The 55,813-nt window shown below is 56.9% G+C and carries 60 protein-coding genes, 2 tRNA genes and 1 pseudogene (1 of these 63 cut by a window edge); 33 read left to right on the forward strand and 30 right to left on the reverse strand.

Features of this window, described 5'->3' with window-relative positions; all coding sequences use genetic code 11:
- The 5 genes from K419_RS0114555 to K419_RS22125 all read left to right on the forward strand — a co-directional run.
- Positions 1–620, forward strand: a 620-nt coding sequence (locus K419_RS0114555) for a cytochrome c3 family protein (protein ID WP_026842236.1), incomplete at its 5' end; no start/stop codon positions are given.
- Positions 621–625: 5 nt separating this feature from the next.
- A complete protein-coding gene (locus tag K419_RS0114560) occupies positions 626–1,534 on the forward strand; it encodes an NHL repeat-containing protein (RefSeq protein WP_026842237.1) in 909 nt (302 codons plus the stop codon).
- A gap of 76 nt (positions 1,535–1,610) precedes the next feature.
- Complete coding sequence (locus tag K419_RS22120; protein ID WP_051293049.1) at positions 1,611–2,429, forward strand: tetratricopeptide repeat protein; 819 nt, start codon at positions 1,611–1,613, stop codon at positions 2,427–2,429.
- Between the two features lie 69 nt (positions 2,430–2,498).
- On the forward strand, positions 2,499–2,813 hold the full coding sequence (locus K419_RS0114570; RefSeq protein WP_026842238.1) for a hypothetical protein: 315 nt from the start codon (positions 2,499–2,501) through the stop codon (positions 2,811–2,813).
- Positions 2,814–2,867: 54 nt separating this feature from the next.
- On the forward strand, positions 2,868–3,293 hold the full coding sequence (locus tag K419_RS22125; RefSeq protein ID WP_051293051.1) for a tetratricopeptide repeat protein: 426 nt from the start codon (positions 2,868–2,870) through the stop codon (positions 3,291–3,293).
- Between the two features lie 96 nt (positions 3,294–3,389).
- Here the strand turns inward: K419_RS22125 and K419_RS0114580 are convergent, their stop codons facing one another.
- The 3 genes from K419_RS0114580 to K419_RS0114595 form a co-directional block, all read right to left on the reverse strand.
- Positions 3,390–3,845 carry a hypothetical protein gene (locus K419_RS0114580; RefSeq protein WP_026842239.1) on the reverse strand — a complete coding sequence of 152 codons (456 nt, stop codon included), beginning with the start codon at positions 3,843–3,845 and terminating at the stop codon, positions 3,390–3,392.
- Between the two features lie 119 nt (positions 3,846–3,964).
- On the reverse strand, positions 3,965–5,275 hold the full coding sequence (locus tag K419_RS0114585) for a hypothetical protein (RefSeq protein WP_051293053.1): 1,311 nt from the start codon (positions 5,273–5,275) through the stop codon (positions 3,965–3,967).
- Positions 5,276–5,645: 370 nt separating this feature from the next.
- Entirely contained in the window at positions 5,646–6,917 is a 1,272-nt protein-coding gene (locus K419_RS0114595; protein ID WP_026842241.1) for an OmpA family protein, read from the reverse strand.
- 447 nt (positions 6,918–7,364) lie between these two features.
- Here K419_RS0114595 and K419_RS0114600 point away from each other — a divergent pair, with 447 nt between their 5' ends.
- A complete protein-coding gene (locus K419_RS0114600; protein ID WP_026842242.1) occupies positions 7,365–8,099 on the forward strand; it encodes an OB-fold nucleic acid binding domain-containing protein in 735 nt (244 codons plus the stop codon).
- Between the two features lie 157 nt (positions 8,100–8,256).
- On the opposite strand, the gene K419_RS0114605 is transcribed toward K419_RS0114600, so the two are convergent.
- From K419_RS0114605 to K419_RS0114635, 5 genes are all read right to left on the reverse strand, one after another.
- Positions 8,257–9,609, reverse strand: a complete 1,353-nt coding sequence (locus tag K419_RS0114605) for a phosphohexomutase domain-containing protein (protein WP_026842243.1) — start codon at positions 9,607–9,609, stop codon at positions 8,257–8,259.
- Positions 9,610–9,683: 74 nt separating this feature from the next.
- Entirely contained in the window at positions 9,684–10,658 is a 975-nt protein-coding gene (locus tag K419_RS0114610) for a GDP-L-fucose synthase family protein (protein ID WP_026842244.1), read from the reverse strand.
- A gap of 23 nt (positions 10,659–10,681) precedes the next feature.
- Positions 10,682–11,821, reverse strand: coding sequence for a GDP-mannose 4,6-dehydratase (gene gmd, locus K419_RS0114615; protein ID WP_026842245.1), 1,140 nt, complete (start codon positions 11,819–11,821; stop codon positions 10,682–10,684).
- Positions 11,822–12,593: 772 nt separating this feature from the next.
- On the reverse strand, positions 12,594–12,809 hold the full coding sequence (locus K419_RS22815; RefSeq protein WP_156912216.1) for a hypothetical protein: 216 nt from the start codon (positions 12,807–12,809) through the stop codon (positions 12,594–12,596).
- A gap of 127 nt (positions 12,810–12,936) precedes the next feature.
- The gene (locus tag K419_RS0114635; RefSeq protein WP_026842247.1) at positions 12,937–13,296 is read right to left on the reverse strand and encodes a hypothetical protein; all 360 of its coding nucleotides are present in this window, start codon (positions 13,294–13,296) and stop codon (positions 12,937–12,939) included.
- Positions 13,297–13,408: 112 nt separating this feature from the next.
- Between K419_RS0114635 and K419_RS0114640 the strand changes: the two genes are divergently transcribed.
- Positions 13,409–13,485: transfer RNA gene (locus tag K419_RS0114640), tRNA-Arg, on the forward strand.
- A gap of 1 nt (position 13,486) precedes the next feature.
- Here K419_RS0114640 and K419_RS0114645 read toward each other — a convergent pair.
- On the reverse strand, positions 13,487–13,678 hold the full coding sequence (locus K419_RS0114645) for a hypothetical protein (RefSeq protein WP_026842248.1): 192 nt from the start codon (positions 13,676–13,678) through the stop codon (positions 13,487–13,489).
- Between the two features lie 377 nt (positions 13,679–14,055).
- Here K419_RS0114645 and K419_RS23860 point away from each other — a divergent pair, with 377 nt between their 5' ends.
- Complete coding sequence (locus tag K419_RS23860; protein ID WP_012529572.1) at positions 14,056–14,232, forward strand: hypothetical protein; 177 nt, start codon at positions 14,056–14,058, stop codon at positions 14,230–14,232.
- A gap of 37 nt (positions 14,233–14,269) precedes the next feature.
- Here the strand turns inward: K419_RS23860 and K419_RS0114655 are convergent, their stop codons facing one another.
- The 3 genes from K419_RS0114655 to K419_RS0114665 all read right to left on the reverse strand — a co-directional run bounded on the left by K419_RS0114655 (position 14,270) and on the right by K419_RS0114665 (position 16,970).
- Positions 14,270–15,835 (reverse strand): sensor histidine kinase, encoded by a 1,566-nt coding sequence (locus tag K419_RS0114655; protein WP_026842249.1) that lies wholly within the window; start codon positions 15,833–15,835, stop codon positions 14,270–14,272.
- A 19-nt stretch (positions 15,836–15,854) separates the two neighbouring features.
- Positions 15,855–16,313: a hypothetical protein gene (locus K419_RS0114660; RefSeq protein WP_026842250.1), complete on the reverse strand. Its 459-nt coding sequence runs from the start codon at positions 16,311–16,313 to the stop codon at positions 15,855–15,857.
- 120 nt (positions 16,314–16,433) lie between these two features.
- Positions 16,434–16,970, reverse strand: coding sequence for a Spy/CpxP family protein refolding chaperone (locus K419_RS0114665; protein ID WP_026842251.1), 537 nt, complete (start codon positions 16,968–16,970; stop codon positions 16,434–16,436).
- Positions 16,971–17,190: 220 nt separating this feature from the next.
- Between K419_RS0114665 and K419_RS0114670 the strand changes: the two genes are divergently transcribed.
- The 4 genes from K419_RS0114670 (at position 17,191) to K419_RS0114685 (ending at position 20,840) form a co-directional block, all read left to right on the forward strand.
- Positions 17,191–17,394, forward strand: coding sequence for a GSU3473 family protein (locus tag K419_RS0114670; protein WP_026842252.1), 204 nt, complete (start codon positions 17,191–17,193; stop codon positions 17,392–17,394).
- Between the two features lie 471 nt (positions 17,395–17,865).
- Entirely contained in the window at positions 17,866–19,170 is a 1,305-nt protein-coding gene (locus K419_RS0114675; protein WP_026842253.1) for an L-lactate MFS transporter, read from the forward strand.
- 125 nt (positions 19,171–19,295) lie between these two features.
- The gene (locus K419_RS0114680) at positions 19,296–20,447 is read left to right on the forward strand and encodes a Tad domain-containing protein (RefSeq protein WP_026842254.1); all 1,152 of its coding nucleotides are present in this window, start codon (positions 19,296–19,298) and stop codon (positions 20,445–20,447) included.
- 9 nt (positions 20,448–20,456) lie between these two features.
- The gene (locus K419_RS0114685) at positions 20,457–20,840 is read left to right on the forward strand and encodes a DUF309 domain-containing protein (RefSeq protein ID WP_026842255.1); all 384 of its coding nucleotides are present in this window, start codon (positions 20,457–20,459) and stop codon (positions 20,838–20,840) included.
- Between the two features lie 67 nt (positions 20,841–20,907).
- On the opposite strand, the gene K419_RS0114690 is transcribed toward K419_RS0114685, so the two are convergent.
- Positions 20,908–21,600, reverse strand: a complete 693-nt coding sequence (locus K419_RS0114690) for a carbonic anhydrase (RefSeq protein ID WP_026842256.1) — start codon at positions 21,598–21,600, stop codon at positions 20,908–20,910.
- A 258-nt stretch (positions 21,601–21,858) separates the two neighbouring features.
- Between K419_RS0114690 and K419_RS23865 the strand changes: the two genes are divergently transcribed.
- From K419_RS23865 to K419_RS0114715, 4 genes are all read left to right on the forward strand, one after another.
- Positions 21,859–22,017: a hypothetical protein gene (locus K419_RS23865; protein WP_015838381.1), complete on the forward strand. Its 159-nt coding sequence runs from the start codon at positions 21,859–21,861 to the stop codon at positions 22,015–22,017.
- A 551-nt stretch (positions 22,018–22,568) separates the two neighbouring features.
- Complete coding sequence (locus K419_RS0114705) at positions 22,569–23,327, forward strand: hypothetical protein (protein WP_026842257.1); 759 nt, start codon at positions 22,569–22,571, stop codon at positions 23,325–23,327.
- A 179-nt stretch (positions 23,328–23,506) separates the two neighbouring features.
- A tRNA-Met gene (locus tag K419_RS0114710) sits at positions 23,507–23,583 on the forward strand.
- 139 nt (positions 23,584–23,722) lie between these two features.
- Positions 23,723–25,021: a tyrosine-type recombinase/integrase gene (locus K419_RS0114715; RefSeq protein ID WP_026842258.1), complete on the forward strand. Its 1,299-nt coding sequence runs from the start codon at positions 23,723–23,725 to the stop codon at positions 25,019–25,021.
- Between the two features lie 92 nt (positions 25,022–25,113).
- Here the strand turns inward: K419_RS0114715 and K419_RS0114720 are convergent, their stop codons facing one another.
- Positions 25,114–25,395 (reverse strand): hypothetical protein, encoded by a 282-nt coding sequence (locus K419_RS0114720; RefSeq protein WP_156912217.1) that lies wholly within the window; start codon positions 25,393–25,395, stop codon positions 25,114–25,116.
- A 105-nt stretch (positions 25,396–25,500) separates the two neighbouring features.
- Here K419_RS0114720 and K419_RS22820 point away from each other — a divergent pair, with 105 nt between their 5' ends.
- Positions 25,501–26,001, forward strand: a complete 501-nt coding sequence (locus K419_RS22820; RefSeq protein ID WP_051293055.1) for a helix-turn-helix domain-containing protein — start codon at positions 25,501–25,503, stop codon at positions 25,999–26,001.
- Positions 26,002–26,198: 197 nt separating this feature from the next.
- Here K419_RS22820 and K419_RS22145 read toward each other — a convergent pair whose 3' ends face one another.
- Complete coding sequence (locus K419_RS22145; protein ID WP_051293057.1) at positions 26,199–28,124, reverse strand: DUF927 domain-containing protein; 1,926 nt, start codon at positions 28,122–28,124, stop codon at positions 26,199–26,201.
- A 1-nt stretch (position 28,125) separates the two neighbouring features.
- On the reverse strand, positions 28,126–28,539 hold the full coding sequence (locus K419_RS23870) for a helix-turn-helix transcriptional regulator (RefSeq protein ID WP_198013118.1): 414 nt from the start codon (positions 28,537–28,539) through the stop codon (positions 28,126–28,128).
- A 95-nt stretch (positions 28,540–28,634) separates the two neighbouring features.
- Between K419_RS23870 and K419_RS0114740 the strand changes: the two genes are divergently transcribed.
- From K419_RS0114740 to K419_RS23190, 8 genes and pseudogenes are all read left to right on the forward strand, one after another.
- A complete protein-coding gene (locus K419_RS0114740; protein WP_026842260.1) occupies positions 28,635–28,886 on the forward strand; it encodes a hypothetical protein in 252 nt (83 codons plus the stop codon).
- Positions 28,870–29,757, forward strand: a complete 888-nt coding sequence (locus K419_RS0114745) for a hypothetical protein (RefSeq protein ID WP_026842261.1) — start codon at positions 28,870–28,872, stop codon at positions 29,755–29,757. The genes K419_RS0114740 and K419_RS0114745 overlap by 17 nt, the downstream gene beginning before the upstream one ends.
- 507 nt (positions 29,758–30,264) lie before the next feature.
- Positions 30,265–30,564: a hypothetical protein gene (locus tag K419_RS0114750; protein ID WP_026842262.1), complete on the forward strand. Its 300-nt coding sequence runs from the start codon at positions 30,265–30,267 to the stop codon at positions 30,562–30,564.
- A 104-nt stretch (positions 30,565–30,668) separates the two neighbouring features.
- Positions 30,669–31,037: a hypothetical protein gene (locus K419_RS0114755; RefSeq protein WP_026842263.1), complete on the forward strand. Its 369-nt coding sequence runs from the start codon at positions 30,669–30,671 to the stop codon at positions 31,035–31,037.
- 390 nt (positions 31,038–31,427) lie between these two features.
- Positions 31,428–31,583 carry a hypothetical protein gene (locus K419_RS23600; protein ID WP_156912218.1) on the forward strand — a complete coding sequence of 52 codons (156 nt, stop codon included), beginning with the start codon at positions 31,428–31,430 and terminating at the stop codon, positions 31,581–31,583.
- A 90-nt stretch (positions 31,584–31,673) separates the two neighbouring features.
- On the forward strand, positions 31,674–31,904 hold the full coding sequence (locus K419_RS0114765) for a hypothetical protein (protein WP_198013119.1): 231 nt from the start codon (positions 31,674–31,676) through the stop codon (positions 31,902–31,904).
- Positions 31,901–32,098 carry an FAD-dependent oxidoreductase gene (locus K419_RS0114770; protein WP_026842265.1) on the forward strand — a complete coding sequence of 66 codons (198 nt, stop codon included), beginning with the start codon at positions 31,901–31,903 and terminating at the stop codon, positions 32,096–32,098. The genes K419_RS0114765 and K419_RS0114770 overlap by 4 nt, the downstream gene beginning before the upstream one ends.
- Positions 32,085–32,198: pseudogene (locus tag K419_RS23190) on the forward strand (phosphopantetheine-binding protein); the annotation flags it as partial. The gene K419_RS0114770 and the pseudogene K419_RS23190, both read left to right, overlap by 14 nt.
- A 99-nt stretch (positions 32,199–32,297) precedes the next feature.
- Here K419_RS23190 and K419_RS24290 read toward each other — a convergent pair.
- The gene (locus tag K419_RS24290) at positions 32,298–32,420 is read right to left on the reverse strand and encodes a hypothetical protein (RefSeq protein ID WP_264175616.1); all 123 of its coding nucleotides are present in this window, start codon (positions 32,418–32,420) and stop codon (positions 32,298–32,300) included.
- A 19-nt stretch (positions 32,421–32,439) separates the two neighbouring features.
- The gene (locus K419_RS0114780) at positions 32,440–34,170 is read right to left on the reverse strand and encodes a sigma-54-dependent Fis family transcriptional regulator (RefSeq protein WP_026842266.1); all 1,731 of its coding nucleotides are present in this window, start codon (positions 34,168–34,170) and stop codon (positions 32,440–32,442) included.
- Positions 34,171–34,678: 508 nt separating this feature from the next.
- Between K419_RS0114780 and K419_RS0114785 the strand changes: the two genes are divergently transcribed.
- The 8 genes from K419_RS0114785 to K419_RS0114820 all read left to right on the forward strand — a co-directional run bounded on the left by K419_RS0114785 (position 34,679) and on the right by K419_RS0114820 (position 44,506).
- Positions 34,679–35,722, forward strand: coding sequence for a glycyl-radical enzyme activating protein (locus K419_RS0114785; protein ID WP_026842267.1), 1,044 nt, complete (start codon positions 34,679–34,681; stop codon positions 35,720–35,722).
- 59 nt (positions 35,723–35,781) lie between these two features.
- Positions 35,782–35,955 (forward strand): benzylsuccinate synthase gamma subunit family protein, encoded by a 174-nt coding sequence (locus K419_RS0114790; RefSeq protein WP_026842268.1) that lies wholly within the window; start codon positions 35,782–35,784, stop codon positions 35,953–35,955.
- Between the two features lie 25 nt (positions 35,956–35,980).
- Positions 35,981–38,569: a pyruvate formate lyase family protein gene (locus K419_RS0114795; RefSeq protein WP_026842269.1), complete on the forward strand. Its 2,589-nt coding sequence runs from the start codon at positions 35,981–35,983 to the stop codon at positions 38,567–38,569.
- Between the two features lie 61 nt (positions 38,570–38,630).
- Positions 38,631–38,858, forward strand: coding sequence for a benzylsuccinate synthase beta subunit family protein (locus K419_RS0114800; protein ID WP_026842270.1), 228 nt, complete (start codon positions 38,631–38,633; stop codon positions 38,856–38,858).
- Between the two features lie 86 nt (positions 38,859–38,944).
- Positions 38,945–39,877 (forward strand): AAA family ATPase, encoded by a 933-nt coding sequence (locus K419_RS0114805; protein WP_226377706.1) that lies wholly within the window; start codon positions 38,945–38,947, stop codon positions 39,875–39,877.
- Positions 39,878–39,879: 2 nt separating this feature from the next.
- The gene (locus tag K419_RS0114810; RefSeq protein WP_026842272.1) at positions 39,880–41,589 is read left to right on the forward strand and encodes a vWA domain-containing protein; all 1,710 of its coding nucleotides are present in this window, start codon (positions 39,880–39,882) and stop codon (positions 41,587–41,589) included.
- A gap of 60 nt (positions 41,590–41,649) precedes the next feature.
- Positions 41,650–43,011, forward strand: a complete 1,362-nt coding sequence (locus tag K419_RS0114815) for an OmpP1/FadL family transporter (RefSeq protein ID WP_026842273.1) — start codon at positions 41,650–41,652, stop codon at positions 43,009–43,011.
- A gap of 37 nt (positions 43,012–43,048) precedes the next feature.
- Positions 43,049–44,506, forward strand: a complete 1,458-nt coding sequence (locus K419_RS0114820) for an FAD-dependent oxidoreductase (RefSeq protein ID WP_026842274.1) — start codon at positions 43,049–43,051, stop codon at positions 44,504–44,506.
- 77 nt (positions 44,507–44,583) lie between these two features.
- Here K419_RS0114820 and K419_RS0114825 read toward each other — a convergent pair whose 3' ends face one another.
- The 12 genes from K419_RS0114825 to K419_RS0114885 all read right to left on the reverse strand — a co-directional run.
- Entirely contained in the window at positions 44,584–45,009 is a 426-nt protein-coding gene (locus tag K419_RS0114825) for a cyclic nucleotide-binding domain-containing protein (RefSeq protein ID WP_026842275.1), read from the reverse strand.
- A gap of 340 nt (positions 45,010–45,349) precedes the next feature.
- Complete coding sequence (locus K419_RS0114835) at positions 45,350–46,099, reverse strand: SDR family NAD(P)-dependent oxidoreductase (RefSeq protein ID WP_026842276.1); 750 nt, start codon at positions 46,097–46,099, stop codon at positions 45,350–45,352.
- Between the two features lie 26 nt (positions 46,100–46,125).
- Complete coding sequence (locus K419_RS0114840; RefSeq protein ID WP_026842277.1) at positions 46,126–46,875, reverse strand: SDR family NAD(P)-dependent oxidoreductase; 750 nt, start codon at positions 46,873–46,875, stop codon at positions 46,126–46,128.
- A 49-nt stretch (positions 46,876–46,924) separates the two neighbouring features.
- Positions 46,925–48,097, reverse strand: coding sequence for a thiolase family protein (locus K419_RS0114845; RefSeq protein ID WP_026842278.1), 1,173 nt, complete (start codon positions 48,095–48,097; stop codon positions 46,925–46,927).
- A gap of 49 nt (positions 48,098–48,146) precedes the next feature.
- On the reverse strand, positions 48,147–48,587 hold the full coding sequence (locus K419_RS0114850; RefSeq protein WP_026842279.1) for a Zn-ribbon domain-containing OB-fold protein: 441 nt from the start codon (positions 48,585–48,587) through the stop codon (positions 48,147–48,149).
- A 78-nt stretch (positions 48,588–48,665) separates the two neighbouring features.
- Positions 48,666–50,666 (reverse strand): heterodisulfide reductase-related iron-sulfur binding cluster, encoded by a 2,001-nt coding sequence (locus K419_RS0114855; RefSeq protein ID WP_026842280.1) that lies wholly within the window; start codon positions 50,664–50,666, stop codon positions 48,666–48,668.
- Position 50,667: 1 nt separating this feature from the next.
- Positions 50,668–51,555, reverse strand: a complete 888-nt coding sequence (locus K419_RS0114860; protein WP_026842281.1) for an electron transfer flavoprotein subunit alpha/FixB family protein — start codon at positions 51,553–51,555, stop codon at positions 50,668–50,670.
- Positions 51,552–52,307: an electron transfer flavoprotein subunit beta/FixA family protein gene (locus tag K419_RS0114865; protein ID WP_026842282.1), complete on the reverse strand. Its 756-nt coding sequence runs from the start codon at positions 52,305–52,307 to the stop codon at positions 51,552–51,554. The genes K419_RS0114860 and K419_RS0114865 overlap by 4 nt, the downstream gene beginning before the upstream one ends.
- Before the next feature lie 118 nt (positions 52,308–52,425).
- Positions 52,426–53,196: an enoyl-CoA hydratase/isomerase family protein gene (locus K419_RS0114870; protein WP_026842283.1), complete on the reverse strand. Its 771-nt coding sequence runs from the start codon at positions 53,194–53,196 to the stop codon at positions 52,426–52,428.
- Between the two features lie 61 nt (positions 53,197–53,257).
- On the reverse strand, positions 53,258–54,490 hold the full coding sequence (locus K419_RS0114875; protein ID WP_026842284.1) for an acyl-CoA dehydrogenase family protein: 1,233 nt from the start codon (positions 54,488–54,490) through the stop codon (positions 53,258–53,260).
- A 35-nt stretch (positions 54,491–54,525) separates the two neighbouring features.
- Positions 54,526–55,755 (reverse strand): CaiB/BaiF CoA transferase family protein, encoded by a 1,230-nt coding sequence (locus K419_RS0114880; protein WP_026842285.1) that lies wholly within the window; start codon positions 55,753–55,755, stop codon positions 54,526–54,528.
- A protein-coding gene (locus K419_RS0114885; protein WP_035497299.1) for a CaiB/BaiF CoA transferase family protein crosses the window boundary here: on the reverse strand, positions 55,739–55,813 show its 3' portion. Its footprint extends 1,182 nt past the window's final position; only the last 75 of its 1,257 coding nucleotides appear in the window; the start codon falls outside the window, past its right edge — the gene reads right to left on this strand; it ends in the stop codon at positions 55,739–55,741. The genes K419_RS0114880 and K419_RS0114885 overlap by 17 nt, the downstream gene beginning before the upstream one ends.

Genomic DNA, 55,813 nt, shown 5'->3' on the forward strand with positions numbered 1-55,813 from the left:
CTAGCGTGCAGGGGATCTTGTACAACAACGTGCACAAACCGGTGGCAAGCAAGATGTGCAACCAGTGCCACGAAGAGTCCGCCTCGCCCAACGCCCTGAAGACCAAACGCCAGGGCGGCGAACTTTGCAAGGGTTGTCACAACGACATGTACAACTCGACCTTCGGCAAGAGCAAGGTCCACTCACCGCTGTTCAGTAAAAAAGGATGCCTCACCTGTCATAACCCCCACGCGGGTAGGGAAAAGGGGTTGCTGAAGGAGTCGATGCTGATTGTTTGCGGCAAGTGCCATGCCGACACTATTCAGCGACAGAACAAGTCCGTGACCAAGCATGAGCCGGTGGCTTCTGGTAACTGTACCGCCTGCCACGATCCGCATTCCTCGAACTACCAATTGCTCCAAAAGCAGGGCTCAGTCATCGACGTGTGTGCCACCTGCCACGATTGGATGAAGCACTCTACGCACCCGATCGGCGACAAGTACAAGGATCCGAGAAACAAGAACGCAACGCTTAACTGTTTGAGTTGCCACCGTTCTCATGGGACCGAGTACAAAGGTCTGATGCCGTTCAACACGGTAAGTGAACTGTGCGTCCAGTGCCACGAAAAATTCCGGAGGTAATTGACATGCGAGCCTTGATATACGCCAACCTTCTGCTTCTGGTCCTGCTTGTGCCGGTCCAGTCATTTGCCGCTGGGTCACTTAAGCTCCGGTTCCTTACCACCATCAGCGCCGATGACAAGGAGGGGCTCATCAAGAGCCCCGAGGGTGTCGCCTGCAACGACCAGTCTGATGTCGTGGTCGCCGACACAGGCAACGGACGGCTTCTGCGTTACACCTTTCAGGACAGGGCTCTCAAGGGGGGGCAGGAGATTAAACTCCCCCAGGTTCAGTTTCCTGTTAAAGTGCAGTTCGGCGCAAAGAACGACATCTTTGTCCTTGACAGCAAGCAACAGAAGGTTGCACATCTCAACCCTGATGGCAGCTTCGCCGGTTTCGTGACCCCCTATGGTGTGACTAAACCGGATAAGTACCTCATCAAGAGCTTCAAGGTGGATGGCGCTAACAATATCTACCTTCTTGACATAAGCGGCGAGCGCGTGCTGCATGTGGCCGTGGACGGTAAACTTCTTGGCCAGATACCGTTCCCTGCGGGATTTGGTTTTATCACGGACCTTGCTGTGACTCCTGGCGGCGACGTCATCCTGCTCGATTCCGTTGGTGCCAGACTGTATGTGGCAAAAAAGGATGCCACCCAGTTCACGCCGCTCACCAAGGATCTGCATGACTACATGAATTTCGCCAGTTATGTGACTGCCGCTAGCCGGGGAGGGGAATTCTACCTGCTGGATCAGGATGGCGGTGCCGTCGTGACCATAGCCCCAGATGGCAGCTTTCAGGGGCGCCAGTTGGGCCTGGGCTGGAAAGCCGGCCAGTTGTACTACCCTAGCCAGGTTTGCTTTGACAAAAACGGGAATGTCTTCATAGCCGATCGTGGAAATTCCCGGGTGCAGATCTTCGAAAGCTTCAAGTAGCCCTTGTAAAGACCGTCACCTCCATACCAACGGGTGATCTGTCACCCGGACTCTTGCATGGCTGAGGATAACGACGATGAAGAAATCTCTGCCCGGTTTTGTTCTGTTGGCATCTTCTCTAATCTGTTCCCTTGCAATTGCAGCCAGCAATTTGGACATGGCCGAAAAAGCCCTAAACGCCGGAGATTATGAAACGGCCTTGCAACTCTACCGGGCGGATGGCGGGGCGCAGGCCCTCAATAACATTGGCCTTATGTACTACAGAGGAGATGGTGTTCGTCAGGACAAAGCCGAGGCGGTGCACTGGCTCTTGAAGGCCGCCGTTCTCGGTAATGAGGATGCTCAGGTGAACCTCGGGCAGATGTATAGAACCGGCGACGGCGTGGAGGAAAATCCCGCTGAGGCCGTAAAGTGGTACCGCAAAGCAGGTGCGCAGGGCAACCAGGAGGCGCAGGCCGAGCTTGAGCGTTTGTACGCCCTTAAAGAAGACGTAGAGACCAAATGGTACCGTCGTGACGCCGAGCGCGGAATGGTGCGCGCCCAGGTCAATCTGGGCCTGATCTATTACTTAGGTCGGGATCTCGGGGTGGACAAGCGCGAAGCTGCCCTCTGGTTTAGCAAGGCTGCCGGACAGGGCGATGCTCAGGCGCAATACTACTACGGCCTGATGCTTTCTGAAGGTGACGGCATCGATCCGGACGCGGTAGAGGGCGCCAGGCTTTTGCTGTCAGCTGCCAAGGCTGGGCACGGCGATGCGCAGTACCAGATTTCAAAGTGCTACCTGCATGGTAAAGGCGTCGCTCGCAACGCTGACGAGGCTGTGGCATGGCTTCGCAAGGCTGCAGCGCAAGGTAACCATAATGCAGCATCTGAACTTCAGTTGCTCGGGAAGTAGGCGAAGGTCCGCAAAAGCCGTCAGAAAATGTGTCAAAATTCAGGAACATAGTAGGTCAGGAGGTAGGGTGTGAAAAGATTAGTTGTGGGAATTCTGGTGTTTGTTTCCCTGGCCACCGTCATATCGTGCAGCAAACCCGAAAGCAGGCTTCTTGGCAAATGGGTAGGCAAAAGCGGCAGCTTTCAGTTCAATGAAAACAAGACCGGGATCATGAATCCCCCCGCTGGTGTGAATCTTCCGCACGACATCCGGTTTGTCTGGGCGCTACGTGATGATGATTCCATCCAGTTGAGCATTCAGCCCCCGGTGGGGAAAAACGTGCTCGCCAGATTCCAAGGCAAGAAAGTTCTCGTCATCGAGGACGACAAGTTCGTGAAGGAGTAGGCATAACTTTTATGGACGAAGTAAAGGTATTACCAAGGCGCCAAGGAGAACTTGATGAAAAGAAGAATCTTTAATAAGTACATACTCTCCACTGCTGTTATTGCCGGAGTTTGCTTTTTAACGTCGCCGGTTCGAGCCGACTACGGCAAAGGGCGTGAGCTGTACCTCATGAAGGACTACCAGAACGCCATGAAAGAATTCATGTTCGACGATGACCAAGGCTCGCTTTATATGGTCGCTTATATGTATGAGCACGGCGAAGGCGTCACGGAAGATGGTGTGAAAGCTAGTGAATGGTATATGAAAGCGGCCGAGAAAGGGTCTGTCAAGGCCATGTACCGGCTGGGTGTGATGTATGCCAATGGTTACGGGGTCGACAAGGATGAGAGCGAGGCGATAAAGTGGTTCAAAAAAGCTTCTTTCAAGGGTTTTGCCCCTGCCAAAGACGCTTTGAAAAGGCTCACGAAGGGAGCTGACTAGGGGATTTCAGCTGCGTTGAACATCGATGGCATAAGAAAAAGCCTCCCAAAGATATCGTCTTTGAGGAGGCTTTTTTGTTGCTATAACCTGCCGCAATTATATCTTTTCGAACTGGAGCACGGTCATTTCAGGATGATTAGGGACATAAAGGAACGACACCTTTGTCTGCTTTCCGTTCCAAACGTAGGTCGACATATGCGAACCCTGCTTGCCTGCCTTCCCTTTGCCGTACTGCTGAATGAACTTTTGCTTTAGTTTCTCCACGCCTGTTTTGGTTACGTATTTACCTTCAAATGTGACAGCGACGCTCACCATCAAGCCGTCCTTGAAGACAAACATGCGAGACGCTATGGTTTCATCCGGTTTCTCCTGGGTGTACACCATCTGCTTGTTGTACTCTGTCATTTTACCCTTGGGGTATGCTTCCACGATTTTGTGAAACATGGTGCCCCATCTGATGTCCTCATAGCCGTTTGGAATGGTAGCGGCATGGCAGTTGATGGACAGTAAAAGCAGTGCGATAGCCAGTAAAGCGGTGGTAAATCTCGTCATTCGAATTGGTCCTCTAGTAATTGGAATAGGCATAACCCCGGCTATTTATAACACTGTCGATCAGATATTAATAGCTTTTACTACCATTGATTCCAATTAGACTTGCCCCCCGCTGGCTATCAATCTTTGGCGTGGCACTTATTGCAGAGACTTCTTTGATACACGGCGAAATCAGATGCTCTTCTGCCATACATCGCCATCTTCACTTCGGTAGAGGTCCGTCCCTGCGCTATGGCTGCAGGGGCACCGTTATCCGTGCCTGGATACTTTCCGTCGTACACGATAAAGGTCGTGTTGGCGTTCCACCTCATGCTGCTGTCCCAACCGGAGGCATGGGCACGGTGGCAGGACAGGCACATGACGTTGGAGTCCATCGTAGCACCGCTTCTGTTCGAGCCGTTGCTGTTGGCTGTCGACTTGAGCACTGAGTAATCATCTGTTCCCATTTCAAAAGGCACCAGAGAGCTGTAGGCGGTCGCGGCGGAGCCATTCAGGTTTCCTGAGGAGAGATAGGCATTGTAGTTGTAGGTGATCTCTGCGCTCAGTTTGCCTTGTTTCCCTGAGGGGTGCTGGGTGGCTCTGCCGGTGCCGGCATCGTGAATCGAGCCATGGCAGTTGCTGCACCATTCGGACACCCCGCTTCCATAGGCGACTCGTGTATCAGTTGAGGATTCCTCCCTGTTATAGGCCGATGGCGCTACCGCAGTCGGCGGGTCGGCGGTGAACTCGACGCCGGGCGCGGCACGAAATCCCTTGCCTGCCAGCATCCTGTAGACGCTGACGGTGCTGAATGCATCTGGCTCGGGACTGTTATTGTAGGAGCCTGAGGCGATGATGGGTTTGCCGGCATTGCTGATCGCTCCGTCTACGGACCTACGGTAGTTGCCGTGCGGGTCGTGGCAGCTGATACAGGATAACGCGTTGGCAGGGAAGTTACCCCCCGGCGCTGTCGAAAGTTTGGTGTCCGCTGAATAGCCGTAATCCGCAGCTACTATGTTGTGACCGTGGCGCTCTCCCTGGCTGGCTTCTTTATCCCGGCCTTCACCGGACCATCGGTAGTTTTTTTTCAACCAGCCGAAGTCACCGCCGGGGGTGAGTTCTCTTGGAGCGACCCCTTCGACTAACTCGATACCGCTGGTAGCGACTTGATAGGGTTCGTGTTGAAACCCTTCGGGGGACTGGTGGCACCGGAGGCACGTGGAACTTGCATCGCTACCTAACAGGTTACCGCGTCGGGGTGCTCCACTGTCGACGGCGCCAGTTGAATGACACTCATTGCACTCTCCGGTGCCGCCGTTATGAAAGGGCTTGGCGTTGCCGCTCAAATATGCTGCATGGGAATTGTTGGCCCAGAGAAAGATGCTTGCGGTCGTCAATAGACGGATTGCAAACATTTTGGTTGACTTGTGCTTAAGGCAGGTCGTGAGCATGATGGTTTTCCTCCCTCATTTTGGCTTTCACTGACTACCTGTACAAATTGTACGCCAGATGATACTTAATAGGGGAGGAGTCAGCATCTCGTTGAATTTAAAGCGAAATATGCGTTAGTCAAAAAAACTATGAAAAAGGTTATCCTTTTGCAGCTGTTCTACAAACAGGCAAAGGTCTGATCAGATCTTGCCTCTTGTGGAGTAAGCTGCAGGAATTATAAATGTTTTGCGAGGTGGGTGGCGCGGTGCAGGTTTTGAACAGTGCAGGGGCGCCGGGGCAGCAGGCCATTTACTGCCCCGGCTGAAGAGGTGCATTTTCAGAGAAAACAGGGGGACGGCTGTCTCTGAAAAGGCATTTTGGGGGGAAGGGTTACTTTAAAACGATGACGAGGGCCCGGCGGTTTTTTTTGCGACCGGCCTCTGTCGCGTTATCGGCGATCGGTTCGGAACTGCCCATGGTGCGAATTTCGAACCGCTCGGCAGAGAGATTGTACATTTTCATCAGGTACTGCTTTGTTCGCACTGCGCGTTTCTCTGAAAGCGCGAGGTTGTGGTCATCGCTGCCGGTAATATCGGCGTGTCCATGGATCTGTGCAATGATCTGTGGGTTTCGCTTCATGAACAGGCCGATTTTTCTACCCACATCGGTGAAGCTCGGTTTGATTTTGTAGCTGTTGCGGTCGAACTCGAAGGTGGCTTTGAGCAATGGGGCGGCAACTGCCACGGAAGGTGTTGACGCTGGTTTTTTTTCAGCTTCTGGTTCTATTTGTTTTGCCTGGTCTGTTGCTTCGGTGCTGGCGTTCTCTCGTGGTGCCGGTGCCGTTTTTGCAATTTCTGCAGCCACAGGGGGAGGCTGCACGCTTGATGCAGAGGAGGCAATGCCGGGCGTGGCGATCGCTGGAACGTCAAGACTCTGCGGCGTCTTTGCAACAGTTGCAGGCGCGGGGGATGATGGGGATACGGGGGATACGGGAACTGGCTTAGGAGTTTCCCTATGCGTCATAACAGGCTGGTCTTTAGCCGTTTGTGTCGGCAGGCTAGTCGAGGCAGCGGTGGACGCAGGATTCGTCACAGGTGTCGCTGTGGCAATCTGTGGGCGTGCCCTGTGGCGGGGCTGCTTCTTTTCTCCGCCGAAGACGAAACTTACCCCTGCAGTTAATTCGAAACTGTTTCCCTGGCTGCTTGCGGCGACATCCCGGAAATCAAACCTGAAGGCGACATCCTTTTTTATGAAGTACTTGGCTCCGAGACCGAAGTTTACTAAAGGGCTCGATGACCCTTTGTCAGCTATGAGTCCGCCAGCACCGAACGTCAAGAATGGAGTTAAATTGGGGCGTTCGAGAAAAGGATAAATAGTCTGAATGGTGACTAGGTATAGGGTAGTGCTGCCTGACGATTTTGCGTCGGCACCTACCATGCTGATGTCTCCCTCAATCCCAAAAGCGTCTGTCAGTTGTTTGTCAACCTTAACCCCTGCCATTAAGCCAGGCTTGAGGGAACTGAAGCTGCCTGGACTGAAGATACCTACTACAGGGGTTGTGGTGAAACTGTCGTATTTGTCCGCCGCTAGGCATTGCGTGTGTAGAATCAGCAGCAAGGCAATCAGTGCCGGTGGAATGAACACGCGCGTTATAGCATTCATTATTGCGATCCTTTTCATGGCATTGTATTCGGCTCACACAGGAAACGCCGCATCTCGCATCCCGCGCTGCGGATTTGTTGTAATGCCTAATGACTTCAAGTGCGTGGAATATACTTTATTTATCAGCAAGAGTCAAAAGCTGTGTGAAGCCAATCTTATCCTCTTCTATAGCATGGGCCTCCTAATAGTTTGGGGCGGCGCTAACCGCCGAGAGGCAGATCTTTGGAAATGGTAGGATTCGCTTCCGCATTCACACAATTTTATTAGGCCGTGCCACCCCTCTAGAACCTGTGGATGTGAAAATGCCGCTTGGATGATTCTGTCACGGAGGATGTTTTTCTTCGCACACATATCTGCTTGTTTCCGTGTGGCCAGTAGTGGTATTTTGTTTGGCGATGAAACGATCATGCCTGGTATTTGGCACCACTTCAAAAGCGAGGAGTTGTGATGAAAAAAATGATAAGCATGTTGACCGCAGTCCTAGTAACTTCTGCTCCTGGGTTTGGGGCCTGCTCCGATGTTCCCCTGAACAGCATGGGGGGCGCCATGGCGGTGAACTCTGGGGTGACTGGCAAGGTTGTAGAGACAACGACTGCAGGGGATTATACCTATATCAACCTAGAGAAAGACGGTAAAAAGGCATGGGTAGCTTGTCCTCCCATGGCCAACGTGAAGTTGGGGCAGCAACTTGGGTTTACGGGATGCACTCCCATGATGGACTTTGAAAGCAAGGCTTTGAAACGGACTTTTGATCTGATCATGTTCTGCGGTGCTCCGCTGTCTGAGGCGCAGACGGATTTACTCAGCAAAAAGTCGACCGGTAGCAGCGGACAGGTGCCGGAATCGAAGGAACAGATCGTTGTTGAAGCGGCTAAAGGTGCTGACGCACACACTATCGCAGACATTTATGACAAAATCGACGAACTTGACAAACAGACGGTCTCGGTTTCTGGGAAGGTGATGAAGGTCACTCCCCGGATTATGGGCCGGAACTGGCTTCACATACAGGACGGCTCCGGTTCTGCAATGCAGAAAAACAACGATCTGGTGGTTACCACGAATGCCCTACCAAACGTTGGGGACGTGGTGACCATATCTGGGACCCTAGCCAAGGACAAAGATTTCGGGTCTGGATACAAATACAGGGCCATTCTGGAACTTGGAAGCGTGAAATCCAAATAGGAGGGGACGGCAAGATGACCTGAACGGTGAAGGGATATGGCCCCGGATTGCTGAAGTTGCCAATCTCCAGGCGTAGAAAATAAATCTCGACCGGCGCCTTCTTGTGAAAGATCGGCGCCGGTTTTCATTTCACCCCACACGCATGGGGAGGGTGGGATTACACCTTGTCGATCAGCGCGAGGAGTTCCCCTGTCTTCTCGTTCATAAGTGCCTGATCGCCCCTCGACTCGACGTTAAGCCGCAGCACCGGTTCGGTGTTGGAGCAGCGCAGGTTGAAGCGCCATTGTGCGAACTCCATACTCATTCCGTCGGTGTCGTCGATGCTCAAGGCGCTTTCCCTGTGGGTCTTGCCGATCCGCTCGATGGCGGCTAACGGGTCGGCGAGCTTTCTGTTGATCTCGCCGCTGGCCGGGAAAAGGCGCATCCTCTCCTCGACCAGTTCTTCCAGCGTCTTCCCTGTTTTCCCCATGATGTTCAGGACCAGGAGCCAGGGGACCATGCCGCTGTCGCAGTAGGCGAAGTCGCGAAAATAGTGATGGGCGCTCATCTCGCCGCCGTACACCGCATCCTCGGCCCTCATCCGCTCCTTGATGAAGGCGTGTCCAGTCTTGCTCATCACCGGCACGCCCCCCGCCGCCGTCACCACGTCGACCGTATTCCAGGTGAGCCTCGGGTCGTGTATGATCCGGGCGCCGGGGTGCTTCTGCAGCATGGCGGCTGCCAAAAGCCCGACGATGTAGTACCCCTCGATGAAGTTCCCCTTGGCGTCGAAAAGGAAGCAGCGGTCGAAATCGCCGTCCCAGGCAAGCCCCAGGTCCGCTCCATGCGCCAGTACCGCCTCGGCCGTGGCGGAGCGGTTCTCAGGCAGCAGGGGGTTCGGAATGCCGTTGGGGAAGGTGCCGTCGGGCTCGTGGTGAACCTTGACGAAGCTGAAGGGGAGGCGGGATTCAAGGAGATCGATGGTTCTCCCTGCGCAACCGTTGCCGGCGTTGACCACGATCTTGAACGGCTTCAGCGTGTCCGGGTCGAGATAGCCCAAGAGATGCGAGACGTAGCTCTCCTCGATGTCGAACGGGTGCACGCTACCCTTCGCCGAAACCTCCCCGAACCGGTTTTGCTCGGCCAGGTCGCGGATGGCGTTCAGGCCGGTGTCGCCGCTGATGGGGCGGGAGCCTTCGCGCACCAGTTTCATGCCGTTGTAGTCCATGGGGTTGTGGCTCGCGGTTACCATGATGCCGCCGTCCATCTTCTCGCTGAAGGTGGCGAAATAGACCTGCTCGGTGCCGCAGATGCCGATGTCGTACACCTCCACCCCGCTGTCGGTAAGGCCGTTGGCGAGCGCGGTGCAGAGCGAGGCGCTGGAGAGGCGCACATCACGCCCGACGATGACCTTCTTGGGTGCGAGGAAAGTGGCGTAGGCCCGGCCGATGCGGTAGGCGAGGTCCTCGTTCAGCTCATCAGGGACTCTCCCCCTGATGTCGTAGGCTTTGAAGCAGTGCAGGTCGCTCACCAGAAAATTCTCCCCATACATTTAAGGGGGACAGGCTACTTTTTGGTCTGAAAAACCAGCCTGTCCCCTTTTATTTATTTCCGGAAGTTGCCCTGGTTCTCCCGGAACCACTGGTAAGACTTGGCGATGCCGTCCTTCAGTGTCACCTTCGCTTCCCATCCCAGCACCTTCATCCGGGATACCTCTTGCAGCTTTCTCGGGGTACCGTCGGGCTTGCTGGTGTCGAAGATAAGCTGCCCCTCAAAGCCGACTATCTCGCGCACAGTTTCCGCCAGCTCCCTTATGGTGACGTCGACGCCGGTGCCGAGGTTCACGAAACAGGGCTTCGGGTAGGTGGTGAGTTCTTCGGTTATGGTGCTGTCCGGCAGATTCATGAGGTGGAGGCAGGCCTCAGCCATGTCGTCCACGTACAAGAATTCGCGGCGCGGGGTGCCGGTCCCCCAGACCACGACCTCCGGCTGTCGCTGCTCCCTTGCTTCGTGGAACCTGCGGATCAACGCGGGGAGCACGTGGGAGTTGGCCAGGTCGAAGTTGTCCCCGGGGCCGTACAGGTTGGTCGGCATTACCGCGATGAACTTGGTGCCGTACTGGCGGTTGTAGGCTTCGCACATCTTGAGGCCGGCGATCTTGGCGATGGCGTAGGGCTCGTTGGTCGGCTCAAGCGGCCCGGTCAAAAGGTGCTCCTCTCGCATCGGCTGCGGCGCGTGCTTTGGGTAGATGCAGGAGGAGCCAAGGAAGAGCAGGCGCTTCACACCGTTTAAGTGAGCCTGGTGGATCACGTTGTTCTGGATTACCAGGTTCTGGTAGATGAAGTCGGCAGGGTAGGTGTTGTTGGCGTGTATCCCTCCCACCTTGGCCGCGGCCAGTACGACATACTCCGGTTTTTCGCTTTCGAAGAAGGCCTTGACCCCGATGTGGTCGGTGAGGTCGAGCCGCTTTTTCTCCGGGGTGAGGAGATTGCGATAACCGGCGCTTTTGAGGCTGCGTGTCAGCGCGGAACCGACAAGCCCTTTGGAGCCTGCGATAAAAATCTTGGCGTTGGTATTCATATTGGAACTGACGGTCCTCGCTGCTACTCGTGATAGCTGTAGGTGCTGAAGCCGTGATGCTTGCAGAGCTCGTCGCGGCGCGCTTCCTCCAGATCCGAATGCACCATTTCGGCCACCAGTTCCTCGAACGTGGTCTTCGGAACCCACCCTAGTTTCTGCCGTGCCTTGCTCGGGTCTCCCAAGAGGGTTTCCACTTCGGTCGGCCTGAAGTAGCGGCGATCCACTTTCACAATGGTCTGTCCCACTTGCAGGTGGCCGGCGGCGCCCCCCTCGGTCTTGGTGCCGTGGCTGTCTATGGACGCAACGATGCCGATCTCGTTGACGCCTTCGCCCTCCCAGCGCATGCCGATGCCGACCCCCTTGGCCGCTTCTTCAACCATCTGCCGGACGGAAAACTGCTTACCCGTGGCGATGACGAAATCATCCGGCTCATCCTGCTGCAGCATGAGCCATTGCATCTCGACGTAATCGCGGGCGTGCCCCCAGTCGCGCAAGGCGCTCAGGTTGCCGAGGTAGAGGCAGCTCTGCAGCCCAAGGGAGATGCGGGCTATGGCACGGGTGATCTTCCTGGTGACGAAGGTCTCTCCCCTGATCGGGGACTCGTGGTTGAAGAGGATGCCGTTGCAGGCGTACATGCCGAAAGCTTCACGGTAGTTGACCGTGATCCAGTAGGCGTAAAGCTTCGCAACCGCGTAGGGGGAGCGGGGGTAGAAGGGGGTTTTTTCCGATTGAGGCACTTCCTGCACCAACCCGTAGAGTTCGCTGGTGGAGGCCTGGTAGAACCTGGTCTTTTTCTCCAGCCCAAGGATCCGGATCGCTTCCAGTATCCGCAGCGTCCCGAGCCCGTCGGCGTTTGCCGTGTACTCGGGGGTCTCGAAGGAAACGGCGACGTGCGACATTGCGGCCAGGTTGTAGATCTCGTCGGGCTGCACCTGCTGAATGATCCTGATCAGGTTGGTGGAGTCGGTCAGGTCGCCGTAGTGGAGGATGAAGTCGCGGTTCTCGATGTGCGGATCCTGGTACAGGTGGTCGATCCGGTCCGTATTGAAGAGCGAGGCGCGGCGCTTGATGCCGTGCACGACGTAACCCTTTTTGAGCAGGAATTCGGCGAGGTATGCACCGTCTTGTCCGGTAACGCCTGTGATAAGAGCTACTTTTGCCATGTAACTATCTCCTCTTTTGTTCCGTCGAAGTTCCTGAAGCCGTTCTCGGCCGCACGGCCATGCTTGAACCGCTGCGGGAGATGCCTCTGTCTGAGCCGATCCGGCCCCGCCCCTGTTTGGGGGACCAAGGGGACCGACAAGGGGGCAGCCGAAACCGCGGCAGGGGTGGGTAGCGTCCGGGAAAACCCTCGTGAAGAAGCGCTGGATGGGCCGGCGGCAGGGTGGGATCCTGTGCCGAAGGCGACAGATATTAGTAGTTTAATATGAGGTAAAAAGCAACCAAAAAAGGAGCAGAGTGCCAGGGTTTACGCGGGATTACGCCGCTTTGCGGGGTGCGGCTGCATGCAAAAATGGAAGCGGAGCTTCGGTATGGCGATATGCAAGGAACCAGCAGTTGCACGGCAGAGGGTTCCCAAACTGGAGCTTGGGAGTCAGGGGGGAAAGGAAGGCCTCGATGGTTTCGCCACGAGGCCTTCATGTTTAGGCAGCTATATGTCGGTGAATTCGGAGTCGACGTAGTTGCGGTAGCCGGTGGTGGTGTGGCAGCGGACGCAGTCGTCTTGCACTGTGTTCGCGGGGGAGGCCGGCGCCGAGGTTCCCATGGTCTTGAAGTCGAAGGTGGTAAGTGCGCCGGCGATCTGCGGTTTTCGTTATTTGGCGACAGGGCCACCAGAGAAGATGATCTTGTCGAAGGTGCGATTGAGACTCTTGCTGACGAAGTTGGTCATCACGTTCCCCGGAAGGATGGCCATTTCATCGCCGACGTTGGCTTTCAAGCTAGAGACTGCCACCCAGGTCTTGTTGCCATCATGTTCCAGGCAGACATAGGTATATCCTCCTCCGCCGCCGGTGCGGCCGGTGCAGTCGGGGCTATGGCACCTGCCGAGAAGGTGATCTTTTCAAAGGTGCGGTTCAAGGTTTTGCTGCTGAAGTTGGCCATCTGGGCCCCGGGGAGCAGTTGCACCTCCTGGCCGACCGATACTTTCATTACGGGAGCCGCCACCCAGGTCTTCTGGCCGTCCTGCACCGGCCCTCAAGAAAGATCCTGAATCCCATGATTGCGGATCTGGCGCGCCACTTTATGGCCCAAGAAGGGTGGACGGGGTGGTGGGAAGTTATACGTATTTCTCCACCAGTTCCTCGATGATCTCGCCGATGGTGGTTCTACGGTACGCCGAGGCTATCTTTAGCTTCAGGTGCAGGTCCTGCCTGATGTTGGCGGTGAGGCGCACATCCCCCTCGGGAACGAGGCCAGAGACAGCCTTCACCGGCACCTTTGCCTGCTCTTTCTTGCGGGACGCCCTTTTCTCCGGTCTCTCACGGCGGACGGCAGCGGGGCTGTCGGCCGGCTTTGCTGCGGGGCGGTGGCGTGGGCGGGGTTCGGGCTGCGGCGGGGTCACCGGGGCTGCGAGCGGCTTTTCGGGCAGGAGTTCTCCCGATTCGAACAATCCCATCTGGTTTTCGGTATCCGACATGCTGCCCCCTCAACTGTTTTGATCGCCGCGCACTATACCAACTCAGGCCTGGTCCGGGCAACCGTTTTCAGGCTTTACAAAGGAATCGTTAATGATGTATCTTTCGGCGCGTGCGTCCGTAGCTCAGCCGGATAGAGCAGCAGGCTTCGAACCTGCGGGTCGGGAGTTCGAACCTCTCCGGGCGTGCCAGTTACTTCTTCTTCAGCTCGGCCTTTCTTCCTTCGTGCCAGATGCTGCCGCTCATGATGTACAGCGCACTCCCCTTGGAGCCGCTGTAGCCGATGCGCCAGCACCTGTTCTCCACCGTAGCGAATTGTTCCACGGGGTACCTGGGACCCGTCGCGGCTACCCATTTCCCCTTTTCCCTCCATATGAGTTCCATCTGCAGCTGCCGTTGGCTTCGATGCGCATTAGCCCTGCCGCAGTTGCGGAGCTGACATGGAGGATGTCCTACTCAGCTAGCCCGCTGGTGTGGCAGAGAAAACTGTATCAAGAGGGATTTTGCCGAAAAAGTGCTGTCATCCGGTTGATTGGAATGGGTCGGCGCTTGGGTGCCAATCCGGCAGACAATAACCCGATTCGCGTGGTATTGGCAAAGACAAAATGCCTTCTGTGGCAGTGGCCCACGCCGTTGCTGATTGACAGTTGTGAGTGCGTCTTTAGAATTGTCCAATTGTGGCAGGGGCAGTACGCAGAAGTGCCTGAAGCAGCGCTGGTAGCATCAATGGCAGCATCACCAAATTAGCTAGGGAGTGTAAGATGAATCCTGACCTTGCGAAATTGACTCCGGGGCAAAAGCTTATGAAGCAGGCGATACACGAGATAGATGATTATTTCGGAGAGGGTGTGGCTTTCAAGAACATCGAGTTTCTTGGTGGATACATGCAGACATTGGCCATTTTGGAACTGAAGGAAACCCTGAGGAACAAGCTCTAAAGCTAAAGGCGAGCCCGGCGGTAATTTGCTGCTTCCTCTAGGGCGACTGGGTTAGTCCCTTCGGGAGCGAGAACCAGAAGGTCGCTCCGCCATCGACTGCGCCCTCAGCCCAGACCCTGCCGCCGTGTCGCAGTACGATCCGCTGCACGATAGCCAGCCCGACCCCGGTTCCCTCGAACTCCTCATTGGCATGCAGACGCTGGAAAAGGCCGAAAAGCTTGCTCGCGTAAGCCTCGTCGAACCCGACCCCGTTGTCCCTTACAAAGATCTCTGTTTCCTGCTCCCGGTCGATGGCGCCAATGGCGATTTTTGCTTCTTCCCGCGACCGGGTGAACTTGACCGCGTTGCCGATGAGGTTGATGAGAACCTGACGCAGCATTGCTGCATCCCCTAGCACGATGGGGAGCGTGGCTACGTCCCATTGGATCTCCCTCTCTTTGCTATCGCTTTCCAGGTCGTTCACTATCTCTCTCACCAGCAGCCCCAGGTCCACCCACCCCTTCATCATTTCGCTGCGCCCCATGCGCGAGAAGGCCAGCAGGTCGTCGATCAGCAACCCCATCTTGTTGGCCGCCTCGCTGATTACCTCCAGATAGTGGCGGCTCTTCTCGTCCAGCACGTTCCCGGCCTTGGCGTTCAACAGGTCCACGAACCCGATGATGTGGCGCAGCGGGGCCCGCAGGTCGTGGGAAACCGAGTAGCTGAACGATTCCAGCTCCTTGTTGCTTGCCCCCAACTGCTCGAGCTGGTTTCTCAGGGCAAGGTTCAGCTCCAGTATCTTCGCCTCACCTTGCCTTTGGCTGGTTATGTCTCGGATCACGGCGAAGACCCAGGCCCCGTCCGGTGTCTCGATGGGGTTTAGCATGATGTCCACCGGGATCTCGTGACCATCCTTGTGGCGGCCGTACAGTTCGAGGCCGATCCCCATCTTGCGGGCGCGCGGGTCGGCGAAATAGTTGCGCCGGTGCTGACGATGGTGCTTGTGATAACGCTCCGGGACCAAGAGCTCGATGCGCTGCCCCAGCATCTCCTCCCGCATGTAGCCGAAGGTGATCTCCGCCTGCTGGTTCGTCCTGCGGATGACACCGTTGTCGTCGACCACTACGATGCCGTCCGGAGCCGTCTCGAAGAGCCGCTCCAGCATGTTGCGGCTTTTCACCAGCGCCTCGTCAGAGGCGCGTTTCTCCGTGTTGTCGTGTGCGATCAGCGCAAATCCGGCGAGGTTTTCTCCCTGATCGTAGATCGCGGTGAGCGTGATTGCAGCCCAGAAGCGGCTACCGTCTTTTTTCAGCCGCCACCCCTGCAGGTCCAGGCTCCCCAGCGAGCGTGCAATGGCGAGCTCCCTTTCTGGCGCCCCAGAACGCAGTTCCTCCTTGGGATGGAGCAGCGAGAAATGCTTTCCGATTACCTCGCTACCCCGATACTTGGCGATCTGCTCGGCCCCTGCGTTCCACGAGGAGATGTTTCCCTGCGGATCCAAAAGCGCCACGGCGTACTCCTTCACCTGCTCCACCATCAGCCGGAAGGGAAGCTCCCCCCGCTGTTGCCCGGGCTCCTGCTGGTTGCGCACCCCTGAATTGGCATTGCGATCTTTATCGGTCATGGCTTTTTCCTGTCCCGCGTCAACGGGGAGCTACTACCCGCTCGAAGCTCTGCATCCATGGCGTCTCGTCGCGCTCCAATCCGTTTCCGCTGTCGCTGCCCCGGTACTTGTAGGTGAAGCGGAGCCTGTCGCCCGGCTTGACCGCCGTCGGCAGCCGCACCGAGAATGGGGCGCTCTCGTCCAGCTTGAGATCGGTCGGTATGATGAAGCTCACCTCGCGCTGCAGCGGCTTTCCCTGCGGGTCAAGCAGTGCCACCCAGATCTCCAGGTCGCGCATCACGAAGTAGCGCACGTTTCGCACCACGCCGTCTATCGCCGTCCGGCCGTCCTCGACCCGGGTCTCCCACCCCATCGCCAGGTCGAACTGCTGATAATGCTCCGGCAGTGCGTTCATCCGCTGGCGGTAGTCGGTAGCAGTCGTGGCGCAACCTCCTAACAGCGTTCCCAGTAATAAAAGTAACGCGATCGTCATTCTCATTTGAATGCCCCTCCGTTTGGCGAATCTAATTGTACGCGAGGAGCAGGAATTGACAAAAAAAAGCTCCCCCGGCCAAGGCCAGGGGAGCGGTGAGGTGAGGTGAGGTGAGGTGAGCGTTTGTTAAAAACCCTCTCCTTCCATACCGCCGTTCTCCAAGGGGACGGGCACCTTCGGAGCCACTCCCCTTTGCTCTCCGCGCTTTTTCTGGAGCACTTTCAGTTCGGCGGCCTGCGCCGGGGTGAGCAGCGCCAGGAACTGCTTCGCTGTCCGCGCCCTGCTCACCGCCAGGTCCGCCTGCAATGCCGCCACCTTGGCCGCCTGCTCCCTGATGGCGGCTTCGTCGGCGCTCCCCGAGCGTACCAGGTCCTGCATCTGGCTCCGCTCTGCCCTAAGGCTCTCCATCAGCGGCTTATGCTCGGCGCGGCTGCTCTTGAACAGCGATTTCGCCTGGGCCTGCTGCTGCTCGGTCAGTTTCAGCTCACGCGCCATCTTCTTGAAAAAGTCGCCGCCCCGGTGCCCCTTTCTGTGCTTTTGATGCTGGCCGGCTTCGGGAGACGGATCCGTCCCGGTGTACCCGGCGAACGCGGTCTGGCCGCCAAAGGCGGCGGTTGCGGTGATGCAGGCAAGTAGGGCCAGTTTTCTCAGATCTCTTTTCATGATGAGGCTCCTTTGGATGTGTTCTTAGGTGCGCTAGGCACGATATGGTATGAAAGGTAGCCGACAATTGAGGAGGCAAAGTGGAAGAAGTGTGGAAATGCTATCTGGCTTTCGCTGTGAGAGTGGTCTTTTCTTTTTTGCGGGAGCTGAACTTGATATCGGAGAAATCCATTGATAGAATGTGCTAACGCTTGCAACAATGATCTCTTAGGGGGGTGCCATGAAAGTCCCGGTTGTGTTTGCAGATGAAAGACGCGGCTTGGTAAAGGCAGAAGATCTTCAGGAACTGATCGAGCAGGCTGCCATTGTCTCTTTCCTTCGCAGCGACGGCGAATGCGTTCAGATCGGTGCCGATGCTGTGAGAGGGATGGGGGGGAAGAAGTACCGCGGTCCAGAGCGCAGAGGCAACGTCCTTTTCTGCTGATCGCGCAGTTTCTAGCAAGAGCCACCGGCGCTGACCGAAGGCCGACCCTCATTTGGCCGGCCTTCGGCGTTTCAGGGCGCCGTCCCCCCACCTGATTTACCCCGTTGTTGCCCCTCCCTTTTTTCCTCCCCCTTGATCCGTGTTATACGAATCGCGACAAATTTACAAATTTGCAAAACAGAGCACCTCCCTTTCGCATATCTGCGAATGCCTTTCGAGCGAGCATTAGCAGTGATCAACGTGCTGATATTACGGACGCATTGGCTGAAAGCCGGCGCAGTCTCAGCGGTACCGCTTTTTGCTGTTATGCGAAAAATGGGGTAGGCGGTTACTTCCCCCGGCTTTCGCTTGGCATTGCAACTAGCTGTTTTTTCGTGTTTTTGCGGGATATACGAAACTTTAAAACGTTGGTATGCAAGTTGCTAACGTGAACGGTAAGAGCGGTCAATTCCAACATGGAGGTATAAAGGCATGTCCAAAACAACATCTAACAAGGGGTGGCAGGTAGTCATGGCCGGAACCGGAATCAACCTGGCGCTCGGGGTGCTGTATGCCTGGAGTATCTTCAAGGGTGCCATCAAGGCATCCATCGAAAAAGGCGGCCCGGATGCGTTCCAGTGGAGCCTGAGTTCCATCAACGACCCGTATGCTCTTTGCTGTCTCGCCTTTGCTTTTTCCATGATCCTGGCCGGCAAGTGCCAGGACAAGATCGGCCCGGCTAAGACCGCGTTGATCGGCGGCATCCTGGTCGGCGCCGGCTTCTGCCTCATGGGCTACTCCAACAGCTATGCAGCCTGGGTCACCGGCTTCGGCGTCCTGGCCGGCTCCGGCTTCGGTTTCGGCTACTCCGCCGCCACCCCTCCGGCGCTGAAATGGTTCTCATCCAAGAAAACCGGCCTCATCGCCGGCATCGTGGTCGCAGGCTTCGGGCTCGCGCCGGTGTACATCGCGCCGCTCTCCAGCTACCTCTTGGGCGCTTACGGCATCCAGCAGTCGATGTACATCCTCGCCGCCGGCTTCGCCGTCATCGTCTGCGGCCTCTCCTTCGCCTTGGCCAACCCGCCCAAAGGGTTCGTTCCCGCCGAGCCGGTGACGAAGGGTGAAGAAGGCAAACCCGCTCCCGCCAAGAAGGCGGTGCACGACGCGACCGTGTCCGAGATGCTCCGCTCCCCCAAGTTCTACATGCTGTGGACCACCTTCTTCATCGGTGCGGGCGCAGGCCTGATGGTGATCGGTTCCGTGGCAGGTCTCGCCAAGAAGAGCATGGGCCCCATGGCCTTCGTCGCCGTAGCCATCATGGCGATCGGCAACGCCTCCGGCCGCGTGGTTGCCGGCGTGCTTTCCGACAAGATCGGCCGCCGCGCCACCCTGACTATCATGCTCAGCTTCCAGGCGGTGCTGATGTTCGCAGCCGTCCCCGTCGTGGGCTCGGGTTCCGCGATGCTGCTGGTGCTCCTGGCCTCCCTGATCGGCTTCAACTACGGCTCCAACCTGACCCTCTTCCCCTCCTTCGCCAAGGACTACTGGGGCTTCAAAAACTACGGCCTCAACTACGGCGTGCTGTTCAGCGCCTGGGGCGTAGGCGGCCTCGTCATGGGGCGCGTCTCCGAGATGATGAACGCGCAGCCCGGCGGCCTGAACAAATCCTTCATCCTCGCTGGTTCCTGCCTTGCCCTGGGCACCATCGTCACCTTCTTCCTGCGTGAGAAGAAAGCGGTCGCTGTCGAGGCTACCGAGGTGGTCGGAGAGAAGGTCGCGGTCAAGGTTTCCGCCTAGTTTGGCTTTGGTATCAGGGTGATAAAAAGCGGGGCCATGCATTTTGTGCATGGCCCTTTTTTTAACTGATGCTATTATGGCGCACCTGCTGGGTTCACCTTCTTAATTAGTCGAGAGGATCTTCAATGGATACTTCCTACGTCACCATCATGCTGGTGGTCTTTCTCGTGCTGACCGGTCTCGCCATAGACATCGGCTACATGTATGTAAGCGACGAGGACTTGCAGCATTCCGCGGAAATGGCGGCCCTGAGCGGAGCCGAGTCGCTGAAGCAGCGGCTGCTCTTCCAGGCGCAGCAGTCCCCGGAAAAGCTGGCGCAGGTCTTCGCGGACCCTCTGCAGTCGGCGGCACGCAGCACCGCCGTGGACACCGCAACGGGAAAACACAGCGCCTCGGCACTCGTCGCCCTCATGAACGATAACGGCAACGCCCTCTCCGAAAACAACGACATAACGGTCGGCTTCTGGAACATGAGCAGCCGCAGTTACACCCCGGGGGGGACCCCAGTGAACGCGATGCAGGTGCGGGCGCGGCGAACGGCGGAAAGCAGCTCCGTAGGGCTTGGCAGCCTCGGCACTTTCGTCGCCAAGATAAGCGGTACCGCCTCCTTCGGCTCCACGCCGGTTGCGGTGGCGGCCCTGGTTCCGGGCACCCGCTCCAACATCGCCATCTGCGCCGCCGCCTGCGAGCCCTCCTGCAGCTATCCCGACGTCTGCAGCATCCCGGAACGAAAGATGAGCCATGCGCCATGGGATCCGCGCAGGGAAAATTCCAGCGCCAACCGCTACCTATACACCTCGCTTTTGCACCCGGTCACCATCACCAACACCATGTCCGACTTGGTCTGCCAGGAGATGCCGGTGCAGGAAGTCTGCGGCCTCCCCATCTTCACCGCCGCCATGAAGAGCGACGCCATCCTGCGCGACCTGAAGGCGATGATGTACGACCCGAACGTGGACAGCTCCAACAAGGAATACGACAACAACGGGAAGCTCGCGGGATGGTGGGTGGTGGTCCCCGCCACCGACTGCGCTGGCTTCCAGGCGGGCGAGAGCTTCGAGCAGCACACGGTGGCGAAGTACTCGCTGGTCCGCATAAGCAGGATCTGCGCCGGCGGTGAGCCCGGATGCGGCAAGGCCTCGGACCGCGCCGACCAGCCGGCAGCCGCCTGCGTCCCCGGCGGGGAAGGGCTCTATATCGACCGCATCTCCTGCGTCGGCTGCGACAACGTCTCGAAGGGGCAATTCTTCGGGCTGCGCCCGGTCCTGGTCAACTAGCGGCACGCCATGGCATGCCAAAGCGAACAGCCGCCAAGCGAACTGGTCCAGGCGGTAGAGGAATTCAACCGCGGGGAGTGGTTCGACTGCCACGAGACACTGGAAGAGCTCTGGGTGGGGGAGAAGGGGGAGCTGAGGGACTTCTACCAGGGGGTGCTGCAGATCGCGGTCGCGCTGCATCACTGGCATAACGGCAACTTCAAGGGCGCCCTCATCCTGCTGCAAAAAGGCGGCGACTGTCTGCGGCGCGTGTCGGCTGTCTGCCTGCAGGTGGACGTGGCGCGGCTAAGGGACGATGCCGCTGCGTTCCTCGAAAAGCTTTCCGCAGCGGGCGAGGAGCGCATGGCCGAGGTGGAGCCAAGCCTGGCGCCCAAGCTGCATCTGTTTTCTTGAAACAAAAACAGCCGCCTTCCGGTCAACCCGGGGGCGGCTGCTCTTTTTGCGAGGTTCAACGGTGCCTCTACTTGAGGATGGTGACCTTGCCGTCGTCCAGGTCGTACTTGGCCGAGACGATCTTGATCTTTCCTTCCTTCACCAGGTGCGCGACGATCTTGGACTTCTTGGTCAGGTCGGCAGCCACATCCTTGGCGTTTTGTTCAGCGGCGCACTCGATGATTTCCTCTTTGGATTTCCCCTTGCACTTAGCCTTGGCCTTCTTGGCTGCGGGCTCGATCGCCTTCACTATGGCCTCGATATTCCCTTCAGCCTTGCCTTTGGCCCCGACGGTTGCGGTCACTGCGCCGCAACGCTCATGCCCCAGCACCATGACTAGCGGGGATTTCAGGTGTTCCGCCGCGTACTCGACGCTTCCCAGCACCAGCGGGTCCGCCACGTTGCCGGCTACGCGGATCACGAACACCTCGCCCAGAGCCTGGTCGAAGACGATTTCGGGCGGAACGCGTGAGTCGGAGCAGGAGAGGATGATGGCGTACGGCTGCTGCCCTTTAGCCAGTTTGCCGCGGGCCGTAGCGTCGCAAAGAGCCGACGAATGCATTTTGCTTTCCACGTAGCGGTTGTTGCCGTCGATCAGTTTCTGCAGTGCCTCGTCGGCGCTGATCCCTGCGCCCGCGCCCGAGGCGAAAGCGATGCCTACCGTTGCTGCCAGCGCCGTTGCCAGCGCCGCGATCCTGCCTGCCACCTTGCTGCTTTTCATGGTTGCTCCTCCTTTTGATGGGAATCTGGAATACCCGTAACTCTCTTCGGGTGAACGACGCTTTCGCGCGACCTAAAAAAGCGAATTAATTTACATGAAAAAGGTAATTATTCCAAATTAATTCTTTTATTGCCTTTGCTGTGCTTTGCTGGAGGGGCTACAGCTGAAGGGGACGAGGGCGTTGTCGTGTTGACAACCGGTGACGGTTCGGGCACATTAGGCGGGTCGAAAATCCGAAGGAAAAGAGGTTCTTCAAAGATGTTCTGGCTGCAATTGGCAGGTGTGGCGGCGCTCGTCACCGTAGGGATATTCGGTATCGCATTTCTTGAAGAGAAGCTGGTGAGCGGTCCGCGCCGCCGGCAACTCCAGGAGAAGGCCCGCGAAAAAATAAACGCGGGCACCCGCCGCGAGGAATAGGGGCTCCATAGCTTTTCTCCACCACATCACCCCGCGCGGCGTCGGTCTTTGGCACGCAGCACCTTTCGCCAATCCCCGTGCCGCCATGGCTTCACTGCTCCCGCTGCATTAATCCGCCGTCCCACCCCCTGACTTTTCCACTATCCTCACCTCGTTTCTTCATCCGCTGGCAAGGCGACTTACCTGCGACTTACCGGTCCGCATAGCGGCCTCATCCGCACTGCTGCGGCAAGAAGTGCTGCACAAACAATAGGCTAGTCTGCCTCTTTTTTCATTGGAATGGTAACAGGGACAGCGCAAGCGCTCTGTGCAGTTCTCATGAAATTGATGACTTAACGAGGCTTTGCCGGTGTGGCATGGCTTCTGCTATCTCTGGGCAGGACGCGAAGCACAACGAAGTGCAGCGGACGATTAGGCAGGCAATGGCGCCTCTCCACCTTGGTGGGAGGCGCCTTTTTTTGTTCATCGAAAGGGGGAGGATCAGCCGCGGCGGCTGACAGGCTCACACGGTTAAGGCAGTACCAAATCCAAAATTACAAAGGAGTAAGCAGATGAAAAACAGCATGAAGACCCTGATTATGGCAACGGCGCTGACCATGGCAACCACCGGAATCGCAATGGCGACCCCTTCCACCCAGATCTGGATCCCGTCGACGGACGTCCAGGGTTACAAGAGCCTGCACCTGGGCATCGACAACTACACCCGCACCTCCAACAACTCCGCCGTGAGCCACGTCTACGACCTTGGCCTCACCGCCGGCGTGCTTCCCTTCGAGAAGCTGCAGGGCGAGGTCGGTATCGACTACATCACCAACGGCAACAACGGTTACGACAGCCAGCCGCTCTACTTCAACGCCAAGTTCGGCACCCCCGAGGGCTCCCTCTTCGAAGGCTCGCCGGCCCTTGCTGTAGGCGGTTACGGTTTCGGCACCAACAGGGATCATGGGAGCGCCTACCGTACCGACCAGGATGTAGTCTACGGCCTGGCGGCCAAGACTCTTCCCGTGGTAGGGCGTCTTTCCGCCGGCTACTACGTCGGCAACGACAAGCTCTTGCTGGACGTCAACGGCAACAAAGAGAACGACGGCGTGCTCCTTTCCTGGGACCGCACCATGAGCGAGATCTCCGACAAGCTCTGGGTTGCAGTCGACTACCAGGGTGGCGACAACGCCCTCGGCGCACTGAGCTTCGGCGCTTCCTGGGCCTTCGCGAAGAACGTCTCCGTCATCTTCGGCTACGACATCTACAACGAGAAGAAACTGGCAGGCAAGAATACCTTCACCACGCAGCTCGACATCAACTTCCCGTAGACTGTCAGTTCCATGATGTTTTGGTGTGATGCAAAGAGGAGAGGGGAGACTGGTCCCTTCTCCTCTCTTTTTTGGGCTGAGGAGGTACTGTCTCAGGGAAGCGCCGTCACTCTTTGAATTTTTTTGATAAAAGGGTTGACTGTAGTTGGAAGCCTGTGGTACAAGTTTGGACTCAATGACGCGGGGTGGAGCAGTCTGGTAGCTCGTCGGGCTCATAACCCGAAGGTCACAGGTTCAAATCCTGTCCCCGCAACCAAAACGATATTAGGGACTTGCGCTAACCGGCAAGTCCCTTTTTGCGTTTCCTGGCCCGATTTCCCCCTGATTCTTCCCCTGGTGACCGGAAAAACATGCGATACATGGGACCTGCCGCCCGACCACGAGGAGGCGGAAAAATGGCGTGTCTCAGAAAGAAGGGCAACAGGTACTACATCAAGGATTACGTCGGCGGCAAGGAGAAGTGGCTGGCAACTGGGTCGGACGTTTTCAAGATCGCCGACCACATGCTAACGCAATACAAGCTGGAAAAGGCGCAGGGCCTAAGCCCGTTCCCGACGGAGACCCCTTTGGAGGATGCGCTCAAAGGGTTTTGCAAGCATCTTCGGGGCGTTTTGCGGCCGGAGAACTATAGTAAAGACCTTTCCCGCCTGCGGATGATTTTTGGCCATGCCTGCGCCGACCTTGGACGCTCCGACGTTGAGGCTGAACCGGACCCTCTGCCGAACGACGATCTTGTTATCAAGGTCAAAAACCTCGAAGATCTTACCACGTGCAAGGTCACCGATTTCCTTGACGACCAGGCCGAAGAACGTGGCCTTTCCCCCAAAACTCTTAACAACTACCGCGAAATGCTTCATCGCTTCGTCAGTTGGGCCATATCGCAGAAGGGCAAACGATTTCCCGGCCGCATCAACCCTATCGATGAGGTCGCTGTTCGCGAAGTGAAGCCGGTGCCCATCAGTTACCTAACCATGAATGAGATCCGGCAGCAACTCGCAGGACTGGATACGTTTCCCGTGCTACAGGTGATGGTGGCCATACTGATCTATGCGGGGTTGCGGCGCGAGGAGCTTCTGTGGCTCAGGACGGGCGACATAGTGAAGTGCAGTGATGGCTTCAGGATTTTGGTGCAGGCAAAGATCGTTGACGGGGTGTACTGGAGGCCAAAAAACAAGGTTGACCGGTATGTTCCTGTTAGTCCCACCCTGTTGCCGTATCTGGAAAGGGTACTGCCTACAGATCCCGAAGACCGCTGGTTGTTCACCACCCCTACCGGAATGCGCTGGGATGGTGACAACTTTAGCGCCATGCTGCGTGAGGCAAATCAGGCTGCGGCGAACAAACTGGCGGAAGAGGGGGAGGTGCCGATGCCGATATGGAGTTGCCTCGACTTCAGGCATACCTTCGGCACCATGCTGGCTTCGCATAACGTAAGCCTGTACATCATAGCGGAATGGATGGGAAATTCACCAGAGATCTGCAAGAAGCATTATGCGAAACTGATCCAAAACTTGACAGACCGATATGTCGACTTCATGAATCCTCTTGGGGCTGTTGCAGTGACGTCCCGCTCATGCGAAATTGTGCCAGATCCGCCGACTGTGCAAGCGCACGAGACGGACTCATTGCCGGTACTGCTTACGGTCGAACTGCCCCGATCCCGACCGCGCCTGCGGCTGGTGGTGAACCGCTAGCCTGGTCGGAAAAAACAGAACAGCCCCGGGGGACTTGCGGATCTCCGGGGCTGCTCTTTCTTGCGGGGTGGTATTCGATTGTGGGGTGTCGGCTAGGTTAGCCGACGGTTTTCATAGGCGATCACCTCCTTCAGCAAGTACCTGACTGAGCCGTTTTTGCCCTCACCGGCGGGGAAAAACTGCTTGAATTTTTCGCGCTTGGCGACTCGATCCACCGAGGACCTGGAGGTGTCCCACCGCTTGGCTACGTTGATTGGGCTGATGTACCGGCCGCAGCTCTCGGTGGCGTTGCGCTGTTGCACCGGTGCTCGGCTTGTTTCCTGTTTCGGGCGAGCGGTTGTTGCCTTGCTTTTCGGTCTGGTTGTTTTGGGCATTCGATTCTCCTGTACAATTGATCAATATGGTTGTATCGTATGACCAATGCGGTTTAATTGCAATAGGGCGGAGCAAAAAAACTTTTTGCACTGGAGGATGCAGTCATGGGATATGGTGGCAACTTGCGGCAGATAATTGGTGCTCGATTAGCCGCGCTGAGGGCGGCGAAAGGCTTCACGCAGAAGCAATTGGCAGAGATCCTTGGCGTCTCGGGTACTTTCGTAAACCGAATAGAATCAGGGGCCAAGGCTGTGCCCGACGGTCAGATGGAGACGTTGCTGGACGCTTTAGGAGCTTCGGTCGATGATCTTTTGCAATCCGAAAAGGTCGAGACGACTCCAGAGGAAGAGGCGCTCAGGGAGATTGCGCAGGTATTTTACTGTGCTGGTGAAGATGAGGCGAGACTGGGGCAGGGGCTGCTGAACTGCTTCTTGAAAGGAGCACCAGGGGAGAGGGTGATGCTCCTAGATGCTCTTCAGGATGTGCTGGCGGCACGATCCATCCGCTCGATTGCAGAGATGCAGCTGATTGCGGCTATAAAGAACTACATCAGAGCAAACACCAAGGACAAAAACGCCGGGGCTGTCGAGGAAAACCATGCGTGACGGTCCAAGACTGCTGGTAAGGCGAAGTAACAGGCGTAACGAAGTTACAGTGCGCTAAATCTTGTGATTACGCCATGTTGTTTGGCTGTTGTTGTTACTACCCAGAACCTGATAAAAGTAACGTGGTAACTAAACCGTTACCACGTTACTTCCGTGTAACGACTATGCAGCCGTAACCAGTAACGCCAGAACTACAGCTAAAACGGCAACTCTTCCCCGGCTTCGGGTGCGTTACCTATGTTACTCCGCCACTGAGTGCTAGGCGTGGGGTGTGCCCGAACCGCAAAAGGGTTGATGCTCGGATCATACGTCCATTCGACTGAGAGTGGTGCTGATTCAAAGGGGTCTGGAGCATTCTCGATGCCCTCTGTATGTTCCCCATCATCGAAAAGTGATGGAAGTACATGGTAGCATTTCGTCGGGTTGATGCCGGGAAAACGCCGCGTAATGTACGGATTGCCGCTTGCACTGACTTCCAGATACCCCTGTTCAGCGAGGTAACGTGACATGGTCTTGGCGTTGCATCCGGTGCAGATCTCTTTTGTCCATGCCCCCGGCAAAACAAAATATTCGAAAGCGCCGCTTTCTTTGTCCAAGCTTCTGAATCCTGCACGGTTGTTGATTGGTCGTGCATCGGGCAACCAGTCAAGATCCACGAAACGGCTTTCCCCGTGCTGCTCAAGAAAATGTCGTACTTTGGCCCTCATTTTCTCGTGTTCGCTCTGGTCGGTTCCGTCTCGGCCACTGAGCCAGGCTTGCAGACAGGTTGTCACACTCCTGGCTGCTTCGCCTTGCTTCCACCCGGTTATACCGAGCTTGGTGGCCAATTCTCCCGCAGCAGCGACCAGGGAGAACCTCTCGGCAACGCGGTAAACCTGTCCCCCGGCACCTTCCAAGTGAAGGTCATCCATGAAGTCTTTCTGCTTGGCCTTGACCTGCGCTTCTAGGTTGCACGAGGACGTATCGCTAAGCTTCTCAAGCCATGCGGCCAGCGGTGTGCCATGGTTAGCCGCCGCGTTCTGTTTCAGCGCATCGGCAAACCTGCTTGGTAGCTCCATACCGTGAATATCCTCGAAAATCCCCATACCCTTACCGGCATCGGCCGGGACATCCGCGAGCCGGGTCTCTTGGCCAGCCATGGACTCCTTGCCGGCAGAGGCCATGTGCGTCGATAGCGAAATCTCACCGGCTGACAGGAATAGAAGCCGCCAGGCGGCTTTTTCCTTAATGCCACAAGATTTCGTCGCACGCGCCTTTCCGCTGCCGTTGGCGAGCATGTACACGACCTCCCCGGCGATCCGTGGATCAACTTGGGCTAATTCGTCGAGCACTAGGAACCCGTCGTTGTGCAGTGCGGCGACGGCTTCCAGTCCGTTCGCGGTTCCGCGCCACCGTTGCAGGTATTTGGGGCTGCCGCAAACGCTACCTGCAACGTACAGTGCCGTCGTTTTACCGGAGCTGCTGCCACCGCACAGATTGAATCCGCCAGATTCTGCCCCGACAGAATGGAGCAGGGGGCCAGCAAAAGCGGCACTAGCTGCGAAAACTAGCCGGGAGTTGCCTACGCACAGCCTACCAACATTTTCCTGCCAGCCAGTGAGGCTCCCTTTCTCTTGAAATGCGTGGCTACTGCCGTGACTTGACTGATAGATGACCAGCTCGTCGGATTTCCCAAATGACTTCTCCGGCAGCACGTAAAGTCCGGTGTCATGCCATCCAATTCGGTCGGTGCACCTTGCCATAGAACAGGCGGCAGGGCGAAACTCCTGGATGTAGCTGGACAGAAGCCTCCTGTGCTGTGGGTTCGTCGTTATCGTAAGGCCACCAGAGAGAAGCTGACGGATGCACTCATCGCCGCCGCTGCTCAGGATAGCCATCGGGATAGATAGCCGATGCAGATGGCCATCAGGGTCGGAGAAGGCAAGCAGCCTTCCCCAATTTTCTTGATCAGTGTCTCGTGTGTAAGCGACTATTTCCAGCGGGGAACTCAGCCAGACTGGTTCCGGCGACTCTCCGTTTTTCTTTGCCGGGGGCACGAAGAAAACGCCCTTTACTGCCGAGAAAATGTATTGCCCCTGGGTTACTGAATCAGGTGCTGGTTTAATCTCAAGAATCTCTGCCACGTTACTTTCCTCCCGAAAATTGTGAATTAAGCCAGTCGGTTATGTCTTCGGGACGATACCGAATTGACCTGCCGATACGGACATAGGCAGGACCTGTGCCAACGGCTCTCCCATTGCGTAACCAACTGACGCTCATTTCCAGTAAGAATGCTGTTTCACGCTCATCCAAAAGTTTTTTCATTTTGTTTTCTCCCGTACTTCGAAGTACACCAGGTAACCTGGTGTCACTTGGGGAGATATTTTGTCCTGCAAGAAAACAGTAAAACCAGCGCGGTACTGGCCGCCCGTTGGGGGCAAACTGTGCTGCTGCCGGAAAAATGGCACGCCACTTTCTGCTGCCCTGGCCGATAGCGCCGCCGTCAGCACTATCCGCGCCATTTTCTTGCCGTGCGCGCCATTCTATCGTTACTGGCATGTAGTTCCGCTCTCGCTCTGTCAGCATTCGCTGACAAAGCGAGAGCGGGCATGGTTACTGCTAATACAGAGTGTGAGCGCAACGGAGGAGACGCAATGACAACTGAGCTACTTTATGAACTGGCTGAGGTTCGTGGCCGCCGACAAACAACCAAGCGCCAACGGCGGTACAAGAGCCGACTTGACCAGTTTCGGGCCGAGCTTGTGGCGCTCAGAAGCGCAGGCGCCACCATTGGCGACCTGGTGGCGTGGCTGCGCATTCACCGCTGCCGGGTCGCAGGCAGCACCGTCTGGCGTTATCTCCGCAAATTGTCCGAAATGAGGAGGGGTGATGCCAAGCTTTCGTAACCCAAAAGCTCAAGCGGAGCATGCCATTCGGCAGAAACTGGCAATCGGATCGTCACGCCACGATAACCGTGAAGACGGCATGGTGCATAGCCTCGGTACTGCCAGGACTTACGCTGAAACGCTCGGCACCTTTGCAAGCTGGCTCAGGAATGAGCAACTTGGCGATCTGCGCACAGTTGGCCAGGAAGTAGCGCAGCGTTACCTCGCGCACAGGTCTGAAGAGGTTGGCCAGCAACAGCTTGATAAAGACCGGCAAGCCATCCAGGTTCACTTAGGACAGCAACTCCCGCGCGTAAAGAGCGAGGTCGAGACACTGAAGTCGGCAACTCGCTACACAAACGAGCAGATACAGATGATTCGTGAGCATCAGTCTCCGCGTCATGCGTTGGCAACGGAACTTGTCCAGCGCTGCGGCCTACGAAGCCACGAGCTATTGACCCTGCGGCCAGCTATTGCGCAACCTCGCAGCACCCACCGCGAGTGGCGTAGTGATATTCATGCCGGGCAGGATGGCCCCGTGTACACGGTTGTTGGGAAGGGGGGGCTTTGTCGTGAGGTGGTAATCCCAGATTTGGACTTAGCAGCGCGTCTTGAGGCCGTGCGATTGCCTGCGGCGGTCAAAGTCAGAGACAGGGGGATTCGATACGAAAGCTACTATGCAATAGGAGGGCAAGCGTGGTCTGCCTCGTTTTCAGCCGCGAGCCGTCGTGCTCTCGGATGGTCGGATGGTGGCCACCATGTCAGAGGCTGCTGGGCGAGGGATCGAGTGGCTGCCCTGCAAGAGATGGGATATAGCATTGCCGACGCAAAGGAGATATGCAGCCAAAATCTCGGTCATTTCAGGCCCGATGTTCTTGAATACTACTTGTAAAGGAGATAAACGTTTTTCTTGCGTAAGGTCGTATTGTCATAACATGGAAGGAAACTTTGTTCAGGATCTGTCGTGGGCGACGATCTTGGAGGCGTGAACAGTGCCAGCCTCGCGGGAGCGAATGGGTGCGAATCGGGGAGGCAGACCAAACCCCGCCGTCAAGGGACGGAATGGATCTAACGAGGCTTAACCGGCCGCAACAGCGGCATAGTACATAGGTTCCACGTCCCTGAAGCTGCCAGGGACGCCCACAGCATCATGCCGCCGCCCTGGACGCGGGGCTGCAAGCAGCAGCGGCAGGATGTCGGGAAAAACGGAGGCGCAGGGTAACCCCCTGCGTTTTCTGTTTGTACGGAGCCCTTTGGCGCTACTCGGTGCCTGAATTAGCTTGTCAGGGCCCCTTGGCTTACGTTAAATTGCAGAGACCAGCATGGGATGTGCTTAATAGCCTGCTTGCGCCCCAGCAGGATACAGGCCAGGCAGGGATTCTGTTGACTAAGGTGAATTATGCAGAAGCATCAAAGAGAGATTGTTTCCAGGCTTGAGGCGAACTCATTGGGAGAGGCGCGGAGTAAAATCTTTTCAGGTGAGTATGGTGATATTGGCAGCCCAAATTATCTGACCGCCATTGCGTGGCTGAACAGTAAGGAGTCACAAGCAAGGGAAAAGCAGGATGCGGAGGTCATGGATATCTCAAGGAAAGCCCTGCAGGCCTCTAGCAACGCTAACAGAATAGCACTGGCGGCGATAGTCATAAGTTTATTGACAGCAATAGCTATTGCTGGCCTCCAGGTTTACTTCAAATAAAGTCCACCAACTACGGCAGACAGTCTGCGCGAAAACCCTGCACCATGCCACACTCGGCTCATTTCAAAACAAGTGCCCCCGGAGGGGCATATTGAGGAGCGATAATGGGATTCCTTCAAAACCATGCGATCAAAAAGTCATGCAAAGGGTTGGCAAGAGAGCTGTTAAATCATGTAACCAGCTATAGCTCTCAATTGCCTGAGAGTAAAAAAACCAATTTCGACCAAATAATCTTACTTGGCCTTGAAAACTTTGTTGATGATTTTCGCGCATTTCCCGGTGTTAATATGGATCTGAAAGCGATCAAGTATTCCAATTGGCGTGACTTGTATCACTCCATATTGCTCCTGGGAGTACATGCTGACCTGTCATATGATTCATCTATCGGTACAGATGAACATAACAAGTTGATTATTGAAATTGGACAACAAGTCTTTGATGCATGGGTGGATTCACTACGTAGGTACGTGTAATATGGATCGGAAAGGCATGGCTTGCTGACCTTTAGAAGCTGGGACAGCGAGCCACAGCCAAAGGAAAGCAGCTTACGGCAAAGACACAGCCGATGTGCTCCCCGTGCTTAGTGAAAGGCTTCCCCTGAAACTTCCCCTAGAGGGCTGGAAATCTTGCGAAACATGTGATACATTAACCTTGAAATTATTGCGTTTTTTGTCGCAATCCCTAAAATCGTCGTCCTCATAACCCGAAGGTCACAGGTTCAAATCCTGTCCCCGCAACCAAAAGAAAATCAGGGACTTGCAAAGTATTTGCAAGTCCCTTTTTTCATGTCTGTACCCTTTTTTGTACCCCGTCCCGGGGCAAGGGGTTGCTGGCCTGTACAAATGGACTTGCGGAGGATCTTTATGGCAAGGCTGAAGAAGCGGGGCAGGGCCTACTACGCCCAGTATTACGAAAACGGCAAACAGAAAAGGGCGAATCTGCATACGGAGTCCCTTCAGGTCGCGAAGGAGAAGCTGCGCCAGATCGAGTCGGCGCAATTTCGCGAAGAGGAGATGTGAACCGGCGTGGAACTTTGACCCGGCATCGGCGTCCAAGGTTGACCCGTCTAATGGTCCCAGACGCTTAAAATTAGATAGTTAGAAGTTGAGGTGGGTCACTGTTGGGCGCCGATGGTGGGTCAATATTCAAATCTGATCTACACCACCATGGCCTGGCAGGGGTTCATCGCCCCCAATGTGAATTTTTCCGAACCGGACGAATTCTCCGCCCAGCTGAACATCGTCGCCGAGACGATCCCCCGTGCGCCTGAGCACGTACTGTGCAACTCTGCCGGCTTCGGCGGTACCAACTCCTGCCTGGTGTTGAGGTTCGCCGATTGAGGTACGACTTCGCCGTTATCGGTGCCGGCGTCTCCGGCATCACCTCCGCCCTCATCCTGGCAAAACACGGCCGCTCCGTGGCGCTTCTGGAAAAGGCGCCCCGCACGGCGCCCCTTCTGCGCGGTTTCTCGCGCCAGGGCGTGCAGTTCGACACCGGCTTCCACTACACCGGCGGAAATCGTGGAACTGATTAACAGCTCCCTCGCCGAGGAGTTCGAATACGACGTCGCGGCCATGACGCCGGAGACCACCCTCTTCGAGGAGATGGGGCTCGATAGCCTGGACGTTGTGGACCTGGTGAGACGCCCAGTAGGTGACCGCCCGCGACACATCCCGGCGCGCCGGGGGCGGAGCCTGCTGGACGATCCGGATGCTGCTCCTGAACCTGACCTTCTACCCGCTGATGATCCTCTGGACCGCCGTCGGGATAGTCGCGTCCGCGATCTGCCTCATCCTCTGGAAGCTCACCACCGGCTGGGACCTCGGGCGGATCACGCGGCACCTGATGTCTACCAAGCGTGTACCACGGGCACTGTTATTTCTTTCTGCCTCGGATGGATTTCTCTATCGCATTGTCGTGCTGGTGTTCAAGGCGATAGGCAAGCTGCGCCCGGGTCAATCCGAGCATTCTCGCTGCAGCGGAAAGATTTCCTTTTGCCTTTTCCACGGCGGCATTTGCCAGGATATTGTTGGCCTGTTCCATGGTTATTTTGCCGCTCAGGATGGTGTCGCAGAAGTTTTCACCGCTCGCCACTTGGTGGGCGGATAGACCTCCTTCTTGGTCCAGCGCAAACTCGCTTTGGTCGTCGTTTCTGTAGGAAGGAAACATATTGTTTATGGTTATGTGGGTGCCGTTTGGCGCAAGCATCACGCCGCGTTCCACGACATTTTGTAGTTCACGAATGTTGCCGGGCCATTGATAGGCGAGCAGGGCCAGCTTTGCCTTGTCTGAGAATCCGCGCAGCTTCTTGCCATTGATGGCAGAGTATTTCTTGAGGAAGTGCTTGGCGAGGAGCAAAATATCCAACTTGCGCTCCCTGAGCGATGGAATGTGAATCTGCAACGCATTGAGTCGGTAATACAGGTCGGTCCGGAATTTGCCTGCTTCAACCAGGTTGCGCAGATCAATATTGGTTGCGGCTACCAGTCTGACGTTAACCTTGTGCGTTTTTGTCCCACCAAGACGCTCGACCTCTCCCTCCTGCAACACCCTGAGGAGCTTTGCCTGTGCTGAAAGAGGCAGATCTCCCACCTCGTCGAGAAACAAGGTGCCGCCGTCGGCCCGCTCAAAGCGCCCGGGGCGGGATATATGGGCGCCGGTAAAGGCGCCTTTTTCCACTCCGAACAGTTCGGATTCGACCAGATCATGGGGTATGGCTGCACAGTTTATGGCAATGAAGGATTCGGCGCTCCGTGCCCCCTTCTCATGGAGCATTCGGGCAAAGACCTCCTTGCCAACCCCTGTTTCGCCCAGGAGCAGCACGGTAATCTGGCTGTCCACCGCTTGCATCAATAATTCGTAAGCAGCAATAAAAGCAGGCGAATTGCCCAACACATCGGCAGGTAATTTTTTTTCACCCATTGCGGAACGTAGGTGGACCACCTGATTTTGCAGGCCGAGGATCTGATCGGTAATGGATTCCTGGTTCACCATGAGGGAGAAGTCACTGGCATCATCCCATTCTTCGATTGGTTTCCCTACAAGGTAACAGTGGTTCGAACCAGCAGCAAAGCATTTCACTTCCCGGCAAAGAACCGGCTTGCCCATAAAAGCCGAGCAATAGCCACTCGAATAGCCATGCAAAAACCAACACACCCCTTCGCTGGCCTCGCCATAATGACGCAGGTATGCCTGACTCTCCCAGGAGTTTTCCAAGAGCGCCTCCACGTAAAACCTGCCGGTTTTACGGTCGATTTCCAGTTTGGGAATGGTAGTTTTAGCGTTGCCCTCCAGGGTGAACAGGAGTGGCCCGGTCATGAAGTTTTCAAAGTCATTCCCTCCCCCCTTGCTGATATGGGTGAGCTCGTAATCGCTTATCCCCGTCGCATACCCGAAACGCATGATCATCCCCCGCGCACGGCCCACGCCGAGGGTTTCGATTAACTCACGGCGCAATTTCGCATGAGAAACCACATGCACAAGTAGCATACGCTGTTCGTGCAGCCAGATCTCACCGGATCCACTGGTAAAGCGCAACTGCGAACGAAGACTGCTGACTGCATCATCACTGGCAGAGGTTTGCTTTGCGATCTTATGCTTTTTCACTGCAGTGCCTTTCCTGCTGCATGATTTTCCAACATTGTTTTACATATACCATATCCGTGCAAATTGCAATTCATTCAACGGGCCATCCATTCGATGGTTTTAGGTTGAATCTCCATATAAAGCTTCGGAGCTGCCGTGCTGCATGGTTTTTTGCCGATGACAAAAAGTGTTTAATTATTTTCTGAAATACTGGGACTATTGAAGTTGTATTGAGAAAATAAGCAAACTTTCCTACCGCCATTTCCCCCCTCTTTCAGGTGTATTCGACGGGATATATGCATTGATCTTTTCTCCTGACAATGTAGCAAACATTATTTTACAACAAAAATATTTTTGTAATACCTTGTTTTTTAAGTTGTTATTTTTAGTTTGCGGATGTGTTGTCTCTTGGTGTTTACGTAGGTGGCAAAACTGGTGGAACATTGTTTTGGCATGTCTTCTGCTAATGGACTGGTCAGGAAGTGGTTACCGGCAACACCAGAGTCTCCGACCGCCAAGGAGGTGCACCATGCGCACGCCACTCATCACCGAGATACAAAGATTCTGCTTACATGACGGCCCGGGCATCAGAACTACCATCTTTGTCAAGGGATGCCCTCTCCATTGCCCTTGGTGCCACAACCCGGAGAACATCCAAGTTAAACAGGAATTTTATTTTCATGCAAACAAGTGCAGGGGGTGCGGACAGTGCGTGGGCGCATGTCCATCGGGTGCCTGCACTCTGGACCATGGCGACGGTAAGGGTACGAGAAGGGAGGCAACGCATTGCACCTCATGCCTGCAGTGTGTATCTGCCTGCCGGTTTGGCGCCCTGGAAGTAGTGGGCAAGGCCATTTCCCTGGACAGTATTCTCCAGGAGGCGGTGTCGGATCGGATCTTTTACCAAAATAGCGGGGGCGGGGTCACGATCAGTGGCGGAGAACCCTTGCTGCATCCCGAATTTACCCACGATCTAGCTTACAGACTCAAAGTCCAGGAAAACCTCCACGTGGCCATACAGACCTCGCTGTTTGCCGAATGGGAGGCAATTGCCCCACTCTTGAATCATGTGGATCTTTTCATCGTCGACATCAAATCCCTGGACCCTGAGAGGCATCGGCAGGTCATCGGCGGTTCCCTGCAGACGATCTTGACAAACCTGGACCTGCTTCTGAAAGCGGGAGCGCAGGTACGGATTCATCTGCCGATCATCCCGGGCATCAACGATACCGATCTGGATTTTGAGCTTTATGCGGCATATCTGGGGCAGTTCGCGGACGGTCTGATAGGTGTCGACATCCTTCCCTATCACTCCTATGCAACGGAGAAATACAGGCAACTGGGGCGCAACTATCAGTTCTTGGGGATTCCCGATCTTTCGAGCCAGCAGGTCGCTCCCCTGGCTCATGCCCTCAGGCTGCAAGGCATCAGAGAAATAACCCTCGGCGGTATGGGGGGCTCGACGGCAGCAGGTAAATCTGGCGGCTACAAACCCTTGGAGCAAAGGCGAGACCCGCTGCCACGCCCGGTTCATCTGCCGCAGGGAAAGGGGGTGGTTGTCACGCAACTATGATAGCGATGTGTTCCGACAATCCGCAGAATGCCAAACTATGTACATAAAGGAGATTCAACATGACCACTTGTAAGAATTGCTCATTCTATTTTGCCGTTCCCGAAGATGCAGGGGACTTTGAAGCGGGCAAAGGGGACTGCGTTTTGGAAAGGGAGGACGCAAAGGGGAAATACTGGCTGTCCAAGCCGACCAAGAACGATTCCGCATCATGCAAGGCATTCAAGAAAGCATAACACATGACCCCAAAGGAGGTTATTCATGTCCACGGTTGCGGCATCGATTAAGTACAACGGTAAGGTTGTTGATTTCCCACTGGCGAATCCAGCTGAAAATGAGATAGCGGACGAAGTACTGCATGAGAACCTTGCCCGCCCCACTACCGAGAGAACCAAAAGACTCAAGGCACGCTGCCGCTGGAAGCATGCCGCGGCCGGAGAATTTGTCGATGCGGAGGTTCGGGCCGGCATCGAGAGAATGCGCTACATAACTGAAGCCCACAAGGCAAGCGCAGGGCAGCCGGAGGTAATCAGAAGGGCGCTGGGGCTTGCCAATATTTTGAATAAGAGCACGCTGGTTCTGCAGCAGGACGAATTCATCATCGGGTACCATGCCGAAGATCCTGAAATGTTCCCTCTCTATCCTGAACTCGCCTATATGGCGGTGCAGGACTACCTGATGAGTGACTACTCTCCCCAGCCAAAAGATGAAGCTGCGGAGATCAACGAATACTGGAAAAAATACAGCATGCAGGCCAAGGGGGAGCGTTACTTCACCCAGGAAGAACTCCTCCAGATGTACCAGGTGAGCACCATGGAAGCTCCCGGTTTCGCCACCGGATACAACAGCATCAGCCCCCCTTACGAGACGGTGCTGCAAGACGGGCTGCTGAAACGCATCGAGTCGGCCAAAGAAAAGATCGAGCATGCCAAAAAGGAAATGCAAAAGATTCCCTGGAATGCGACTACCGGGCTTGATTGGATAGCGAGGATCGATGTCTGGAAGGCAATGATCATCGCCGATGAAGCCGTGATCAACTGGGCCAGGCGCCATGCCCGCCTGGCGAAGATTGTTGCGGAGAATTTCGAGACAAACCCTGCCAGAAAGGAAGAACTGCTGGAGATTGCAGAGATAAGTCAGCGCGTCCCGGCAGAGCCGTGCAAAGGCTTAAAGGATGCGTTCCAGTCCAAATGGTATACCTACCTGATCTGCCATGCCATTGACCGCTATGCCAGCGGTTACGCCCAAAAAGAAGACGAAATGCTGGAGCCTTATTACAACATAAGCGTCAAGGAGAAATCCTTCCAGCCCATGACCCACACCGACGTGGTCGAGATGGTCGAGATGGAGCGGCTGAAGATCTCGGAACATGGCGCAGGAAAATCCCGGGCATACCGTGAAATATTCCCCGGTTCCAATGACCTGTTCATTCTGACCATTGGCGGCACCAAGCCCGGCTATGTGGATGCCTGCAGTGATATGACCGACGCCATTCTCGAAGGAGCACGGAACATAAGGACCACGGAACCCTCCATCGTCTTCAGGTGGCACCCGGTCGGCAGGGAAAAAACCAAACGCCTCGTTTTCGAATGTATCCGCGATGGTCTGGGGTACCCATCTATCAAGCATGACGTCATCGGTACGGAGCAGTTGAAGTATTACAGCCAGTTCAGCAAAAACAGCAATGGCGCAACTGATGAAGAGGCCCATTACTGGGGCTTGGTGTTGTGCATGTCTCCTGGTGTCTGCGGCAGGCGCAAAACCCATAAGACCAGGTCCGAAGGGGGGGGGTCGATCTTCCCGGCGAAGATGATGGAAATCGTCCTGGCCGACGGGTTCGACTGGTCCTATTCGGGCATGCAATTGGGGCCCCACACCGGCGACCCAACCACCTTCAAGACCTTCGAACTGCTGTGGGAAGCCTTCAGAACCCAGTACGCCTATGCGATCAGCAAGGTGATTCGCGCGAAGGACATCATGCGGTATTTCGAATCCAAATTCCTGCAGATGCCGTTCGTCTCCAGCATCGATGACGGCTGCATGGAACTGGGCGTAGATGCCATGGAGCTTTCCGAACAGCCCAACGGCTGGCATAACCCGATCACCACGGTCGTTGCCGCCAACTCCCTGGTTGCCGTCAAAAAACTGATTTACGACGAGAAAAAATACACCATGGCCCAACTCGTCACTGCTCTCCATGCAAACTGGCACGGTTACGAGGACATGCGCCAGGATTTCCTCAACGCGCCCAAATGGGGCAATGACGACGATTACGCCGACGCCATCATCAAGGATTTTTATGAGGACATCATTGGCGGCGAGATGGCAAAAATCACCAATTACTCCGGCGGACCCGTACTCCCCGTAGGCCAGGCAGTCGGCCTGTACATGGAGATCGGCTCGCGGACCGGCCCGACTCCCGATGGACGTTTCGGTGGCGACGCCGGTGACGACGGGGGTATCTCGCCGTACATGGGGACCGACAAGAAAGGTCCCACCGCCGTATTGAAGTCGGTTTCGAAGGTGCAGAAAAACCAGAAAGCCAACTTGCTCAATCAGAGGCTTTCCGTGCCGATCATGCGCAGCGTGCATGGTTTTAACATCTGGAAATCCTATATGGACGCCTGGGAGCAGCTCAATATCGATCATGTCCAGTTCAACTGCGTCAGCACGGCGGAGATGAAGGCCGCGCAAAAGGAACCGGAGAAACACCAGGACCTGATCGTCAGGGTTTCAGGGTTCAGTGCTCGCTTCGTCGATATACCCACCTATGGCCAGAACACCATCATCGCCAGAAATGAACAGGCCTTCGGTGCCGATGATCTGCAGTACCTGAATACGCAACTCTAACCATTCATCCCCTGGAGACATTCCTAGCGGGATGTCTCCAGGTCTCGAGATAGGAGGAACAATGAGCGCTACAGGCAATGAAAAGATGATGCATGCAGAACCGGGGACGAAGAAGCCGTGCCAAATATGCAAATGGCAGATAGCAGACCCCACCAACCCGCTGCGGGGGCAGTGCACCGTCAACAGAAATACGCTGGGCGGCGTCTGGAAACGATGGGTAACGGACGTAAACGGGATGACCTGCGCCAAGCATGAAGTCGGCAAGCTAAGCTTCAGAGAACATGTGTGACACAGGCCAGACGGAATGACCTGCGCAATCCGGTCCACCCGCATTGATGACATCCGTTATGACATGGCAGGAACAAGGCGGTACCGATGATCGGTACCGCCCATCACCTTTACCTGAAGATCACCCCGAGGGCCCATCGTATGTCAGCCAGTAAACAGAACAATTTATCGGTACCCCAGGAAGACCCTTTTTTTTACGTAAGCAAGGACCTGGCAGATACCTTCCAAAAAATCCACCAGTTATCGCAAAAAAAACCGGTGAACGTGCTGATCTCCGGCAGGCAGGGATGTGGAAAGTCTTCCCTGGTAAGGCAGTATGCCGCCATCTACCAGCGCCCTTTATCGACGTTCCAGGTGGGCATACTTTCCGAGCCAGGCCAGCTGTTCGGCGAATACGCGCTGGAAGCCGGCGAGACCAAATACAAACAGTTTCTGTTCCCTGAAGCGATCCAGACCCCCAACTGTGTTATTCACCTGGAAGAGATCAATCGGCCGGAGCACCCGAAGGCCTTGAATATGCTTTTCTCCCTTTTGTCCGACAGCCGAGAGGTCTGGCTGGAAGAGCTGGGGCAGGTAAACGTGGCGGAAGGGGTGGTGTTCTTTGCCACCTTGAATGAAGGGGACGACTTTGTCGGAACCGAACTTCTCGATGCCGCCCTGCGCGATCGTTTTTACTTTTTGCTGATGGATTATCTGCCGAACGAGGTGGAAAAAGAGGTGCTGGTAAAAAAATCCGGCATCACCGCTGAGCAGGCAGACGACATCATCTCCGCCCTTAACTTCCTGAGAGGCCACTCAGATCTCCGCATCGACGTATCGATCAGAACTGCCCTCATGATCGGCGATATGATGGCCGTCGGCGCAAGCCTGCGGCAGGCCTTGGCCGTCAGCCTTCAGACCAGCCAGGAGGCGCTGGAGTCAGTGCTTATCGGCCTCCATGTCAAAAAGGGGTACACCGAGGGGGTCAGTAATGAATACGTCCTGTTCGACCACGCCTGGCAACAGCACAGCAGAGAATAGCGATGATTCCTTCTGAAAAAGAGCATCGGGACGTTAGGGGTCCGAAAAGTTTCCTGATAGCCGGTGAAAACGGCTTTTCCGAATACTGGCGCAGGGACAAATCGCCTGTTGAGATACTGGAACTCGCGAAATTGCTGCGCGGCATCAGAAAGATGGTTTCTCTAGTCGGCAGGAACAGCGGCAGCGTGGTCTGGGAAGGTATGCCCATTACCCAGCCCGACAGCATCGAACTTGACCCCTCACCGATCATGGGACGCTATCCGATCCCGGCAGTTCAGGCGGACATTGCCATAGGGCTCGCCATCAGAAGAGCCTACCTGAAGACGGAATGGAGCGGCCATGTCCTGAAGCTGGCCCAGACAAAACTCCAACTGCCTCCCATGTACGCATACAAATTTCATCTCTACCTGGATATTGCAGAAAAGGTGTATGCGGATCTCGTTGCCAACAGGAACATTCTCGGCAGGTATGCGGCAAAGGCCCGGGAGTGGGAAACTGCCAAGGCGGCAAAACAGTTCATAAGCCCCCCCTCATTCAGCGAACTGCTGCATATCTGGTGGCGGATCGCCGCCGATGCGGAGCATGAAAGCTACAAGCAACCGTACGAGGATCGTTCCGTGGTGGAAATGGCTGGAAGGACCTCGGCGAGCCAGCCCTATGCCAAGCCGATCGCGCTGCTCAACTCCATTGTGGAAGATTTGATCATACGCTGCGCCGCTTTGCCAAGCGTGACGGAACGCTGTGAATACCGGTTGAACCGGTATGCCTCGATATTCAACCAGTTGCTTGAAATGGTCAAATTCTGGCCGGCCGACAGGAAGGACCCTTTTCTGCTTTCCGCGGATCTCACGGAAGACATGGCACGGGAAGACCAGGACCTGGACGCAGTCAAGGCGGCCCTGCTGAGTTATGCGGACGAGATCGAACGGACCATGGAGACGAAGCGCGTGGATTTTACCGAGCAGGTACGATTGCTCGTGGCCAATTTTGGCGATGTGGTCCGCGTGGAAGGCAATGATATCGTCATGCCGGCGAAGAAAAATATAGATAACGCTCTCCTCTACAAGCTGAAAACAATGCTCCAACTGGCTGCCCAGCGAAACACCTCCTTCAGCAGAGGGCTCGATTCGGGCAGGATCGATCGCACGCGCTTGTATCGGGCGCCGACAACTGGTTCTATTTTCAACCTGAAAAAAGCGAAGTTCGAATTGCACAACGATATTGTGCTTCTTGTTGACTGCACTGGTTCCATGGCGGAACCAACGAAATGGTCAAAGGCGGAACTCATCTACCAAACGCTCTTTACCGCCATCCATGATTACAACGCCAATGCCCGCATCTTTGCCTACAACGAACGAAGTGAGACCTGCCGAATCACGGAAATTTACAAGCAAGGCCAATTCTTTTCCGTCATGCCCCATGGCAGGACCGCTTCCGGTGAGGCCATAATCGCCACCGCCATAAGCCTCAAGCCCGGCGCCCGTAAGCCATTCATCATCCATGTCACCGATGGGGCCTCGAACTGGGGGTGCGGGGTGCGGGACGCCATCGCGTACTGCAGGAAAAAGAAGATCAACCTGCTGACTCTTGGGCTTGAATGTGACCCCATGAGCAAGACTGCCCTGTCGGAAGAATATGGTGAACTGATCCAGTTTGTTCAAACGATAGAGCAGCTTCCCAAGCTCTTAAAAAAGCTTCTTGCACCCAGGTGAAGAAGAATTGGCGATCAAGGTTGGCAGTGACTAACAACAAGGTTCACTAAGGTGACAAAAATGAAATTGAAGACAGTAACTCCCTGCATCCTGGCAATGGTCGCCATCATGGCGCCGACTTCGCTGCAAATGGCGTATGCAACGGATGTGTTTCGGTTCGAGGGGGTTGGTCCCGTTTCGCGTGGCATGGGTGGGGCCGCAACGGCATTTGATGTTGGCGCAGCGGGGATGATGACCAATCCGGCAACCCTGTCACTAATGAACTCCGGTTCCGAAATCCACCTGGGCCTTGATTTCGTCATGACCGATATTTCAGCCGAAAACAAGACAACAGGGGAAAAGGCTTCGTCCGACTCCCACGCCCATAACCGTGGCCCATATGCCGCGCCCGAAGCAGCATTTGTCTATCGCGCCGCCCCGCTGACCCTTGGTTTTGGTGCCTTCGCCCAAGGTGGACTGGGCACGGAGTACGGAAGGGACACCTTTCTCTCCCGTGCTTCCGGTAACCTCAACACGGGGCTTGAAAATTCCAGTCGTCTGCTGGTTTTGAACATCCCCTTCGCAGTCAGCTACGATGTCAGCGAAAAACTGACTATAGGAGCCGCTCTCGATGCAATGTGGGAAGGCCTGAACCTGGAATTGCTGATGCCGGCAGAAGATGTTGGCGCCCTTATCCAGGGGGGGCGCGTTACGGGCAGTTTGCTTCCGGTCCTGGGAGGGCTTCCCGACTTACGCGGCGCTCATTTCAGCATGACCAAAGATCATCCCCTTGCCAGTGGCATAGATGCATGGGGGGTCGGCGCTCGGGTCGGGGCGGTCTACAGATTGTCCAAGGACACCATCGCAGGAGCCGCGTACACCATGGAAAGCCAGATAGCCGACATGGAAGGCAACGCCACCATGACTGCGGTCGACGGAAGTGCGGGACAGATTCCGCTCAGGGGCAAGATAAAGTTGCGCGGCTTGCAGATGCCGGCCCATCTGGGTATTGGCGTGAGTCAACGGATCAACGAACACTGGCTGGTGGCTGCAGATATCTCTCGCGTTTTTTGGGAGAGTGCCGTGAAAGACCTGAAGGTCTCTTTCTTGGCCGATGACGGTAAGACCATCGATATCCGATTACCGCAGAACTACAAGGATCAGATGATATATTCCTTTGGTGTGGCGTACCGGACGGGGCCATGGACGTTACGTACCGGTGGGCGCATTGCCAACCAGGCTATGCGCTCCGATACAGTGATCGCGGTCATCCCGGCCATTCCTACCAAGCATGCATCGGCAGGATTCTCGTATGATTTTTCCACGGCGAGCACGGTAGATTTTGCCTATTCCCACGCATTTGAGGAATCCATCGACAGTCCGACGACACGGCTTGTGCATTCACAGGACAACTTCAGCATTGCCTATACCTACAGATTTTAAAAAGCCTGATGGTTGCCAAACGGCACCCGGGATCGGGATGAATCCGTCAGTCCGTTGGGACAAGACCGTTGATGTGGTTGTCATAGGCTATGGTGGCGCCGGTGCGACGGCTGCCATTGCGGCCCACGATGCCGGCGCCGCCACACTGGTACTGGAAAGCGCCTCTGAAGGGGGAGGCAACACCCTGGCCTCTTTCGGCGGGTTCGTCGGCCATGACGACCCCAGCAAGGCGCTTGCCTATTTTACGGCCCTCTTCAAGGCTTCCCATTCGGAGCGGGATGAGCAGTTGTTGCGGGTTTTTGTCGAAGAATCGGCAAAAACGCCGGACTGGCTCAGATCTTTGGACCGTGACGTTGCCTTGCAAAGCTACGGCGGCGCCAGCTATCCCCAGGTTGCCGGCGCCGAGGCCATAAAGAGATATGTGATCAAGGGGAAAAACAAAGGGGCGACGGCCTTTGCCCAGCATCTGTGGCGCCTCTTATCTTCCGCCGTCGAGCAGCAGCGGCACATCCCGGTTCTCCGCCAAACACCGGCACAACGCCTGGTTACGGGGCGTAACGGTGACGTCGTCGGCGTCATCGCCAAGGTCAACTGGCAGGATCTGGCCATTCAGGCCAAGCGCGGCGTGATCCTCGCCAGCGGCGGCTACGAGTTCGACCAGGCAACCCTCAAAAGCAGCGTCAAGGGAAGCCCACTGCATTCCCTGGGGCACCCCGGCAACCGGGGGGATGGGGTGCGCATGGCACAAAAGGTCGGTGCTGCCCTGTGGCATATGAACGGTGTCTCCTGTGCCTTTGGGCTCAAGGTGCCCGCCTTTGCCCCGGCGCTGATGATGTCCATCGGCAATGTCGGGCAGATCTTCGTCGACAGAAACGGCAACCGTTTTGTCAACGAGGGCGCCATCGAACGCCATGCCGCACTGTTGGCCGTGGATTTCTTCGACAGCCAGGCCCTTTCCTACCCCCGCATCCCTTTTTACCTGATCTTCGACGAAAAGACTCGTAAGCGGGCGCCCCTGTCCCGCTCGGCCGGTCTCGGTTCTGCCGGCAGTTCCTACACCTGGAGCAAAGACAATCAGAAGGAGATTGACAACGGCTGGATCAGCAAGGCCGACACCGTGGCAGAGCTGGCCCGGAAACTTGGGATCCCGGATGCGAATCTGAGCGACACCGTTGGGGGGTGGAATGCAGCGGTGCTTGCGGGACACGACGGGCATTTCGGTCGCGAGATGCCGGAGGATGCAGCGTCGGCCAGGATCGACACCGGACCGTTTTATGGCGTGGAGATTCATCCTGCCCTGATCAACACCCAGGGGGGACCCCGGCGCAATGAACGGGCACAGATCGTCGACCCCTTCGGCAAGCCGATACCGGGATTGTATGGAGCCGGTGAACTTGGCTCCCTGTGGGGATTACTCTATCAGGGTGGCGGCAATATTGCCGAATGTCTGGCCTTTGGCAGGATCGCCGGGGCTAATGCGGCAGCAGGCAGGTGAAAAGCCGCAGAGTGCGCTTTGTCGGGCGATCTGCGGCTTTTCACCTTTTTTCGTGCCGTCAGTAAGAGCCTACATCATCAGTGCAGGCGGGCGAGCACCGCTGCGGCCACGTTGTTCATCAGCACGCGCCCCAGGGCCTGATTCCTTTCCGATATCTCCCGCAGCATCACGCCGTTGATATCAACTACCTTGACCGGCTTGGTTGCCCGGGCAGATGAGGTGTATTGGTATGGCTTGATCAATGATGAAACGCCGAAGATCCCCCCGGGGACGATGGAACAGACCGGGGCATCCGCAGTGAATCCCGCTCCGCTGCCGCTGTAGAACAGTTCCACTCCCCCTTCCAGGAGGAGCATCAGGTTATTGGCAGTGGTATGTTCCTTGAAGATGATGCTACCCGTGGGAAAGGATTTTTCTTCGCCAATGGTGGCGATATCCGTGAGTTGTTGGTTGGTCAGTGAAGCGAAGAATCGATAGGCCCGCAAGCGTTCTGGTGAAATCATCGCTGTTTCTCCTTTGCACCCGTGCACGCGGTCTGCCCATGCTGCCGCTTTGGTTAGGGTGCGCATCCTGCCGTCGGCAGGGACTTATCTCAGGCAGGCTCCACCCTCAGGTACGACTGGCCATCTTCCGAACGTGCCAGGCGAATTTTCATCCCTCCGGGAAAGGTTATTTCCGTAGGGAAAAGCTCATCGTTACTGGTGTACTCCAATGGGGCGCTCTGTTCCTTTTTCATGATCGAACCGTCCTTTCCCACCCTCTGGTGGCGGTGACTGGTGCCGCCGACTGTGTTCCCCAAGGCATCGTAGGGTACCGCAGCTGGCAGCAGTTGTTCCGTACCTGCTAGCCGGCGAAGAGACTTCTCCCGCCACAGACATAGAAGACCTGTCCGGTTATGAACGAGGCCTCGTCATCCAGGAAAAAGAGGACCGCGTTGGCGATGTCTTCGTCCTCGCCGATCTTGCCCATGGGCTGCTTGGCAAGAAAGCCGTTCCGGTTCTTTTCCGGCAGCTCGTCCCACATGGGGGTATGGATGAGGCCGGGGGCGATGCAGTTGACCGTTACCCCCTTGCGCCCAAGTTCCAGGGCCAGGGTCCTGGTCAGCCCAACCAGGCCGGCCTTGGCAGAGGAGTAGGGTGCCTGCCCCGCACCTCCGAGCCATGCCCTGGAGGCGATATTGACAATCCGCCCGCCTCCTCTTTCGATCATGTAGCCATGCACCGCCTGGCTGCAGAGAAAGGCCCCCTTGAGGTTGACGTTCACCGTCAAATCCCAGTCCGTCTCACTGAGATTTCTCAGGGCCCCGGCCCTCTCCATCCCCGCATTATTGACCAGAATGTCCAGGGAGCCGAACCTTTCCACTGCTGTCTTCACCATCTCCTGAACGGCGGAGGTCTTGCAGATGTCGGCAACCACGCCCATCACCTCAAACCCCTGCGCCGAAAATTCCTGAACCGTCTGATCGACTTTTCCCGGGACGATATCGTTGATGACGATCTTCGCCCCCCGTTCCGCAAGTCGCTGGGCGGTTTTCTTGCCCATGCCGCTTGCCGATCCGGTTATCAAAGCCACTTTGCCTTGTAAGCCTGCCATGATCTTCCTCCCTGTGACATCCGCAACTAAGCGGACATTGACGAATAGATACTCTTCCCGCCGCAGACGATAAGGTTCTGCCCCGTAACATAGCCGCTCTGGCCGGAAGCAAGGTACGCAGCGGCATAGGCTATATCCTCCGGCTTGCCCAGTCGCTGCACCGGCAACTGCGCAGCGCCTCTCTCCTCCTGTTCAGGGGAGAGGGGAGAATCCGCCGACTTGATGTCCCCCTTCAGGATTTGGTTTACGGTGATCCCGTCTTGGGCCAGCTCAAGGGCAAAGGAACGGGTCAGGCCGAAGATGGCTGCCTTTGCGGTGCTGTAGTTGGCCTGCCTCGATGTCCCGAGGTAGTCAAGGCTGCCGATGTTGACAATCCGGCCATATTGCTGACTTTTCATCACCGGGATCACATTCAGGGAAAAAGAGACCAGCGGGGAGATGTTTTCCTTCAGGGAGCGCTCCCAGGTCTCCATGGTGCCTTCAGTGATCGGGACACCGTCCCTGTGGTCGATAGCGTTGACCAGGATGTCGATCGAACCATGTTTATTGACAACCCTTCCTACTGCTTTCTTGACGGCGCTCGAATCTGCACCGTCAACGGCGATAACCTCCGCCGCACCCCCCCCCGCCGCCGCCACCAGGGCGAAGACCGTGTCCAGACGCTGCCGATCCCCATCGATCAGGACGACCTTCGCCCCGAGCTTGGCGAACCGGACGCTGATCGCTCCGCCAATATCGTTTGCCGCGCCAACTATCAGTGCTGTTCTGTCTTTCATGACTGCATCTCCTTACTGTTGCTGAGGATTAATTGATCATACGCCTCGCTTACCACCCTTTGACCAGCATGTGCATGGTGCAGGCCGCATGCTCGGTTCCGGAGAGCCCGCCGCCGGTGACGTGTGACATGGCTACGTTGGGGGTCGGACCGACCTGGTAACCGCCGCATTCCCCCCGCAACTGCATCACATTCTGGGCGATCTGGGCCGCACCGGAGGCGCCGATCGGGTGGCCGTAGGAGAGCAACCCACCCCGGGGGCTCACCACGCACTGGCCGCCATAGGTTGACTGGCCATCCCGCAGGAACTTGAGCCCTTCCCCCTTGTTGCAGAGCCCCATGCACTCATAATAGAGCAGCTCGGCAATGGTAAACGCGTCATGCAATTCGAGAATATTCACCTCTTTCGGACCGATCCCCGATTCCTCGTAGAGCTTTTCCGAGGTGGTCTCGGTGATGTCGTCGCCGGTGATGTCCCTCGGCCGGTTATGGTACGGGCCTGACTCCACCACCACACCCGCCACCTTGACCGGCTTTGCTATGCCCAGCTTCTTCATCATTTCCTTGGAGCCGACCACCACCGCGGCCGCGCCATCGGCAATGCCGCAGCACTGCTGGAGGGTCATGGGATAGGCAACCATACGGGAATTGACCACTTCGTCAACCGTGATTGCCCCCTTGAACCAGGCATTGGGGTTATGGGTGGCATGCTTTCGGTTCTTCACCGTGATCATCGCCAGGTCCTCGATGGTGGCGCCGGTCTCATGCATGTAGCGAGTCGCCCGCATGGCATATTTCCCGGTCATCACCGCCCCGTGCATGGTCTCGATGTCCGACCTGGCAGCACTGAACGCGGCCCCGCTCTGGCGATGCATGGTGTGGTTCTCACAGCCGATGCCGATCGAAAGGTCGGTGAGTCCGGTGGCCACATCCTTGATGGCGCAGTAGACCGCCATGGCCCCGGCGGAGCAGGCACTTTGGACATTGACGATGGGAAGCCTGGGGCCGCACATCCCAAGCCCCCTGAAAACGGCTTGGCCGGTGGTCATGTCGTTCATGCCGTTTCCCACGTAGGCGCTCTGGATCATGTCGGGCCGGTCGATGTTGGACCCCCGCATGGCCTGGAGGGCGGCTTCCCTCCCCAGGACGTCGAAATCGACGATGTGCCTGCCGAATTTCGTTTCTCCCACCCCTGCTATGTAGACTTCACGTTGTAATTTCATATATCCGTCTCCTGTTTCTCCCGGTCGGTAAGTTGCGTTCTCGTTATGCTCAGCCGATTTTCTTGAACTTGTAGCTTGTGATGGGGAGGCCGTCGTTGTTCATCCGGATCGCCCCCAGGGTCAGCTCCACCTCTTCGTCGCAGCGATAGGTGTTGACCTCCCCCTCCAGCTGGGCGAAGACCCGCAGGTTTTCGGGGAGATCCACATAGGCGAAGATGTACGGAGTCTCCAGCCCCTGCTGGCCGATATAGATGTCCGAGAAGCTGTAGACCTTGCCCCGGCGGGAGAGGGGAATTATTTCAAACTCTTGGCTCCAGCAGCTGGTGCACATCTCGGTCTTGAAATCCACTTGCCCGCACTTCTTGCAACGGTACCCCTTCAGGTAGGGAAGGGCGCCATCCTTGGGCACTTCCAGTATGTCCGGGTGAAAAAAGGTAATATCGGGTTCCTTTTCCTTGGTTTTCTTTTTTGGTGCTTCTTCCTGAGCCATGACGCTCCTCCTCAAAGTATTTTTCCAACCTCTGTTATGTTGAAAAGCAATAGGTCTATTGTCTGCATGGGGACCACCTCAGGTGCTGACCAAGGTTTGTGGAACGCCCTGCGCGCCCGATTCCATCCGGCTGCAGACCAACTCGGCAATATCCTTCACCATCTGCTCTTCCGTGAACTTCTTCAGCCCGTCCGTCAGCATCAGCATGCAGAAGGGGCAGGCGGTGGCGATGGTTTTGGCCCCCGTGTCGAGGGCCTCTTTTGCCCTGGTCTGGTTGATCCGCGTTCCCTCTTCCTCGGTCCAGTAATTGCCCCCACCGGCACCGCAGCAGAAGCTTTCGCAGCCGTGTCTCGGCATTTCCACCAGTTGACCCACCGAGGAAACCACACTGCGCGGCTCCGACAGTACCTGGTTGTGCCTTCCCAGATAGCAGGGATCGTGGTAGCAGATGGCCTGGCCGCTGTTGGTCAGCGTTATCTTGCCGGCTTCTATCAGCCCCCGCAGGAGTACTGCATGGGGAACGACGTCGAACTTGGCCCCCAGCAGCGGATAATGGCGGGTAAAGCTGTTGAAACAATGGGGGCACATGGTAATGACCTTGGTCACCCCCAGATCGTTGAACTCTTCGATGTTCTGGCCGGCTATCTCCGTGAAGAGGAACTCGTTCCCCATCTGCTTGGCAGGGTCGCCCGTGCAACGATTCTCTTCCAGGATGCCGAAGGAGACCCCGGCATGTTTGAGGATGGCGACCATGGCCCGGGCGATGCTTTGCGTCCGCTCCTCGTAGGCAACGGAACAGCCGATCCAGAGGAGGTACTCGGTGGTGCCCTTTTCGTAGAAGGGGACATCGATCCCCTTGCGCCAGTCATTGGGGCCGAAACCGGTGCCGATAAAGGGGTGATGGCGGGCCTCCAGGCTCCGGTTTGCCTGCCCCATGATCTCGGGCATCTCGGAGCGCTCCATGAGCAGGTGCTGCCGCATCTGCAGGATGGCGTTGGGCTGGTTCACCGATACCGGGCAGGCCTCCATGCAGGCGGCGCAGGTGGTGCAGCTGTAGATGGCGTCGGTGGAGATCGCTTCCAGGAGGGATTCGTCGTCCATCCTTCCGTGCTGCAGGTATTCGGCAAGGGTGACCATGACCCCCTTGGGGGAGAGCTTTTTGCCGGTCTGGGCGGCAGGGCAGACCTCGTGGCAGCGGCCGCATTTCAGGCAGGTGGAGGCATCCAGCAGGTTCTTCCGGCTGAAATCCGCCAGCTTGCTCGCGCCCAGGCTTGGCGTCTCGTCCCCGTCCCCTTCGAACGACTCGAAATCGATGACCCCCATCTTGGGGCCGGGGACCGGCACATCGAGCCCGGCGTTGGCCGGGGCCAGCACCAGGTGGACCAGGGGAGAGAAGGGGATGTAGGCGATGGTTGCCAGGGCAAGGAGGCCGTGGGTCCACCAGAGGTAGCGATGGAGTTCCAGTCCCCCTCGCCCGACCGACAGCATCGAGCCGAGCCAGTTGCCGACGAAGGAGCCGGGATCGGCGCCGTTTTGGGCGATCCTTGCCCCCTCGATGAAGAAGCCGGTGACGACGATGGCGATGATCCCGATCTCCACCTGGATGAAGCCCGAGTTGGCCCTGAAGCAGGTGAGCCGCTCCGGCGGGAAGAGGCGCCGGATGAGCAGGTACACTACCCCCGCAAGTGCTGCCACCCCGGCGGCGTCGAGGGCCGCCCCCATGAACCAGTGATTGAACTCCCCCTTGAACACGGGGAGCCTGAAGAGCACATTGGCGAACACCAGGATGGTGCCGGCGGACAGGAGGACCATCCCCCAGAACAGGAGCCCGTGGGCAATGCCTGTGCAAAGTTTCCTATAGATTCGGGTGCCGACGATCCCCCTGGTGAGAAACGACCGGATATGGAGCGGTCCCAGCTTCAGGGCGTCCAGGGTAAGCCCAAGCTTGACGCTCGCCTTTCCCTGGCGGATCCGTTTCCAGTGGCCGTAGATGCCGTACCCGAAAACGGCCAGGGCTGGCAGGGAAAGAAGGTCGATCAAAAGGCCGTAGCCGATGTTCCAGTAGGGGATTCGTTCCATCTCAGGCACTCTCCTTGAGGGCGTTGATCAGGGCCGGGACCGCATTTTTGTAGTCCCCGACGATGCCGAACCTGGCCCGTTTGAAGATGTTCGCCTCGTTGTCCTTGTTGATGGCCACGACGCATTTGGCATTGGAGATACCGGCCAGATGCTGGCTGGCGCCGGAGACGCCGACGGCGAAATACACAGTTGGCGCGACGATCTTGCCGGTCTGGCCGATCTGCGCGCCGGGGGGCATCCACCCCTCGTCCACGGCCCCCCGGGAAGCCCCGACCGCCCCCTTCAGCAGGCCGGCCATGTCCTTCAGGACGGCAAAGCTGTCGCCGGTGCCGAGCCCCCGTCCGCCGGTCACCACGACCTCGGCATCTTCCAGGGGGATACCCTGCCGCTCTTCCTCGATCTCTTCCAGGAGGGCGATCCTCTGCGCCCCTGCCGGCAGCTCCACGGTGGGAGTCGCCCCTGCCAGGTCGGCTGCCTCGAAATATTTGCGCTTGATGGTGAGAACCACTGGCCCGGATCCCACCTTGTAGCGGGCAACCGCCTTGGAGCCATAGAGGGAGCGCTCGATGGTCAGGTCAGCCGTGATGGCGGTGACCTCGGTGAGGATCGGGGCGCCCAGGCTTACCGCCAGGGGACCGGCCAGGCCGCTGCCTATGGCGGTCGAGCTCAAAAGGATCAACTCGTACCCTTCGGTCCTGATGAGGTCGGCAAGCCCCGTCCCCAGATTGGCCCCCAGGGTATCGGCAACCCGGCAGGCCTTGCCGTAGCTCCCCCAAAGCTCGCCGTCTCCAAGCACGACCACATCCGGAGTCTGGCAGAACAGCCTGCTTACGGTGACAAGTTCCCCGAGGATCTTCGGGTTGGCCGTTTCGACGATCAGCGTTTTCATAGGTACCGCTCCTCCTTGAGTCTTCTCAAGAGCACACGGACGGCTTCGTCCATGTCCTCGGCCGGGATCAGTTCGCAATTGGACTCGACCTTGGGGATGGCCACCGACAGTTCGGAAACGTTCATTTTTCCAGTCCCGATCTCAGCCAGTTTCTCTACCGGCTTCTTTTTGGCGGCAAAGATCGCCTTGACCGCGGGTATCCGGGGGACGTTCTCAGGCACGCTGGTGATGGAGAGCACCCCCGTGCCGGAGAGTTTCAAAAGCCGCTTCCCCGTCTCGGTTATCTGGGCGATTTTCCAGCCCCCGTCAGCACTTTCCACCCCGCAGGCCTGGGGGACAAAGGGGAGGTCGAGCATGCCGGCCAACACACCCGGCACGACCCCCCGATCCATGTCCGAGGACTGGCGCCCAGCAAGGACCAGGTCCACCGCCCCCTGCCGGTCGATGGCTTCCTTCAGGTTGGCGGCGATCACATAGGGGTCGTCGGAAGTTCCTTCCACCAGGACCACCTTGTCGGCCCCCATGGCGAGCGCCTTTCTCAGGAACTGGACATCGTCGCCCAGGCCGTAGGAGGCAACGGTTAGATCGGCGCCGAGTTTCTCCTTCAGCTGCACCCCAAGTTCGATGGCGTTTTCGTCGTAGAGGCCGATCATTCTCGTGTAACGGGGATGGGCCCTGTTCCCCACCAGTTCGAAGTCGGCCGAAGGTACCTCGTAATCGGGGACTACCTTTGCCAAGACGATAATGTGCATGATTTGGCTCCTGGTTATGCTGGATTTGGTTCTAATTGCTTTTGCCTTGCCACTCACCCGGCCTTCGGCCCCCCTCTCACACCATGGGGAGAGGGGAAGTGTTGAGAAGGCCTCCTGGTCACCTGCCGCGATACTGGGGCGCCCGCTTTTCGGCAAAGGCGGTGAAGCCCTCTTTCCGGTCTTCCGTGTCCCGCAGGATTCCCCACAAAAGGTAGGAGAAGTCGATGGCATGGGGAAGCGGCATGTCCATCCCCATCACCGCCGCCTGCTTGGCTGCCATGACGCTCAGGGGGGCGTTGCCGGCGATCTTCTCCGCGTACTTCCTGGCCAGCGCCATCAGCTGGTCCGGCTCGGCAACGTCGCTGACCAGACCGACCCGGTGCGCCTCGGCGGCGTCGATCATCTCGCCGGTCAGGAGCATCTTCATGGCCACCGCCTGCGTAATTGCCCTGGGGAGGCACTGGGTCCCGTTCAGACCGGCAAGGCTCGCCACCTTGGTCTCGGTCAGGCCGAACTTGGCCGTGGTGCTGCAGATCCTCAGGTCACAGGCGAGGGCCATCTCCAGCCCGCCGCCAATGGCGTAGCCGTTGATGCAGGCGATGATCGGCTTCCACATCTTCATATGGGGGATGATCGGCTGCCCATCACGGTAGTAGAGGACGGCCATGCACTCGTCCGGCACCTTCGACTTCTTCATGTCCGTGCCGGTGCAGAAGGCCTTTTCTCCGGCCCCGGTCAGGACTGCGACGCGAATATCAGGATTGGTCTTCACCTCCCCCCAGATCTCCGCCAGTCGCACCAGCCCCTCGGGGTCCAGGGCGTTCATGGCGTCGGGGCGATTCAGGGTGATATAGGCCACATTTCCTTCTGTTACGAAATCAACTCCCATTGCATCCTCCTGGTACTGCGTATAGTTTTATAACTCTTGGCGGTATGGGACTCCCTCCCTATCAATCCTCATCCCCGGCGACGATGAACGGGTTGTACGGCTTTTTCTCTTTCAAAAGCTGCCGGGCGATCAGCCACCGGTGGACCTCGGACGGCCCTTCCACGATCCGCCAAAGGCGCACATGCCGGGCCACGTATTCGATTCCCAGTTCATGGGAAACACCGACGCCGCCATGGATCTGGATTGCCCGGTCGGCAACCCGGGTCAGCATCTCTGTAGCCGCCACCTTGACGTGCGCCCCTTCGATACGCAGGTCCTTGTGCCCCTGGTCCGATTTCCATGCAGCGTAGTAGAGCAGCCAGCGAACCTGTTCCAGTTCCATGGTGGAGTCGGCAATCCAGTTCTGGATGGTACCCCGCTCTGCCAGGGGTTGGCCGAAGGTGATCCGGTTGTTGGCCTGGTCGATCATCATCTGGATCAGCCGCTCCGCCATGCCGGTGCAACTGGAGGCAAGCTCGATGCGACGCACGCCGAACCTGTTCTGCAGCGGGATGAATGCCTTGCCCACCCCGCCGAGAATGGCATCGTCATCCACCTCCACATCCTCCAGGATCAGATCCCAAGTGGGCATGGGGCCGATAACGGGGATCTCCTTACCGATCCGCACCCCCGGGTGTTCCCGGTCGATGAGAAAGGCGGTGAAGCGGTCCTTGGAGGCGGCCGCAGGGGCGGTGACGGCGATGACGATGAAGAAGACGTTGTCATAGTCGCATTTGCTGATGAAGGTCTTGGTGCCGTTGATGACCCATTTGTCCCCTTTTTTGACCGCTCTGGTCTTTAGACCGCTCACGTCCGAGCCTGCTCCCGGCTCGGTACATGCCATGGCAGAATCCACCTCGCCATTGCAGTAGGGGACGAAGTACTTCTCCCGCTGTTTTTTGCCGCAGCACTCATGCAGGTAATAGAGGTTAGGGGCGTCGGGGGGGAGGGTGAACCCGTGGTTGGAGAAACCAACCAGGCATTTGGAGAGCTCTTCCACCACGAGGGTCTTGGCCAGCATGCCCAGCCCCTGGCCGCCGAATTCCTCCTCCACCTCCAGCCCCCAGAACCCCAGCTCCTTCGTCTTCTTCATCAGGCGTTTGTGATCCTCTTCCGGGATGAGGTGGCCGGGCTTTGTCCAGAGGGAGAGTTCCCGCTCCAACAGGGTCTTCTCCAGCGGCATCAGCTCGCGCTTGACGAACTCCCGCATCGATTCTTTGAGCATCATGTATTCTTCGGGTATGCTGAAATCCATTCTCTTTCTCCTGGTGGTAGTTTTGAAAACCGCAGCTACACGAGCACTTTTTCCTCGGTGAGCGTGGCGATTTCTTCATCCGTATAGTCGAGCATCCCCTTCAGCACTTCCCTGGTATGCTGCCCCAACAAAGGTGCGGCGGTTACCATCCGGAGCGGGGTCTTGGACAGGCGGATCGGGGCCCGGTTGTACAGGGTGCGCCCCATGACCGGGTGGTCCAGGTACGACCAGAATCCCCGTTCTCTCAGGTGCCCGTCCTCGATGGCGCCCCGTGCATCGTTGACCACGCCGGCCCTGACCCCGTTGCGCAGCAGTTCGGCCATGAGCTGGTCTCCATGCAGCCCCCTGGTCCAGGCCTCCATATGGTCGTTCAATGCCGCCTCGTTGTCCTTGCGCCCCTGCAGCGTGCCCAATTTCCGGTCCTCCGCCCAGGCTGGGTTCCCCATCACCTTTTTGAGCGCCTGCCATTCGCCCTCGCTGAATACTGCGATGGCGATCCATCTGCGGTATCCAAGCGTTGTGAACAGGCCGTGGGGGGCTGCATTGGGATCGCCCAATCCCGCCGGTCCCAGGATGTCGCCGTTTGCCGCATAGGCCATAGCGCTCATGGGCGCCATACTGATGGCGGATTTCAGCTGGGAAATGGCGACGGTCTGCCCTTTTCCGGTTTGCTCCCGTTCAAGCAGCGCTGCCATGATGCCAAAGAGGGTGTGGCTCGGGGCCATGACATGGTCCGTGTAGTTGGTGCCGGTGCCGAAGGGGCGCTCGCCGGGGAAACAGGCCTGGGCGGTCAGCCCGCACAGGGCGTTCAGGTTGACCCCGAACCCCATGTAGCTTTTCTGCGGCCCTGTTTCCCCCTGCAGGCTCATGGTGACGTAGATGATCCGCGGGTTGATCTTTTGGACGTCATCCCACCCGAGCCCCCATTTCTCCATCTGCCCCACGCGGAAGTTGTTGATGATGATGTCGCTCTTTTTGATCAGGCGCACCGCGACAGCCCGGGCTTTGGGATGGCTCATGTCCAGCGCTATCCCTTTCTTGTTGGGATTGCGGTTGGCAAAGTAGCCGCTCCGCTCCAGCCCATCGTTGAACCCGTCCTTGAAGGGGCCGCCGGTCCGAAGCAAGTCCGGCCGGCTCTTGCTCTCGATCTTGATCACCTCGGCACCGCACTGGCCAAGCACGTTGGTGGCGATCGGGCCGGCACCCACCCAGGAGAAGTCGCATACCACGATCCCTTCAAGGGCTTTACTAAGATTTGGCAACATGGATGACCCCTTCCCTGTCAAGCGCGTTAATTTCATCGCGGCTATAACCGCATTCGAC

Source organism: Citrifermentans bremense R1 (assembly GCF_000426865.1).
Taxonomy (GTDB): domain Bacteria; phylum Desulfobacterota; class Desulfuromonadia; order Geobacterales; family Geobacteraceae; genus Geomonas; species Geomonas bremensis.

Coding starts and splice junctions, on each gene's coding strand:
- K419_RS0114560 (WP_026842237.1), top strand. CDS start 626: ATGCGAGCCTTGATATACGCCAACCTTCTGCTTCTGGTCCTGCTTGTG.
- K419_RS22120 (WP_051293049.1), top strand. CDS start 1,611: ATGAAGAAATCTCTGCCCGGTTTTGTTCTGTTGGCATCTTCTCTAATC.
- K419_RS22125 (WP_051293051.1), top strand. CDS start 2,868: ATGAAAAGAAGAATCTTTAATAAGTACATACTCTCCACTGCTGTTATT.
- K419_RS0114580 (WP_026842239.1), bottom strand. CDS start 3,845: ATGACGAGATTTACCACCGCTTTACTGGCTATCGCACTGCTTTTACTG.
- K419_RS0114585 (WP_051293053.1), bottom strand. CDS start 5,275: ATGCTCACGACCTGCCTTAAGCACAAGTCAACCAAAATGTTTGCAATC.
- K419_RS0114595 (WP_026842241.1), bottom strand. CDS start 6,917: ATGAATGCTATAACGCGCGTGTTCATTCCACCGGCACTGATTGCCTTG.
- K419_RS0114600 (WP_026842242.1), top strand. CDS start 7,365: ATGAAAAAAATGATAAGCATGTTGACCGCAGTCCTAGTAACTTCTGCT.
- K419_RS0114610 (WP_026842244.1), bottom strand. CDS start 10,658: ATGAATACCAACGCCAAGATTTTTATCGCAGGCTCCAAAGGGCTTGTC.
- gmd (WP_026842245.1), bottom strand. CDS start 11,821: ATGGCAAAAGTAGCTCTTATCACAGGCGTTACCGGACAAGACGGTGCA.
- K419_RS22815 (WP_156912216.1), bottom strand. CDS start 12,809: ATGAAAGTATCGGTCGGCCAGGAGGTGCAACTGCTCCCCGGGGCCCAG.
- K419_RS0114635 (WP_026842247.1), bottom strand. CDS start 13,296: ATGTCGGATACCGAAAACCAGATGGGATTGTTCGAATCGGGAGAACTC.
- K419_RS0114645 (WP_026842248.1), bottom strand. CDS start 13,678: ATGGAACTCATATGGAGGGAAAAGGGGAAATGGGTAGCCGCGACGGGT.
- K419_RS23860 (WP_012529572.1), top strand. CDS start 14,056: ATGAATCCTGACCTTGCGAAATTGACTCCGGGGCAAAAGCTTATGAAG.
- K419_RS0114655 (WP_026842249.1), bottom strand. CDS start 15,835: ATGACCGATAAAGATCGCAATGCCAATTCAGGGGTGCGCAACCAGCAG.
- K419_RS0114660 (WP_026842250.1), bottom strand. CDS start 16,313: ATGAGAATGACGATCGCGTTACTTTTATTACTGGGAACGCTGTTAGGA.
- K419_RS0114665 (WP_026842251.1), bottom strand. CDS start 16,970: ATGAAAAGAGATCTGAGAAAACTGGCCCTACTTGCCTGCATCACCGCA.
- K419_RS0114670 (WP_026842252.1), top strand. CDS start 17,191: ATGAAAGTCCCGGTTGTGTTTGCAGATGAAAGACGCGGCTTGGTAAAG.
- K419_RS0114675 (WP_026842253.1), top strand. CDS start 17,866: ATGTCCAAAACAACATCTAACAAGGGGTGGCAGGTAGTCATGGCCGGA.
- K419_RS0114680 (WP_026842254.1), top strand. CDS start 19,296: ATGGATACTTCCTACGTCACCATCATGCTGGTGGTCTTTCTCGTGCTG.
- K419_RS0114685 (WP_026842255.1), top strand. CDS start 20,457: ATGGCATGCCAAAGCGAACAGCCGCCAAGCGAACTGGTCCAGGCGGTA.
- K419_RS0114690 (WP_026842256.1), bottom strand. CDS start 21,600: ATGAAAAGCAGCAAGGTGGCAGGCAGGATCGCGGCGCTGGCAACGGCG.
- K419_RS23865 (WP_015838381.1), top strand. CDS start 21,859: ATGTTCTGGCTGCAATTGGCAGGTGTGGCGGCGCTCGTCACCGTAGGG.
- K419_RS0114705 (WP_026842257.1), top strand. CDS start 22,569: ATGAAAAACAGCATGAAGACCCTGATTATGGCAACGGCGCTGACCATG.
- K419_RS0114715 (WP_026842258.1), top strand. CDS start 23,723: ATGGCGTGTCTCAGAAAGAAGGGCAACAGGTACTACATCAAGGATTAC.
- K419_RS0114720 (WP_156912217.1), bottom strand. CDS start 25,395: ATGCCCAAAACAACCAGACCGAAAAGCAAGGCAACAACCGCTCGCCCG.
- K419_RS22820 (WP_051293055.1), top strand. CDS start 25,501: ATGGGATATGGTGGCAACTTGCGGCAGATAATTGGTGCTCGATTAGCC.
- K419_RS23870 (WP_198013118.1), bottom strand. CDS start 28,539: ATGCCAGTAACGATAGAATGGCGCGCACGGCAAGAAAATGGCGCGGAT.
- K419_RS0114740 (WP_026842260.1), top strand. CDS start 28,635: ATGACAACTGAGCTACTTTATGAACTGGCTGAGGTTCGTGGCCGCCGA.
- K419_RS0114745 (WP_026842261.1), top strand. CDS start 28,870: ATGCCAAGCTTTCGTAACCCAAAAGCTCAAGCGGAGCATGCCATTCGG.
- K419_RS0114750 (WP_026842262.1), top strand. CDS start 30,265: ATGCAGAAGCATCAAAGAGAGATTGTTTCCAGGCTTGAGGCGAACTCA.
- K419_RS0114755 (WP_026842263.1), top strand. CDS start 30,669: ATGGGATTCCTTCAAAACCATGCGATCAAAAAGTCATGCAAAGGGTTG.
- K419_RS23600 (WP_156912218.1), top strand. CDS start 31,428: ATGGCAAGGCTGAAGAAGCGGGGCAGGGCCTACTACGCCCAGTATTAC.
- K419_RS0114785 (WP_026842267.1), top strand. CDS start 34,679: ATGCGCACGCCACTCATCACCGAGATACAAAGATTCTGCTTACATGAC.
- K419_RS0114790 (WP_026842268.1), top strand. CDS start 35,782: ATGACCACTTGTAAGAATTGCTCATTCTATTTTGCCGTTCCCGAAGAT.
- K419_RS0114795 (WP_026842269.1), top strand. CDS start 35,981: ATGTCCACGGTTGCGGCATCGATTAAGTACAACGGTAAGGTTGTTGAT.
- K419_RS0114800 (WP_026842270.1), top strand. CDS start 38,631: ATGAGCGCTACAGGCAATGAAAAGATGATGCATGCAGAACCGGGGACG.
- K419_RS0114805 (WP_226377706.1), top strand. CDS start 38,945: ATGATCGGTACCGCCCATCACCTTTACCTGAAGATCACCCCGAGGGCC.
- K419_RS0114810 (WP_026842272.1), top strand. CDS start 39,880: ATGATTCCTTCTGAAAAAGAGCATCGGGACGTTAGGGGTCCGAAAAGT.
- K419_RS0114815 (WP_026842273.1), top strand. CDS start 41,650: ATGAAATTGAAGACAGTAACTCCCTGCATCCTGGCAATGGTCGCCATC.
- K419_RS0114820 (WP_026842274.1), top strand. CDS start 43,049: ATGAATCCGTCAGTCCGTTGGGACAAGACCGTTGATGTGGTTGTCATA.
- K419_RS0114825 (WP_026842275.1), bottom strand. CDS start 45,009: ATGATTTCACCAGAACGCTTGCGGGCCTATCGATTCTTCGCTTCACTG.
- K419_RS0114835 (WP_026842276.1), bottom strand. CDS start 46,099: ATGGCAGGCTTACAAGGCAAAGTGGCTTTGATAACCGGATCGGCAAGC.
- K419_RS0114840 (WP_026842277.1), bottom strand. CDS start 46,875: ATGAAAGACAGAACAGCACTGATAGTTGGCGCGGCAAACGATATTGGC.
- K419_RS0114845 (WP_026842278.1), bottom strand. CDS start 48,097: ATGAAATTACAACGTGAAGTCTACATAGCAGGGGTGGGAGAAACGAAA.
- K419_RS0114850 (WP_026842279.1), bottom strand. CDS start 48,587: ATGGCTCAGGAAGAAGCACCAAAAAAGAAAACCAAGGAAAAGGAACCC.
- K419_RS0114855 (WP_026842280.1), bottom strand. CDS start 50,666: ATGGAACGAATCCCCTACTGGAACATCGGCTACGGCCTTTTGATCGAC.
- K419_RS0114860 (WP_026842281.1), bottom strand. CDS start 51,555: ATGAAAACGCTGATCGTCGAAACGGCCAACCCGAAGATCCTCGGGGAA.
- K419_RS0114865 (WP_026842282.1), bottom strand. CDS start 52,307: ATGCACATTATCGTCTTGGCAAAGGTAGTCCCCGATTACGAGGTACCT.
- K419_RS0114870 (WP_026842283.1), bottom strand. CDS start 53,196: ATGGGAGTTGATTTCGTAACAGAAGGAAATGTGGCCTATATCACCCTG.
- K419_RS0114875 (WP_026842284.1), bottom strand. CDS start 54,490: ATGGATTTCAGCATACCCGAAGAATACATGATGCTCAAAGAATCGATG.
- K419_RS0114880 (WP_026842285.1), bottom strand. CDS start 55,755: ATGTTGCCAAATCTTAGTAAAGCCCTTGAAGGGATCGTGGTATGCGAC.